Raw genomic sequence first — 56267 nt, forward strand, 5'->3', positions numbered from 1 at the left:
ACAAGCTGTGCCATCTTCGAGTTAGCACGCCAGTGAAGTTGAGCCCTAGCTACCGCCGCAAGGCGGGTGGCGTGGACCGTTCAGCGTCAGTTCAGCAATTGAAGACCGTTTAAGGAGTAAGCCCAATGTCTGTCGTTGGCACGCCCAAGAGCGCCGAGCAGATCCAGCACGACTGGGACACCAACCCGCGGTGGAAGGGTGTCACGCGCACCTACTCCGCCGAGGACGTCGTCGCGCTGCAAGGCACTGTTGTCGAGGAGCACACCCTGGCCCGCCGCGGCGCGGAGGTGTTGTGGGAAGAGCTGCACGACCTGGAGTGGGTCAACGCGCTGGGCGCGCTGACCGGCAACCAGGCCGTGCAGCAGGTTCGCGCCGGCCTGAAGGCCATCTACCTGTCGGGGTGGCAGGTCGCCGGTGACGCCAACCTGTCCGGCCACACCTACCCCGACCAGAGCCTGTACCCGGCCAACTCGGTGCCCCAGGTGGTCCGCCGGATCAACAACGCGCTGCAGCGCGCCGACCAGATCGCCAAGGTCGAGGGCGACAAGTCGGTGGAGAACTGGCTGGCGCCGATCGTCGCGGACGGCGAGGCCGGCTTCGGCGGTGCGCTCAACGTCTACGAGCTGCAGAAGGCCCTGATCGCCGCCGGCGTCGCCGGTTCGCACTGGGAGGACCAGCTGGCGTCGGAGAAGAAGTGCGGCCACCTCGGCGGCAAGGTGCTGATCCCGACCCAGCAGCACATCCGCACCCTGACCTCGGCCCGGCTGGCCGCCGACGTGTGCGGCGTGCCGACCGTCGTGATCGCCCGCACCGACGCCGAGGCGGCGACGCTGATCACGTCCGACGTCGACGAGCGTGACCAGCCGTTCATCACCGGCGAGCGCACCAAGGAAGGCTTCTACCGGACCAAGAACGGCATCGAGCCCTGCATCGCTCGGGCGAAGGCCTACGCCCCGTTCGCCGACCTGATCTGGATGGAGACCGGCACGCCCGACCTCGAGCTGGCGCGCAAGTTCTCCGAGTCGGTGAAGGCGGAGTTCCCCGACCAGATGCTGGCGTACAACTGCTCGCCGTCGTTCAACTGGCGCAAGCACCTGGACGACGGCACCATCGCGAAGTTCCAGAAGGAGCTTGCCGCAATGGGATTCAAGTTCCAGTTCATCACGCTGGCCGGCTTCCACGCGCTGAACTACTCGATGTTCGATCTGGCCTACGGCTACGCCCGCAACCAGATGAGCGCCTACGTGGAGCTGCAGGAGCGCGAGTTCGCCGCCGAGGAGCGTGGCTACACCGCCACCAAGCACCAGCGCGAGGTCGGTGCCGGTTACTTCGACCGGATCGCGACCACGGTGGACCCCACCTCGTCGACCACGGCGCTGACCGGTTCGACCGAAGAGGGCCAGTTCCACTGAGTTAATCCGCCGACCAGACGCAGAATCGCACGTTTGCGATTGAGATCATGCGAGTCTGCGTCTGCTCGCGGCTGAAGTAGCATAGGCCCCGCCCGGCCACGCTGGGCGGGGCCTATTGCGGTGCATGACAACACGACTCGGGAGAGAGACAACAAGTGAGCGACGCAGCGATTCAGCGGGTCGGGGTTGTCGGTGCGGGGCAGATGGGCTCCGGCATCGCCGAGGTCTCCGTCCGCGCGGGAGTCGACGTAACGGTGTACGAGCCGACCGAGGCGCTGATCACGGCGGGGCGCAACCGCATCGTCAAGTCGCTGGAGCGGGGAGTCAGCGCCGGCAAGGTGACCGAGCGGGAGCGGGACAGCGCGCTCGGCAAGCTGACCTTCACGACCAACCTGAAGGACCTGGCCGACCGCCAGTTGGTGATCGAGGCCATCGTCGAGGACGAGGCCGTCAAGGCCGAGCTGTTCGCCGAACTGGACCGGGTCGTCACCGATCCCGACGCCGTGCTGGCGTCGAACACCTCCAGCATCCCGATCATGAAGGTCGCGGCGGCCACCAAGAACCCCCAGCGCGTGCTCGGCCTGCACTTCTTCAACCCGGTGCCGGTGCTGCCGTTGGTCGAGCTGGTGTGCACGCTCGTCACCGACGAAGCCGCCGCCGCGCGCACCGAGCAGTTCGCCGGCGCGGTGCTGGGCAAGCAGGTGGTGCGCTGCTCGGACCGGTCCGGCTTCGTGGTCAACGCGCTGCTGGTGCCCTACTTGCTGTCGGCGATCCGGATGGTGGAGGCCGGCTTCGCCAGCGTCGAGGACGTCGACAAGGCCGTCGTCGCGGGGTTGTCGCACCCGATGGGACCGCTGCGGCTGTCCGACCTCGTCGGCCTCGACACCCTCAAACTCATCGCGGATAAAATGTTCGAGGAATTCAAAGAACCGCAATACGGTCCACCGCCGCTGCTGCTGCGCATGGTCGAGGCGGGCCGGCTGGGCAAAAAATCCGGTCAGGGTTTCTATACTTACTGACGCGGCCGGTGTCTGTGTAGCAACCGATCTGCGCATCCGATATCATCCTCCCGGTCAACAAACGAGAGGTGTATCGGGCAACCATGACTTCGTTGGAGCCGTATTACGAAGAGTCGCAATCTATCTATGACGTATCGGACGAGTTTTTTGCCCTATTCCTAGACTCGACAATGGGCTACACCTGCGCTTACTTCGAGCGAGACGATATGACCCTCGAGGAAGCGCAGAATGCGAAGTTCGATCTGGCGCTGGGAAAACTGAACCTCGAGCCCGGGATGACGCTGCTCGATATCGGCTGCGGCTGGGGCGGGGCGCTGCAACGGGCGGTCGAGAAGTTCGACGTGAACGTGATCGGAATTACCCTCAGCCGCAACCAGTTCGAATACAGCAGAACCAGGCTGGCGGGGATCCCGACCGAGCGCAACGTCGAAGTGCGGTTGCAGGGCTGGGAAGAGTTCGACGACAAGGTCGACCGGATCGTCAGCATCGGAGCATTTGAAGCGTTCAAGGCCGAGCGTTGGCCCGCGTTTTTCGACCGCGCCTATGACATCCTCCCCGACGACGGCACGATGCTCCTGCACACAATTTTGGCGCATTCACAGAAGCAGATGCACGAGCGCGGCATCGCTTTGACGATGAGCGACGTGCGGTTCACGCGATTTATCTACACGGAAATCTTCCCGGGCGGGCAGTTGCCGGCGCAGGAAGATATTTTCGCGCTGGCCGATGCCGCCGGATTCAGTGTCGAAAAAGTGCAATTGCTGCGCGAGCATTATGAACGGACGCTGAATATTTGGGCGGCCAACCTGGCGGCGAACAAAGAAAAGGCGGTCGCCATCCAGTCCGAGGAAGTCTACGAGCGCTATATGCACTATTTGACGGGGTGCGAGGACTTCTTCCGCAAGGGAATCAGCAACGTCGGCCAGTTCACCCTGGCCAAGTAACGTCCCGGCGGCCGGCGCCGCCGGTCACTTCTCGCAGGTGAACTGGTTGACGTCCGTGTAGCCCTGGCGGAACAACTTGGCGCAGCCGGTGAGGTACTTCATGTACCGGTCGTAGACCTTCTCCGACTGGATCGCGATGGCCTTGTCCTTGTTGGACTCGAGGGCCGCGGCCCATATTTCCAGCGTCCTGGCGTAGTGCAGCTGAAGCGACTGGATCCGGGTCACCTTGAAACCGGCGTCGCCGGCGTGCTCTTCGACCGACGGGATCGTCGGCAGCCATCCGCCGGGGAAGATCTCGGCCAGGATGAACTGGGTGAAGTGAACGACCTCGTGGGTCAACGGTGTGCCCTGGGCCCTGGCCTCTTTGAAGGTCGGACGCGAGATGGTGTGCAGCAGCATGACCCCGTCGGCCGGCAGCACCCGGTAGGCCATCTTGAAGAAGTGGCCCCACCGTTGCCGGCCGAAGTGCTCGAAGGCGCCGATGGAGACGATGCGGTCGACGGGCTCGTCGAACTTCTCCCAGCCCTCCAGCAGCACCTGCGCCGAGCGGTTCGTGTTCAGCCCGTCGAACATCTGCTGGACGTGCTCGGCCTGGTTCTCCGACAGCGTCAGGCCCACGACGTTGACGTCGTACTTCTCAATGGCGCGCCGCAGCGTGGCTCCCCAGCCGCAGCCGATGTCGAGCAGGGTCATCCCCGGCTCGAGCCCGAGCTTCCCCAGCGACAGGTCGATCTTGGCGAGCTGCGCCTCCTCGAGCGTCATGTCGTCGCGCTCGAAGTAGGCGCAGCTGTAGGTCTGGGTCGGGTCCAGGAACAGCCGGAAGAAGTCGTCGGACAGATCGTAGTGCGCCTGCACGTTCCCGAAATGCGGCGTGAGCTGCACGGACATGAGTGGTAGGGCCTTTCTGTATCTCGGGGCTCCGGGCGGCCTGGCGGCCATGCGCCGCGGTTCACCCCCGATGCATCCCCTGCATGCTAGCCGTTAAGGCCCTACAAGTCGCATTCCAAAGTCGGCTTTGCGTCACACGTACGTCACACAGCCGTGCGCAACACGGCGCCGACGGCGAGCCCCAGGACCAGCAGCGCCCCCGCCTGGCGCACGTGCACCCAGGCCAACGCCGCGTACCACAGCGGCCACACCGGGAAGTTCGGTGGCGGTTCGTCGGGCCTCGGCCGGCGGAAATACGGCCATACCTTCGCCAGCCGAGGCAGCGCCAACACGACGATCAGTGCGGGCCAGGGCATCGCCCCCACGACGACGGCGATGGCCACCAGCGCATAGAAGCCGACCATCATGCCCAGCGTGACGGCCCGGGCGCGCGCCTCGCCGAGCAGCACGGGCAGGGTCCGGATGCCAAGCGGCTCGTCGTAGGGGATCTTGTCGATGTGCTTGCCCATCAGCACCGTCGTGCACAACAGCCCGTAGGGCAGCGATGCGACGACGACGTCCCACCCGACCGCGCCCACCGCGGAGTAGTAGGTGCCGCACACCATCAGCGGTCCCCACACCACGAAGACGTCCGGCTCGCCGAGGCCGCGCTTCTTCAGCCGCAGCGGTGGCGCCGTGTAGGCGACGCTGAGGGCGAACCCGCCGAGCGCGAACGCCACCACCGGCCACCCCCGCGCCCACGCCAGCGTCACCAGGATGGCCAGATCCGCCACGTTGACCGCCAGGATCGCCAGCCCGAGCGTGCGCCGGCTGATCAGCCCCGACAGCACCGGATGCGGGGCGTACAGGGCGCGCGGGTAGGTGGCGCTGTCGGTGCCGACCTGGGTGTCGTAGAGGTCGTTCATAAGGTTGTTGGCGGTGTGCGCAAGCGTGATGCCCAGCACAGCCAGGACCAGCCAGCGCCAGTCCAGCCCGGGTTTGCCGACCGCCAGCAGGGCCGCCACCAGCCCGGAGACCAGGGTCATCGGCAGCACCGCGGCCCGGGTGACCACGAGCCAGCGCGTGACGGCGTCGACCGGCCCGTCCGGGGGCGGGTTGGTGGTGCGAAGCGCGTAGGCCCACGACCGGAGGCGTGAGCCGGCGCTCACGTCAGCCATCGGGGCCCGACGTCATGGCGCCCGCGGCGGCACGATCGGCGACGGGTGCGGCTGCTCGCGGAACTTCTCCAGCGACCCGCCCGCCTCGACGATGCCGCAGATCGCGCTCCAGCTCAGCATGGTCAGGTAGTCGATCAGCTCGTCGGCGGTCATCCGCGGGTCGGAGATCCACGAGTGGGTCGCGAGCTGCACGCCACCGACGATCATGTAGGCCCACGGTTCCACGCCGCCGGTGTCCATCCCGGCCTCCTGCATGCGGCGGCGCAGCATCATTGCCAGCATGCGGGCGATGATTCGCTCGGAGTCGGCGATCACCTTGCTCTTGGTCGGCGAGCTGTTGGCCATCACGAACCGGTACGGCTCCGGTTCGTCGGCAACCGTCTCGACATACACCCGGATGATCTCGCGGGTCAGGTCGAAGCCGTCCAGGTTGGAGGTCAGCGCGCCCGCCATGTTGGGAATCAGCGTCGACTGCGCGAAGCGCATCAGCACCGCGGTGGTCAGGTCGTTCTTGTCGACGAAGTAGCGGTACAGCACGGTCTTGGAGACCCCGATCTCCGCCGCGATCTCGTCCATGCTCAGGAAGCGGCCGCGCTGCCGGATCGCCACGATCGTGCCGTCCACCAGCTCATTGCGGCGCTCCACCTTGTGTTGGTGCCAGCGCCGCTTGCGACCATCCGTCTTTACGGTCACAGCCCGGATCCGCTCTGCCACTGTCGCCGCTTCTCACTCATCAGACGCCCCTGATACTACGGCTTGCCGGGTGCCTTTTGGCGGATGGGCCGCGCGAGCGGGGGCTGTCCAAGCAGGGCAGTAACACTAACCGGCCGCGGCGAGACATGATGGTGTGGTGACACACCGAGCCTCCCCTGGGGGCGGAGCACCGGGCCCGCCCGCAGCGAGGCCGACGTCCCTGGCGGAATCGTTCGCCGGGGCGGATCCGGCGGCCGACGCCGAGCGGCGGGTGGCGCTGCGCCGGATGAAGCTGGTGGCGCTGAGCTTCCTGGTCGGCGCCACCGGCCTGTTCCTGGCCTGCCGGTGGGCGCAGGCCCATGCCGTCACGGCAACCTGGGTGGGCTACGTCGGTGCGGCCGCGGAGGCCGGGATGGTGGGCGCGCTGGCCGACTGGTTCGCGGTCACCGCCCTGTTCAAGCACCCGCTGGGCATACCGATTCCGCACACCGCGATCATCAAGCGCAAGAAGGACCAGCTCGGCGAGGGCCTGGGGACCTTCGTGCGGGAGAACTTCCTGTCGCCGTCCGTCGTCGAGACCAAGTTGCGCGACGCCCAGGTGCCCAGCCGGCTCGGTAAGTGGCTGTCGGAGACCGCCCACGCCGAGCGGGTGGCCGGCGAGACGGCGACGGTGCTGCGGGTGCTGGTGGAGCTGTTGCGCGACGAGGACGTCCAGCAGGTGATCGACCGGATGATCGTGCGCCGCATCGCCGAACCGCAGTGGGGCCCGCCGGTGGGCCGGGTGCTGGCGACCCTGCTGGCCGAGAACCGCCAGGAGGCCCTGATCCAACTGCTGGCCGACCGGGCGTTCCAGTGGTCGCTGAACGCCGGGGAGGTGATCCAGCGCGTCGTCGAGCGTGACTCGCCGAGCTGGTCGCCCCGGTTCATCGACCACCTCGTCGGCGACCGGATCCACCGCGAGTTGATGGACTTCACCGACAAGGTGCGCCGCAACCCCGACCACGAGTTGCGCCGTTCGGCGACGCGTTTCCTGTTCGAGTTCGCCGACGACCTGCAGCACGATCCGGAGACCATCGCGCGCGCGGATGCGGTCAAGGAACAGCTGATGGCGCGCGACGAGATCGCCACCGCGGCCGCGACGGCGTGGAAGACGCTGAAGCGGCTGGTGCTCGAGGGCGTCGATGACCCGTCCAGCACGTTGCGAACCCGCATCGCCGACACCGTGGTCCGGATCGGGGAGTCGCTGCGTGACGACGCCGACCTGCGCGACAAGGTCGACAGCTGGATCGTGCGGGCCGCCCAGCATCTGGTTTCCGAGTACGGGGTGGAAATCACCGCGATCATCACCGACACGATCGAGCGCTGGGACGCGGAGGAGGCCAGCCGGCGCATCGAACTGCACGTGGGCCGCGACCTGCAATTCATCCGGATCAACGGGACGGTCGTCGGGTCCCTGGCGGGGCTGATCATCTACGCAGTCGCCCAGTTGCTTTTCTAGGGGTGCTAACAAGTGCTTGCAAAAGCAAGCACTGGGTCGTAGTCTGTTGCCGTAAGCCAGGCCACCAGACCCGAGGAGTGCTCGATGCCGCAGGAGGAGAAGCTCTCCGCCAAGGTTTCGACGGCGGCCTCCGATATGGCCTCCGACCTCGGCAGCTTCATCCGCGACCTGCGTGAGAACGCGCAGGTCTCGGTGCGGCAGCTCGCCGAGCGGTCCGGCGTCAGCAACCCGTACCTGAGCCAGGTGGAGCGTGGACTGCGCAAGCCGTCCGCCGACGTCCTGAGCCAGATCGCGAAGGCGCTGCGGATCTCCGCCGAGGTGCTCTATGTGCGGGCCGGGATCCTCGAGCCCAGCGACAAGAACCAGGTGCGCGACGCCATCATCACCGACACGGCGATCACCGAGCGCCAGAAGCAGATCCTGCTCGACATCTACGCGTCATTTGCCGAGCAGAACGAATCCAATTTCGAGGAGAGTCCGAGCGAACCTGACAGCGACGAGTGACGCGTTCGCAGTCGCGCTAGTGACACCAACGAGTTGGTGACGCATAGATGCCAGGGCGCTTGGTTACCCGAAGGGAAGGGGTTTGACGCCAGGCCCATCGAAGTCGCAGTAACCCCAATAAGAAACAAATTATGAAAGGAAACACCATGGCTGAAAACCCGAACGTCGACGACTTGCGGGCTCCGTTGCTGGCGGCGCTCGGCGCGGCCGACCTGGCGCTCGCCACCGTCAACGACCTGATCACCAACCTGCGTGAGCGCGCCGAAGAGACCCGCACCGAGACCCGCAGCCGGGTCGAGGAGCGCCGCGCTCGCCTGTCCAAGCTGCAGGAGGACCTGCCCGAGCAGTTCACCGAGCTGCGCGAGCGCTTCACCTCCGAGGAGCTGCGCAAGGCCGCCGAGGGTTACCTGGAGGCCGCGACCAGCCGTTACAACGAGCTGGTCGACCGCGGCGAGGCCGCCCTGGAGCGCCTGCGCAGCCAGCGGCCCTTCGAGGACGCGTCGGCGCGTGCCGAGGGCTACGTCGACCAGGCCGTCGAGCTGACCCAGGAGGCGCTCGGCACCGTCGCGTCGCAGACCCGCGCGGTCGGCGAGCGGGCCGCCAAGCTGGTCGGCATCGACCTGCCCAAGAAGGCCGAGTCGGCCAAGAAGGCCACGGCCAAGAAGGCCCCCGCCAAGAAGGCTCCGGCCAAGAAGGCCCCGGCCAAGAAGGCGTCGGCCAAGAAGGTCACCCAGAAGTAACCAGACGCGCGACTCCGAGTTGTCCCCGGGCAACTCGGAGTCGACGTTTTGGACGGTGCCCGCATACCCTTGATGCGTGACCCACGCCGTGAGCATCGTCATGTTCGTCCTGCAGATCGCCGTCGCGCTGACGGCCGTGTACGCGTTCGTGCACGCAGCGCTGCAACGAACCGACGCCTATACCGCCGCAGACAAGCTGACCAAGCCCGTGTGGTTGGTGATCCTCGGCGTGGCGGTGGCGCTGTCCTCCGTGCTGAGTTTCGTGTTCGGCGTGCTGGGCATGGCGATCGCCGCCTGCGCCGCCGGGGTGTATCTGGTCGACGTGCGGCCGAAACTGCTTGAGATTCAGGGCAAGTCGCGCTAGCCGGATGAAGGCCCTGCTGGCCGCGCCGGCGGTGGTGCTGGTCGCGCTGCTGGGCCCGCCGGCCCCGGCGTCCGTCGCACGTGCCGACGACACCCCCGCGCCCCCGTTCGTCGACCACACCCAGTGGTCCCGTTGGCAGGGCCTGTCCAGCCTGCGGGTCTTTCCCACACCATCCGGGCGGTTAGCCGCCAGACAACCGGGCACCGCGTCGCAGGCCGACGAGGCGTGGGCCGAGGTGCTCGCGCTGGCGCCGGACGCCGACACCCCCGGCATGCGCGCGCAGTTCGTCTGCCACTGGCAGCTCGCCGAGTTCGTGCAGCCGGGCAAGACCAGCTGGAACCTCGAGCCCTGGCGCCCAGTGGTCGACGACGCCGAAATGTTCGCCACCGGCTGCAACCCCGGCGGTCCGGAAGAAGGGTTCTAGTTGGCGAGGCAACCCACGCGGGCCCAGCTGGCGGCCCTGATCGACCACACCCTGCTCAAGCCCGAGGCCACCCGCGCCGACGTGGCCGCGCTCGTCGCCGAGGCGGCCGACCTCGGTGTGTACGCCGTGTGCGTCTCGCCGTCGATGGTCCCGGCCGCGTCGCACGCCGCCGGCTCCGGCGTTCGGGTGGCGGCGGTGGCGGGCTTTCCGTCGGGCAAGCACGTGCCGGAGGTCAAGGCGCGCGAGGCCGCGCTGGCCGTGCAGGCCGGCGCCGGCGAGATCGACATGGTCATCGACATCGGCGCCGCGCTGGACGGCAACATCGATGCCGTGCGACGCGACATCGAGGCGGTGCGGGCCGCTGTGCCCCAGGCCGTGCTCAAGGTCATCGTGGAATCGGCGGTGCTGCTGGCGCGCGCGGGCGGGGAAACCCTGGCGGACGTGTGCCGCGCAGCCGAGGACGCCGGAGCCGACTTCGTCAAGACCTCGACCGGCTTTCACCCGGCGGGCGGGGCGTCGGTGGACGCCGTCGCCCTGATGGCCGAGACGGTCGGCGGGCGGCTGGGCGTCAAGGCCAGCGGCGGCATCCGCACGGCCGCCGACGCGCTAGCGATGCTGGATGCCGGTGCCACCCGGCTCGGCCTGTCGGCCAGCCGGGCGGTGCTCGACGGGCTCGGCGGCGACCCTTAGAGGTTGGCGAAGCAGGGGTCGGTGGTGTTGTCGTTCGGGATGGTGGCGTTCTGCGTCGAAAAGTGGCTTGTCACACCGGTATCGGTGACCTGCACGCTGTCGGCGTGGATGCCCAGCGGGTAATTCTTGGTGAAGTTGGCGGTGAAGTCGTCCAGCGTCGACTGCACCGATTCCTTGGGCATGGTGAAGCCCAGCGCGTTGAAGCTGACGATCTGCAGCTGCAGCCCGGTGCCGGACACCACCGGCTTGGCGGTGATGTTGTCCAACATGCCCTTCAACTCGACGGTGCCGTCGGCAGGGTGAGTCGTCACGCTGTTGGTGACGAACGGACCCAGGACCGGGATCGCGTTCTGCACCGACTGCTTGATCCCGTCACTGGTCCACGTGATGGTGGCGTCCAGCGAGCCGATGGTGCCTTTTGAGTTGGCGTTCGACTGGAGCCGCACGTCGCGGATGTTGAGGTTGAGCTTCATGCCCTTGGCATCGCGGATGTTGTTGCCGGCCGTCTGGACCGAGATGTTGGTGTAGTGCTTGGTGGCCTGTTGCCACAGCATCAGCGGCGTCACGCCGAAGGATGCGGTGGCCTGGTCCTTGACCTCACACGCCACCGCCTGGGCGACCTTGGAGTTCGCCTCGTGGCGGACGTACAGCTCGCCCCCGATCAAAGCGGCGAGCAGGAGCGCGAAAACGATGATCAGGATCAGCGCGATGGACAGCGGGTCGCGAAGGAGGCGTCGTTTCTTCTTCACCGGTGCCGGCTCTTGGTCGGGGGTGGCCAGCTTCTCCGTCGGGCCCACGGGCGGGGCTGGGGGCGGCGGGTAGGGGGGCCGCGGCGGGTTCTGATGCGGGACGCTCAGCTGCTCGGTCTGCTGACCGGAAGCGGCCGGCGGCGGGGACTGCTGAGTCGGGCCGCCGGTATTGATGCGTTCGGTCGGACGCTCAGTCGGGGGCTGGCCGAAGGGGCCTTGGTTGCCGGGACGGGCCCATGTCGACGGGCCCTCGTTCGGTGGTCCTGGTGGGCCCTGTGGGTTCGTCACCCAACCGATTCTGCCCTATCCACCTGAGCAAAGTCGGAGCGGTTGCGCAGCACCGCGATGCTGTCCCGGGCCGCGGCGACCCGGTCCACGTCGATGTCGGCGACCACGAGCTGCGGCCCGTCGCCGGCCGAGGCGACCACCTCGCCCAGCGGCGAGGCGACCAGGCTGCCGCCCACCCCCAGCGGCGCACCCGACCCGGAATCGGTCAGGGCCGCGCCGGGATCGGCCTGACCGACCGCGGCCACATAGCTCATCGAGTCCAGCGCGCGGGCCCGGGCCAGCAGCGTCCACTGCTCGAGCTTGCCCGGCCCCGATCCCCAGGACGCGCAGGCGACGATCAGCTGGGCGCCGCGGCGGGCCAGCTCGGTGTAGAGCGCCGGGAACCGGATGTCGTAGCAAACGCTCAATCCCACCCGGACGTCGTCGACGTCGACCACCACCGGTTCGTGGCCGGGCGCGACGGTGCGCGACTCGGTGAACCCGAATGCGTCGTACAGGTGGATCTTGTCGTAGTGGGCGTCGGGCCGGTTGGGGGTGCCCGGCCCGGCCACGATCAGCGTGTTCTTCACCCTGCCGTCGCCGGACGGGGTGAACATGCCCGCGATGACCGTGATCCCCGACTCGGTCGCGATCGCGCGCACCTCGTTGGCCCAGGGCCCGTCGACGGGCTCGGCGATCGGGGCCAGGGGGACGCCGAACCGGCACATGGTCGCCTCCGGGAAGGCCACCAGCGCGGCGCCCGCGTCGGCAGACCGGCGGGTGTTCTCGCGGACCAGCTCGAGGTTCGCCGCGGGATCGCTGCCACTTTGGATCTGCGCCAGCGCGATTCGCATGGGCGCCAGCTTAGGCCTCGGCTTAGGCGCGGTGACGATGCGCGCCGCGTGCGGCGCGAGGAGGAAGCGGGCGATTCGGCTTAGGCGCGGCTTAGGCGCTCTGGGCGATCCACTCCGCGGTCAGCCGTTGTTCGCGGCTCACCAGCTCGTCCAGCTGGGCGCCGATGAGCCGCTCCACCTTGCCGCCGATGATCGGGATCCGCACCTGGACGGTGATCCGGGAGGTGAGCCGGGCGCCGCCGGTGCCGGCGATCGGTGCCAGTTCCCCAGTCCCGGACACGTTCGCCGGGGTGTCCAGAATGGTGACCGCGATCGAGCCCGTGGCGGTGCCGTCGACGAGCGGACCCCAGGTTTCCTTGCGCCTGATGCAGATGTCGCCCCGGTGCAGCTGCTTGACGACAGCGTGCAGGTTGTGGCTGCGCACCACCTGCAATGTGACCACCTCGACGGTGCCGTCCCGTCCGGACTCGCCGCCGACCCGCATCGACTCCAGCCTCGCCTCGTCGACGGGAATGTCGGCCAGCCTGGCCCGCCAGTACCCCTCCTCCTGGAAAGCGCGGTGGACGTCTTCGACGCTTTCCTCGTACTCGGCCGACAACTCGAATGAATGCGGCATAGCTGGCCAGGCTACCGTTACGGGCCATGAATTCGAGCGGTGCCGGTTCGCTCTTCGCCGGCGCGCGTGTCGATGAGGCGGTGCCGCTGGCGCCGTTGACCACCTTGCGGGTCGGGCCGGTCGCGCGACGGCTGATCACCTGCACCAGCACCGATCAGGTGGTCGCCGTGCTGCGTCAGTTGGACTCCGAAGCCCGGGCGACGCCGGTGCTGGTGTTTGCTGGCGGGTCCAACCTGGTGATCGCCGACACGTTGACCGACCTGACCGCGGTGCGCTTGGCGAACGACGGCATCACGGTGGACGGCAACGTGGTCCGCGCCGAGGCGGGCGCGGTCTGGGACGACGTGGTGGTCGAGTCCATCGAGCACGGCCTGGGCGGGCTGGAGTGCCTGTCGGGCATCCCCGGGTCGGCCGGCGCCACGCCCGTGCAGAACGTCGGAGCGTACGGGGCGGAGGTGTCCGACACCATCACCCGGGTGCGGGTGCTGGATCGCGAAAGCGGCGAGGTGCGCTGGGTGCCGGGCGACGAGCTCGGCTTCGGTTACCGCACCAGCGTCTTCAAGCAGGCGTCCCATTCGGGCCGCGAAATCCCTTGGGCGGTACTGGAAGTGGAGTTCGTGTTGGACCCGTCGGGCCGCAGCGCGCCGCTGCGTTACGGCGAGCTGACGGCCGCGCTGAACGCCACCGCCGGCGAGCGCGCCGATCCCCAAGCCGTGCGCGAGGCGGTGCTGATGCTGCGGGCGCGCAAGGGCATGGTGCTCGACGCGAGCGACCACGACACCTGGAGCGTGGGTTCGTTCTTCACCAACCCCGTGGCGGCTCCGGAGGCCTACGAACGGCTGGCCCGCGACGTCGAGGGGCCGGTTCCGCACTACCCGGCGCCGGACGGGGTCAAGCTGGCGGCGGGCTGGCTGGTGGAGCGTGCCGGCTTCGGCAAGGGCTATCCGCACGATGAAGCGGCACGTTGCCGACTTTCGACCAAGCACGCGCTTGCTCTGACCAACCGCGGCGGGGCCACCGCAAACGACGTCATCGCGCTGGCCCGCACGGTGCGTGACGGAGTCCATGCTGTGTTTGGCATCACACTGGAACCGGAGCCTGTCCTGCTCGGCTGCAGGCTGTAGCGGCAAATCCCCCGTGATTGCGCGTCGGCGCCGAATTGTCGTGGCGCCGTTGGGGTCTATTCTCCCGGTATCTTTAGATGTCGTGAGCACATCCAGTACCCCGCCGCCGGTTAACCGGCGCTTGGCCCTGGCGGCCCTCGGGCTCGGCGTGTTCGCCCCCAGCGTGTTGGCCGCCTGCGCGGGCACCGCGGCCAAGCAAGCCGAGACCAAGAAGGAGCCGCCGGCGCCTCAGCTGAAGTTCCAGCCGGCGGACGCCGCCTCCGACGTGGTTCCGATCTCGCCGATCAGCGTCCAGGTCAGCGACGGCTGGTTCCAGAAGGTGGCGTTGACGAACTCGTCGGGCAAGGTGGTCGCAGGATCTTTCAACGCCGACCGCACCGTCTTCACGACCACCGAGCCGCTGGGCTACGACGCGACCTACACCTGGAGCGGTTCGGCCGTCGGCCACAACGGCAAGGCGATCCCGGTGACCGGCAAGTTCACCACCGTGACGCCGAGCAAGAAGATCGGCGGCGCCTTCCAGTTGGCCGACGGCCAGACCGTCGGGGTCGCCGCGCCGATCATCATCCAGTTCGACGCGCCGATCAGCGACAAGGCCTCCGTCGAGAAGGCACTCACCGTCACCACCACGCCCCCCGTCGAGGGCAGCTGGGCGTGGCTGCCCGACGAGGCGCAGGGGGCGCGCGTGCACTGGCGCCCGCGCGAGTACTACCCGGCGGGCACCACGGTCAACGTCGACGCCAAGCTGTACGGGCGGCCGTTCGGTGACGGTGCGTTCGGCGCCGACGACATCTCGCTGCACTTCCAGATCGGCCGCAAGCAGGTCGTCAAGGCCGAGGTCTCCTCGCACCGCATCCAGGTCGTCACCGACGCCGGCGTCATCATGGACTTCCCATGCAGCTACGGCGAGGCCGACAAGGCGCGCAACGTCACCCGCAACGGCATTCACGTGGTCACCGAGAAGTACGCCGACTTCTACATGTCCAACCCGGCGGCGGGCTACTCCAATGCTCACGAGCGCTGGGCGGTGCGGATCTCCAACAACGGCGAGTTCATCCACGCCAACCCGATGAGCGCGGGCGCGCAGGGCAACAGCAACGTCACCAACGGCTGCATCAACCTGTCGACCTCCGACGCCGAGGAGTACTACCGCACCGCGATCTACGGCGACCCCGTCGAGGTGACCGGCAGCTCGATCCAGCTGTCCTACTCCGACGGCGACATCTGGGACTGGGCCGTGGACTGGGACACCTGGGTGGCGATGTCGGCGCTGCCGCCCCCGACGGCGCACCCGCCGGCCACGCAGATCCCGGTGACCGCGCCGGTCACCCCGTCGAACGCCCCGACGCTGTCGGGCACGCCCACTTCTTCTCCGACGACCACCACGCCTTCGCCTAGCCCTGGCGGTTAAACCGCGTCGCGCTGGCCTGGTCGCGCGGCTTCATGACGATCAGGTCGAGGTCGACGTGGGACGGCCGCGAGGCGACGAACCCGATCACCTCGGCGACGTCGGCGGCCGTCAACGGCGTCAGCCCGGCGTACACCGCGTCCGCGCGCTGTTGGTCGCCGTCGAAACGGACAAGCGAGAACTCGGTTTCGACCGCGCCCGGCGCAATCTCGGTGAGCCGCACCGGTTTTCCGAGTAGTTCACCGCGCAGCGTTCGGTGCAGCGCGCCCTGGGCGTGTTTGGCCGCGGTGTAGCCGGCGCCGCCGTCGTAGGTCTCCAGCGCCGCGACCGAGGTGACGGTGACGATCAGGCCGTCGCCGGAGTCGATCAGCTTGGGCAGCAGCGCGCGGGTGACGCGCAGCGTGCCCATCACGTTGGTCTCCCACATCCACCGCCAGTGCTCCAGGTCGGCCTCGGCGACGGGTTCGAGTCCCCAAGCGCCACCGGCGTTGTTGACCAACACGTCGACGCGTCCGAGCTTGTCCGCCAGCGCTTGCACCGCGGCATCGTCTGTGACGTCGGCCACAACGCCGGTCCCGCCGATTTCGTCGGCCAGCGCGTTGATCCGATCCGCGCGGCGCGCCACAGCGACCACGTGAAAGCCAAGGGCCGCAAGGACTTTGGCGGTCGCCTCGCCGATCCCGGAGCTGGCGCCGGTGACCACCGCGACCCGCTGTTGCCCCCCTACTGCGTTCATCGGAATAACTCTAATAAACGTGCTAAATTCTCGGAGTGCACCTCAGCGCCCTGTTCGACAACACCGCCGCGTGTCTTTGCGCGGCGAGTGCGTGTTGTTGCCGCGCACTTTGCCGCTCCTGACCTTTCAGGCGTGGCCGAAGCCGGCCATTCGAACTCGGACAAAGGAATCTCGTGCGCACGACGACTCTCACCCACACCCATTCCCCCAGCCGCAAGGCCCCCCTCCGGTTGCACCGCCAGATCCTGCCCCCGGCGCTGCACATCTCCGACTCGGCCGCGGCTTCGGTATTCCGCGCCGTCCGGTTGCGTGGCCCGGTCGGCCGTGACGTCATCGCCGGCGTCACGTCGCTGAGCATCGCCACCGTTAACCGCCAGGTCATCGCGCTGCTCGACGCCGGGCTGTTGCGCGAGCGCGCCGACCTGGCCGTATCCGGCGCCATCGGACGCCCGCGCGTGCCCGTGGAGCTGAACCACGAACCGTTCGTGACGCTCGGCATCCACATCGGCGCGCGCACCACCAGCATCGTGGCGACCGACCTGTTCGGCCGCACGCTGGACACCGTCGAGACCCCCACGCCGCTCAGCGCCGCCGGGCCCGCGCTGGCATCGCTGGCCGAGAGCGCCAGCCGGTACCTGAGGCGCTGGCACCGGCGCCGCCCGCTCTGGGTCGGGGTGGCGATCGGTGGCACCGTCGACAGCGCCACCGGACACGTCGACCACCCGAGGCTGGGCTGGCGGCAGGCGCCGGTGGGCCCCGTGCTGGCCGACGCGCTCGGACTGCCGGTCTCGGTGGCCTCGCACGTCGACGCCATGGCCGGCGCCGAGCTGCTGCTCGGCCTGCGGCGATTCGCGCCGAGCTCGCCGACCAGCCTGTACGTCTACGCCCGCGAGACCGTCGGCTATGCGCTGGTGATCGGCGGGCGGGTGCACTGCCCAACCAGCGGCCCCGGCACCATCGCCACGCTGCCCGCCCACTCCGAGTTGCTCGGCGGAGCAGGACAGCTGGAGTCCACCGTCAGCGACGAAGCGGTGCTGGCCGCCGCGCGCCGGCTCAAGATCCTTCCCAGTGTCGCTCCGGCGACCCGCATAAACGGGTCCGCGACCGCGATGACCGACCTACTGCGGGTGGCTCGGGCCGGCAATCAGCAGGCCAGGGAGCTGCTGGCGGAGCGGGCCCGGGTCCTCGGCGAGGCGGTCGCCCTGCTGCGCGACATGCTCAACCCCGACGAGTTGGTGGTCGGTGGGCAGGCCTTCACCGAGTACCCCGAGGCGATGGAGCACGTGGAGGCGGCGTTCGCCGAAAACTCGGTCCTGGCGCCGCGCGATATCCGCGTCACCGCCTTCGGCAACCGGGTGCAGGAGGCCGGGGCCGGGACGGTGTCGCTGGGCGGGCTGTACGCCGACCCGCTCGGCGCGATGCGCCGCGCCGGGGCGCTGGACGCCCGGCTGCGGGACGTCGCCGCCGACGAGACGTCCGCTTAGCGCGAACGGCGCGCTTGGGTCGGTTCGCGGCCCGTCCTGTAAAGATGAAGGGGTGCGGCACGACGACGTCCCCCGGCTGAACGGCCCGCGCCGGGTCGCAGTGTTGGCGGTGCACACCTCACCGCTGGCCCAGCCGGGGACCGGCGACGCCGGCGGCATGAACGTCTACGTGCTCCAAACCGCGCTGCACCTGGCCCGCCGCGGCATCGAGGTGGAGATCTTCACTCGGGCCACCGCGTCGGCCGATCCGCCCGTCGCCCACGTGGCGCCCGGCGTGCTGGTCCGCAACGTGGTGGCGGGGCCGTTCGAGGGCCTGGACAAGTACGACCTGCCGACCCAGCTGTGCGCGTTCGCGGCCGGGGTGCTGCGCGCCGAGGCGTCGCACGAGCCGGGCTACTACGACATCGTGCACTCCCACTACTGGCTGTCCGGGCAGGTCGGCTGGCTGGCCCGGGACCGCTGGGCGGTGCCGCTGGTGCACACCGCGCACACGCTCGCCGCGGTGAAAAACGCCGCCCTGGCCGACGGGGATGCGCCCGAGCCGCCGCTGCGCACGGTGGGCGAGCAGCAGGTCGTCGACGAGGCCGACCGGCTGATCGTCAACACCGAAGACGAAGCGCGGCAGTTGATTTCGATTCATCGCGCCGACCCGGCCCGCATCGACGTGGTCCACCCCGGCGTGGATTTGGACGTGTTCCGCCCGGGTGATCGCCGCGCGGCACGGGCCGCGCTCGACCTCCCGCCCGACGAGGACGTGGTGGCCTTCGTCGGCCGGATCCAGCCGCTGAAGGCGCCGGACATCGTGCTGCGCGCCGCCGCGAAATTGCCCGGGGTGCGCATCGTGGTGGCCGGCGGCCCGTCGGGCAGCGGTCTGGCTTCACCGGACGGGCTGGTTCGGCTGGCCGGCGAACTCGGCATCACCGACCGTGTCACGTTCCTGCCGCCGCAGTCCCGCGTGGACCTCGCGACGTTGTTCCAGGCCGCCAATCTTGTTGCGGTGCCGAGCTATTCGGAGTCGTTCGGGCTCGTCGCCGTCGAGGCGCAGGCGTGCGGCACCCCGGTTGCCGCCGCCGCGGTCGGCGGCCTGCCGGTGGCCGTGCGCGACGGGATCTCCGGCGCGCTGGTGTCCGGCCACGACGTCGGCGACTGGGCGGACGCCCTGGATCGGCTGCTGCGCCTGCCCACGCCGCAGGCCGACGCGATGGGCCGCGCGGCCGCCGCGCACGCGGCCACCTTCTCCTGGGACAACACCACCGACGCGTTGCTGGCCAGCTATCGGCGCGCGATCGGCGACTTCACCGCCCTGCGCCAGCGCCGGTTTCGCGACCGGGCCTCGATGCGCAAGCCCCGGCGGTGGACGACGCGTCGCGGGGTGGACGCGTGAACACGACTGTGCAGGCCGTGATCGAGCACACGCTGCGGGCGAGCGGGCTGACCTACTCGGAATTCCCCGGCGCGCACGGCGGTCTGCCGGGCCTGGTGGTGGAGTTGCCCGGCGAGCGCAAGCTCAAGACCAACACCATCCTGAGCGTCGGCGAGCATTCGGTGCGCGTGGAGGCGTTCGTGTGCCGCAAGCCCGACGAGAACCACGAGGGCGTTTACCGGTTCCTGCTCAGGCGCAATCGCCGGCTGTACGGGGTCGCTTACACGCTGGACAACGTCGGCGACATCTACCTGGTGGGCCGCATGTCGCTGGCGTCGGTCGACGCCGACGAGATCGACCGGGTGCTCGGCCAGGTGCTCGAGGCGGTGGACTCGGACTTTAACACGTTGTTGGAGTTGGGTTTTCGCTCGTCGATCCAGAAAGAGTGGGAGTGGCGGGTGTCGCGCGGGGAGTCGCTGAAGAACCTGCAGGCGTTCGCACACTTGATTGACGACGACGACTCCGACGACCAATAGCGCCGCGTGAGAGACTTTCCGGCATGGGAGACACTGCCACGCTGGTGCTGCTCCGCCACGGCGAGAGCGACTGGAATGCCCTCAACCTGTTCACGGGCTGGGTCGACGTCGGGCTGACCGAGAAGGGCCGGGCCGAGGCGGTCCGAAGCGGCGAGCTGATGACCGAACACGGTCTGATGCCCGACGTGCTCTACACCTCGCTGCTGCGCCGCGCGATCACCACCGCGCACCTGGCGCTGGACACCGCCGACCGGCTGTGGATCCCGGTGCGGCGCAGCTGGCGGCTCAACGAACGCCACTACGGCGCGCTGCAGGGCCTGAACAAGGCCGAGACCAAGGAGCGCTACGGCGAGGAGCAGTTCATGACCTGGCGGCGCAGCTACGACACGCCGCCGCCGCCGATCGAGCGGGGCAGCAAGTTCAGCCAGGACACCGACCCCCGCTACGCCAACATCGGCGGCGGCCCGCTGACCGAATGCCTCGCTGACGTGGTGGCCCGTTTCCTGCCGTACTTCACCGACGTCATCGTCCCCGACCTGCGGACCGGCAAGACGGTGCTGATCGTCGCGCACGGCAACTCGCTGCGCGCCCTGGTCAAATACCTCGACGACATGTCCGACGAGGAGATCGTGGGGCTGAACATCCCGACCGGGATTCCGCTTCGCTACGACCTGGACGCCGACATGCGCCCCGTGCTGCCGGGCGGGACCTACCTGGACCCGGAGGCGGCCGCGGCCGGCGCCGCCGCCGTTGCCAGCCAGGGGCGCGGCTGAGCTCCTCCGCGCCCACCAGCAGCTTTTAAAGGCCCTTTTGCCAAACATCGCGTAAACGGCAGCGGAACACCTGTTGCGTAGGGTGTGACTTGTCCGATTTTGGCCGCGCTCCGCTAGGGCGGCGTTCACCAAATTTGTAGGATTTTGTTGTGACTGTGTTCTCGGCGCTGTTGCTGGCCGGGGTCTTGTCAGTGCTGGCACTGGCCGTAGGTGTTGCGGCCGGCGTCCGGCTGGCGCCGCGGGCGGTCGAGCGCCGTCAGCAATCCACCACCGAATGGACGGGCATCACCGTCGCGCAGATGCTGCAACGCATCGTCGCGCTGATGCCGCTGGGAGCCGCGGTGGTGGATTCGCATCGCGACGTCGTCTATCTCAACGACCGGGCTAGGGAATTGGGGCTGGTTCGTGATCGGCAGCTCGACGACCAGGCCTGGCAGGCCGCCCAGCAGGCGCTCACCGGCGTCGACGTCGAGTTCGACCTGCGGCCGCCCAAACGCGCCGCGGGCCGCTCGGGGCTTTCGGTGCACGGGCAGGCGCGGTTGCTCAGCGAAGAGGACCGCCGGTTCGCGGTGGTGTTCGTGCACGACCAGTCCGACTACGCCCGGATGGAAGCCACCAGGCGCGATTTCGTGGCCAACGTCAGCCACGAGCTCAAGACCCCGGTGGGCGCCATGGCGCTGCTCGCCGAGGCCCTGCTGGCCTCCGCGGACGACTCCGAAACCGTTCGCCGCTTCGCCGAAAAGGTGCTCGTGGAAGCCAACCGGCTGGGGGACATGGTCGCCGAGCTGATCGAGCTGTCCCGGCTGCAGGGCGCCGACCCGTTGCCCAACGTCACCGACGTCGAGGTGGATACCGTTGTCTCCGAGGCGATTTCACGCCACAAGGTGGCCGCCGAGAACGCCGACATCGAGATTCGCACCGACGCGCCCAGCGGCCTGCGGGTGCTGGGCGACGAAACCCTGCTGGTGACCGCGCTGGCCAACCTGGTGTCCAACGCGATTGCGTATTCGCCCCCAGGCTCGCCGGTTTCGATCAGCCGGCGGCGCCGCGGCGACAACATCGAGATCGCCGTGACCGACCGCGGAATCGGGATCGCGCTGGAAGACCAGGAGCGCGTCTTCGAGCGGTTCTTCCGCGGAGACAAGGCGCGTTCGCGGGCCACCGGCGGCAGCGGCCTGGGACTCGCGATCGTCAAACACGTTGCGGCCAACCACAACGGCAGCATCGGCGTGTGGAGCAAGCCGGGAACCGGATCGACGTTCACCCTGTCGATTCCGGCCTACCAGGACGGCGACGAGGAACCCGAGCAACCGCGGGGTCGTGAGGTGCGACCCAACCGGTCACAACGAGAGGAAGAATTGAGTAGATGACGAGCGTGCTGATCGTGGAGGACGAGGAGTCGCTGGCCGATCCTCTGGCATTCCTCCTGCGCAAGGAGGGCTTTGAGGCCACGGTCGTGACCGATGGACCCGCAGCACTCGCCGAGTTCGATCGCGGCGGCGCCGACATTGTGCTGCTCGACCTGATGCTGCCGGGCATGTCCGGCACCGACGTGTGCAAGCAGCTGCGCGCTCGTTCCAGCGTGCCGGTGATCATGGTGACCGCCCGCGACAGCGAGATCGACAAGGTCGTCGGCCTCGAGCTGGGCGCGGATGACTATGTCACGAAACCCTATTCGGCGCGCGAACTGATCGCCCGGATCCGCGCGGTACTGCGCCGCGGCGGCGACGACGACTCCGAGATCAGCGACGGCGTGCTGGAGTCCGGGCCGGTGCGGATGGACGTCGAACGCCACGTCGTCTCCGTCAACGGTGACACGATCACGTTGCCGCTGAAGGAATTCGACCTGCTCGAATACCTGATGCGCAACAGCGGACGGGTGCTGACCCGCGGCCAGCTGATCGACCGGGTGTGGGGTGCGGATTACGTCGGTGACACCAAGACACTCGACGTGCACGTCAAGCGCCTGCGCTCGAAGATCGAGGCCGACCCGGCCAACCCGGTGCACCTGGTCACGGTGCGCGGGTTGGGATACAAGCTCGAGGGCTAACGGTCCGCGTCGCCGCTCACCGCCACGACTGTGTATTCAGGGCGGTCGAGTGTGTACTGCGGGCGGGGATTGTGCGTTCAGGGCGCCCAGGCCGCACGCGCAACTAGCGCGCGCCGACGATTTCGTCGGCCACCCCTAGCGCCAGCGCCATGATCGACAGCTGCGGGTTCACCTCCGGGCAGCTGGGCAGGATCGACGCGTCGGCCACCCAGACGCCGTCCACGCCGCGCAGCCGCCCGGTTTCGTCGACCGGGCACAGCTGCTCGTCGGCGCCCGCGGCCGCGGTCCCCGTGGGATGGAAGGCCGCCAGGTGCAGGCTTCGCGCGTCACTTCGGCCCAGCGCGTCGCGCAGCGCGGCCAAGGAGGTCACCGTCGGCGCGCCCGGCAGGCCGGTCAGGACCTCGACGGCGCCCGCGGTGAACAGCAGCCGGCCCATGGCCTCGATCGCAACCATCAGCTTGGCGGCGTCGGTCCGGGCGAGGTTGTAGCGCACCAGCGTCTCGCCGCGCATCGAGGCCACCGAGCCGACGCCCCGATCGGCCACCATCGCCCCGAACGTCGCGACCTGGGGCGCGCGGTCCAGCCAGCCGAGCAGCTCGGCGCCGTAGCCGGGATAGACCATCGAGCCCATCCCCGGCGGCGTGGAGGTCGCTTCGATCAGCACGCCGTGGGACTCGTGGAACTCGTGGACGGCCGCGCTCTGCAGCACCCCGTGCCAGGCGACGACGTCGTCGTCGAACCGCCCGGCCAGCATCATCGCCGGGTGCAGCGCGAGGTTTCGGCCGAGGCGGGGATGCGCGCCAAAACCGCTGCGCCGCAACAGCCCCGGCGTCTCGGTGGCCCCGGCGGCGACGACGACGGTGTCCGCAAGGACGTCCAGCGCGGTGCCGTCGGGTCGGCGGGCCCGCACGCCGCGGGCGCGTCCGTGCCGGTGCAGCACCCGCTCGACGCGGGCGTGCGAGATGATCCGCGCCCCCGCGGCACACGCCTGCGGCAACGCGTTGAGGTGCACGCCGAACTTGGCGTTTCGCGGGCAGCCGATCGCACACTGGCAACAGCCTTCGCAGCCCGGTGCGTTGCGCGGGATCGGCGCCGCGCGCCAGCCCAGCGTCGTCGCGGCGTCCAGCAGCAGCCGCCCGTTGCGGCCCATGATCTCCAGCGGCACCGGCGCCACCCGCAGCGTGCGCTCGACGTCGTCGAGGCGCTCGGCCAGCCGGTCCGGATCGGCCAGGTGCAGGCCGAAGTCCGCGCTCCAGCGCCGCACCACGCCGGGCGGCGGCCGGTAACAGGTGCCCGAGTTCACCACGGTGGTGCCGCCGACCGCCCGACCGATGGGCAGCACCACCGACGGACGTCCGAGCGCGACGGTGGCCCCCGCGCCGCGGTACAGGCCGGCGTAGCGGTCGATCGGGTGGGTGCTGCGGAACTCCTCGACCGTCCAGCGGCGTCCCTCCTCGAGCACGACGGTGTCGAGGCCGGCCCGCGCCAGGGTGCGGGCCACCATCGCGCCGCCGGCGCCGGACCCCACGATGACGGCGTCGGCGGCGACGATGGAGGGGCTCTCGGTCGACGGGGTGATGGTCAACGGCGCATCGGGACGCGCGATGTCATGTCGCTGGGCGCGCGAAAGCAGTTCCGGCGCATAGGTTTCCGCGCCATTGGCGAGCAACACGACCGCCTTCATGGCCTCGATGGCGGCGCCGGCGTCGGGGCCGAGCGCCGCGACCCGCCGCAGCACCCGGTCCCGTTGGCCGGCGTCGAGCCGCGACAGTGATCGGCCGCTGGTGAGGTAGCTGGCCGCGGCGACCGAGAGCAGTCCGGCCCGCACGGCCCACCGAGAGGTCGCGGGCAGCCGGTTCAAGTAGCGGTCGACGCGCTCGGCGAGCTGGGCCGGTGCCGGGCCGCCGGACTCCTCGGGGAGCAGCGCGGCGCCGAACGACGCGGCGAGACGGCTCATATGATTCGCCCGAGCCGGCGCCCCAACTTGATGAAGAACGGATAGGTGGCGAAGATGGCGCCCGCAGCCGCGTGCAGCGGCCAGCCCGCCCGCGCCGTGTCGACGCCGAAAACGCCGCTGTTCCACATGAAGTCGCGCCCGTTGCGGGCGCGGAAGGGCCGCCACAGCACTCCGAGGCCGGGCACGTTGTTGTAGAGCCCGAACGAGCCGCCGAAGAAGACCCCGAGCGTGGCTGCCTCGGCCAGATCGCGGCGGTCGGAGGGAAGTTGCCGCTCGATGAGCACTCCGGCGGCAACAAGCAGGGGCGGGTCGAGAGCAAAACTCACGTGGGGATCCTTTCGTTGATCTCCGGTGCGTCGGCGCCGCGCAGCCCGACCTCGGCATGCCCGGTTCCCAGCACCGACCAGTGCCGGTCGTCGACCTCGATGTGGATGTCGGCCTGCTCGGTGTTCGTGCACACCGCGCGGCCGCCGTCGGGGTCCGTGTAGCCCAGGCTCACGCACCGCTCGGGGGGTTGGTCGACCCGGATGAGCACCCGGCGACCGCCGATGCGCCCCTCCAGTTGCCAGTGCCGCACGCCCAGCGTCGTGCGCATCCTCAGTGACGGCAAAGGGCTTGTGGGCCAATCTTTTCCGTCGATGCGGAAGCGGACGAACGCCATCGGCGCGAGCCTGCGCAACCCCGGTTTGTGGGGGACGGCCGTAACCGCTTCCACGACGTCGCCGTTGCCGAGGTCGGCGTGAATCCATCCCCAGCGCCGGGCGTTGCCGTGCCCGTAGATGTGGGCGACGCCGCCGCGCCAGCCGTCGACCTGCACCGCGGCGTCGGCGACCGTCAATGACCCGGCGAACTCGGCGGTCGGCGCCAGGACCACCTGTGCGCCCGGCAACAGCTCGCGCTCCCAGGCCGCGCGCGGGAACGTCCACAGCGGCGTGCCGGCGTCCTTCCACGACAGGTCCCACGCGAGCGATCCGGCGCTGCCGGCCAGCCTTTCGTGGGACGCGCGCACCCCGGCGGCGTCGAACCAGGCAGCTCCCGCCGCGGGTGACGTGGGTTCGGGGCCGAACCGCTCGGTGCGCGGCGTGCCGTCGGGCGGGAACCAGGTCGCCCAGCCGTGGGCGTAGGGGGCGTCCGCCGCGTGCAGGGGGGCCACCGTCTCGCAGTGGATCCACAGCCCGGCGCGGGTCGCCGGGTCCGACAGGGTGGCGTACCAGACTTCCAGGCGGCCGGCCTTGCCCCGCCAGCGCGGGGCCGTGGCCGATCGCATCTCGTCGTCCATGTGCTCACCTCCGATTGGGACGCGCCGGTGGGCGTGCTGCCCCGCGCCCGGTTCGTCCACTATATTGGTTGAGCCAATGAACCAGTCAAGTGCGCTGCAGCCGCCGGATCGACAGCGGGTCGACGAACAGATCGCCGCGTCGATCGCCGACGCCATCCTTGACGGCGCCTTTCCGCCCGGATCCTTGCTGCCTCCCGAGCGGGAGCTGGCCGAGCAGCTCAACGTGAACCGCACGTCACTGCGGTTGGGCCTGGCCCGTTTGCAGCAGATGGGGCTCATCGAGGCGCGGCACGGCAGCGGCAACGTGGTGCGCGACCCCGAGGCGCTCACCCACCCCGCGGTGGTGGAAGCGCTGGTTCGCAGGCTCGGCCCGGAGTTCCTGGCCGAACTGCTGGAGATCCGGGCGGCGCTGGGCCCGCTGATCGGCCGGCTGGCCGCGCAGCGGGGAGCGCCGGAGGATGCCGAGGCGCTGCGCGCCGCGCTGGCGGCGGTGGCCGAGGCCGACGGTCCCGCGGCGCTGCAGGCCGCCGACGTCGCCTATTTCCGGGTGCTCATCCACGGCAGCCGCAACCGCGCGCTGGGTTTGATGTATCGCTGGGTCGAGCATGCGTTCGGCGGCCGCGAGCACGAGCTCACCGCCGCCTACGAGGACGCGGCCCCGGTGGTGGCCGACCTGACGGCGATCACCGACGCGGTGCTGGCTCGCAACGCCGAGGCGGCCGCCGCGGCGGTCGAGGGCTACTTAAACGCGAGCGCGCTACGAATGGTGTTGGCGTACAGGAAAACTCACGAGGCCTGAGCCGGGGCTCGGGCTATTCGGCGACCCGGGTGGCCGGGTGCACCGCGATGAGCCCTAACTTGCTGCGGCGCTTGCACATTGCCGCCAGCTCGGCGTAGGCCTTGTCCCCGAGAAGCTCCCTGAGCTCGTCGGCCATGCTTTCCCAGACCTGCTTGGCGCCGACGTGGGCGCCCGGATCGCCGGTGCAATACCAGTGCAGGTCTGCGCCGCCGGAGCCCCAGCCGCGGCGATCGTATTCGGTGACCCAGGTTTTGAGGATTTCGGTGCCGTCGGGCAGGGTCACCCACTCCTGGCTGCGCCGGATGGGCAGCTGCCAGCAGACGTCGGGCTTCATGGTCAGCGGCGCCACGCCCAGCTTGAGGGCCTTGGTGTGCAGTGCGCATCCCACGCCGCCGGCGAAGCCCGGCCGATTCAGGAAGATGCAGGCGTCCTTGTGCTTGCGGGTGCGGTACTGGGGCTGGCCGTCGTGCTCGTCGAGCTCCAGATAACCCTTGCGCCCCAAGCCCTTTTCGCGGAACTGCCAATCGTCGTCGGTCAGCGTCTTGACCGCATCGTCGAGCCGCGCGCGGTCGTCGTCGTCGGACAAGAACGCGCCGTGCGAGCAGCACCCGTCGTCCGGGCGGCCCTCGACCGTGCCGCGGCAGGCCGGGGTGCCGAACACACACGTCCAGCGCGACAGCAGCCAGGTCAGGTCGGCCGCGATCAGGTGCTCGGGGTTGTCCGGGTCATAGAACTCCACCCATTCACGGGCGAAGTCCAATTCGACCTCTTGACCCGGTTGCGGGTGCGAATTCGTCATTTGGTCAACGTTAGTCCACGATTCCGCCTGGTGACGCCGCTGACACACGGCTGCCCTCCGCGGCGCACCCCCTGCAGCCCGACTAGGTTGTTTCTGTGCGGTTAGGTGTGCTCGACGTGGGCAGCAACACAGTCCATCTGTTGGTGGTTGACGCCCACCGCGGTGGGCATCCGACACCCATGAGTTCGACGAAGGCCACCCTGCGGCTCTCCGAGTCCATCGACAGCTCGGGAAAGATCACCAAGCGCGGCGCCGACAAGTTGGTCTCGACGATCGAGGAGTTCGCCAAGATCGCGGACAGCTCCGGCTGCGAGGAGTTGATGGCCTTCGCCACATCGGCGGTCCGCGACGCCGAGAATTCCGACGACGTGCTGTCCCGGGTGCGCAAGGAGGCCGGCGTCGAGCTGGAGGTGCTGCGCGGCGTCGACGAGTCGCGGCTGACGTTCCTGGCGGTGCGCCGCTGGTACGGCTGGAGCGCAGGGCGAATCATCAACCTCGACATCGGTGGGGGCTCGCTGGAGTTGTCCAGCGGCGTCGACGAGGAGCCCGAGGTCGCGCTGTCGTTGCCGCTGGGCGCGGGGCGGTTGACCCGCGAATGGCTGCCCGATGACCCGCCCGGGCGTCGCCGCGTGGCGATGCTGCGCGACTGGCTGGACGCCGAGCTCGCGGAAGCCTGCGAGACGGTGCTGGACGCGGGCGCCCCCGATCTCGCGGTCGCCACGTCGAAGACGTTTCGTTCGCTGGCACGGCTCACCGGGGCGGCGCCGTCGGCGGCCGGGCCGCGGGTGAAGCGGACGCTGACAGCAAACGGCCTCAGACAACTCATATCTTTCATCTCTAGGATGACGACCGCTGACCGGGCTGAACTGGAAGGAGTGAGCGCCGAGCGGGCACCCCAGATCGTGGCGGGCGCCCTGGTGGCCGAGGCGAGTATGCGAGTGCTGTCGATCGACGAGGTGGACATTTGCCCGTGGGCGTTGCGGGAGGGTCTCATCTTGCGAAAACTCGACAGCGAGGCCGACGGAACTGCACTCGTCGAGACTTCGGTGCGCGATGCTGGAGGTCAGAAAGCTGATCGGAACGCCAACCGATCGAAGGGCGACAAATCATGAGCGGACCGCACTCCGAGACCGAGAGCCCTGGCACTCGGCCCATCTCGGTGGCCGAACTCCTGGCCAGGAATGGAACGATCGGCGAACCGTCGGTCACCCGGCGGCGCCGCCGTCGGCGCGGCGACAGCGACGCGGTCACCGTCGCCGAACTGACCGGCGAGATCCCCGTCATCCGTGACGACGAACTCGAACCTCCAGCCAACGCAACGGTCCAGACCGCCGAGCAGGTCACCGAGGAACAGCCCAAAGCCCCGTACTGGTCCGAACCCGAGCCGCGCTGGCCCAAGTCGCCGCCCCAGCCGCAACGGCTGACGGGGCCCGAGCGCAGCGAATACCCCCGACCCCTGCGGCACGCCGACGTGCCCGCCGACCGGACCGGCCAGTCCGGCGCCGAGGGCATGAGCCCCGACCCGGTCGACCATTACTCCGACATCCCGGTGGACGTGATGGACTCCGAGGTGCGCGAGGCCGAGCCGGCGTCCGAGGATTCCGCCTACGTGCGCTCCTACCTGCAGTCGGATTCCACGCTGTTCGGCGGGCAGACGCTGGCCGACGAGGTCGCCCGGCGCCGCGGCGCCGAGCGGGGCGCGGACGCGCTCGCCGAAGAAGAACGCCACGACGACCACCTGGGCACCGAGGCCGAGCGCGCGCACGAGGCGCCCGGCAGGCTGCAGACGTTGTGGCGCGGAACGCTGGTCGTGTTGCAGTCGATGCTGGCCGTCGCGTTCGGCGCCGGGCTGTTCGTCGCGTTCGACGAGCTGTGGCGCTGGAACAGCATCGTGGCTTTGGTGCTTTCGGTGCTGGTCATTCTCGGCCTGGTGGTCGGGGTCCGGGTGGTCCGCAAGACCGAGGACATCGCCAGCACGCTGATCGCCGTTGCGGTCGGCGCGCTGATCACCCTGGGACCGTTGGCGCTGTCGTTGCAGTCGGGCTAGGCGGCACCCACCGACAGTGCGCCCAGCCATCAAAGTCGGCCTATCGACGGCCTCGGTCTATCCGTTGCGGGCCGAGGCCGCCTTCGAATACGCGGACAGGCTGGGGTACGACGGCGTTGAGCTGATGGTCTGGAGCGAATCGGTCAGCCAGGACATCGCCGCGGTCAAGAAGCTGTCCCAGCGCTATCGCGTGCCGGTGCTGTCCGTGCACGCGCCCTGCCTGCTGATCTCGCAGCGGGTGTGGGGCGCCAACCCGATCCCCAAGCTGGACCGCAGCGTGCGGGCCGCCGAACAGCTCGGCGCCCAGACCGTCGTCGTGCATCCGCCGTTCCGCTGGCAGCGGCGTTACGCCGAGGGGTTCAGCGACCAGGTCGCGTCGCTGGAGGCGTCCAGCGACGTCAAGATCGCCGTGGAGAACATGTTCCCGTTCCGGGCCGACCGGTTCTTCGGCGCCGGCCAGTCGCTGGAACGGATGCGCCGGCGGGGCGGCGGACCGGGCCCGGCGATCTCGGCGTTCGCGCCGTCCTACGACCCGCTGGACGGCAACCACGCGAACTACACGCTCGACCTGTCCCACACGGCGACCGCGGGCACCGATTCGCTGGATATGGCCCAGCGGATGGGCGAGGGCCTCACCCACCTGCACCTGTGCGACGGCAGCGGCCTGCCCGCCGACGAGCACCTGGTGCCCGGGCGCGGCACGCAACCCACCGCCGAGGTGTGCCAGATGCTGGCCGGCGGCCGCTTCGCCGGCCACGTGATCCTGGAGGTGTCGACGTCCAGCGCGCGTTCGGCGCACGAGCGGGAAGCCATGCTTCTCGAGTCGCTGCAGTTCGCGCGCACCCACCTGATGCGGTGATCCGCGACAGACCACCCAGGAGAACATGAACGCCTTATTCACCACCGCGATGACATTGCGGGAGGCCGGCCCCGGCGTGTACGAGGGCGAGCTGGACAAGCACTGGACCATCGGCCCCAAGGTGCACGGCGGCGCGATGCTGGCGCTGTGCGCCAACGCCGCGCGGACCGCGTGCGGCCGGGGCCCCGACGGCCCCGAACGGGCCGTGCAACCGGTGGCCGTGTCCGCGAGCTTCCTGTGGGCGCCGGACCCGGGGCCGATGCGGCTGCTGACCTCCTTCCGCAAGCGCGGCCGGCGGATCAGCGTCGTCGACGTCGAGCTCATGCAGGGCGAGCGCACCGCGGTGCACGCCGTGGTCAACCTCGGCCAGCCCGAGCACTATCCCCCCGACGGCTCGCACGCGCCGCTGCTGTCGGCCAACCCGGTGCTGGACCTGATGGCACCCGAGCCGCCCGACGACGCCGAGCCGATCGGCCCGGGCCACCCGCTGGCCGGCCTGGTGCACCTGGGCGAGGGCTGCGACGTGCGACCGCTGCTCTCGACGATGCGGCCCCGCAACGGCCACCCGCCGGTGATCCAGATGTGGGCGCGCCCCCGCGACGTCGCCCCGGACGCGCTGTTCGCGCTGATGTGCGGGGATCTGTCGGCGCCGGTGACGTTCGCCGTGGACCGCACCGGCTGGGCGCCCACCATCCAGCTGACGGCCTTCCTGCGCGCCCTGCCCGCCGACGGCTGGCTGCGAATCATCGCCACCTGCGTGGAGATCGGGCACGACTGGTTCGACGAGGACCACATCGTCGTCGACCAGCTCGGCCGCCTGGTGGTGCAGGCGCGCCAGCTGGCGTTGGTCCCTGCCGCTCGCTAGCGCTCGCTGTCTGGAATGCTTTCTCCCATGGCGAGAATCGCGATCATCGGCGGCGGCAGCATCGGCGAGGCGCTGCTGTCGGGCCTGCTGCGGGCCGGCCGGCAGGTCAAGGACCTGGTGGTGGCCGAGCGAGTGCCCGAGCGCGCCAAGTACCTGGCGGACACCTATTCGGTGCGGCTGGCGTCGGTCGCGGAGGCGGTGGACTACGCGACCTTCGTCGTCGTCGCGGTCAAGCCGGCCGACGTCGAGACGGTGCTCGGGGAGTTGGTCCAGGCGGCCGGCGCGGCCGAGACGGACAGCGCCGAGCAGGTGTTCGTCACCGTCGCCGCCGGCATCACCATCACCTACTTCGAATCCAAGCTGCCGGCCGGGACGCCGGTGGTCCGCGCGATGCCGAACGCCGCGGCGTTGGTGGGCGCGGGGGTGACCGCGCTGGCCAGGGGCCGCTTCGTCACCGAACCCCAGCTCGAGGAGGTGTCGGCGCTGTTCGACTCCGTCGGCGGGGTGCTGACCGTTCCGGAATCCCAGATGGATGCCGTGACGGCGCTGTCCGGCTCCGGTCCGGCGTATTTCTTCCTGATGGTCGAGGCTCTGGTGGACGCGGGCGTCGCGGCGGGTCTGAGCCGCCAGGTCGCCACCGACCTGACCGCGCAGACGATGGCCGGCTCGGCGGCGATGCTGCTCGAGCGGATGGATGCCGAGCGCGCCATCGAGGGCGAGCCGCCGGGCATGCGGGCGGACGCGTCGGCGGCGCAGCTGCGCGCGACGGTCACCTCGCCCGGCGGCACGACCGCCGCTGCGCTGCGCGAACTGGAGCGAGGGGGATTGCGGGTGGCCGTCGACGCCGCCGTCCAGGCCGCGAAAAGGCGCTCTGAGCAGCTAAGAATTACATCGGAATAATTTGAGATTTCCGGATTGATTGTCCCTCACCAGTACCATTAACCCCACTAGTCCCGCTATTCTCCTCTTTGTATGCACGTGTGGGTGCCAGCGGAGGGGAAGCCGCTGGCATTGCGCGAGCCTGACACGATTGGGTTGCGATGACGTCTACGAACGGGCCATCGGCGCGAGATTCCGCTGCTAAGGGGCGGGACTCCGGTTCCGCTGATGGCCAGCAGGCCAGGACACAGTTTCTTACCGTCGCCGAGGTGGCAGCGCTGATGCGCGTCTCCAAGATGACCGTCTACCGCCTGGTGCACAACGGCGAGTTGCCGGCGGTCCGGGTGGGCCGGTCCTTCCGCGTGCACGCCAAGGCCGTCCACGACATGCTGGAGACTTCGTACTTCGACGCCGGCTGACCTGGGGGCCGTCGAGACGTCACGCGGTCGCCGGTTTGGTGTTCGGTGCTGCGGGCCGGGTAAAGTGGCGGGGTCTTTTGGTCATGTGAGCAGTCCCCGGTCAGATAGCGGAGTTCATGGGTTCAGTAATCAAGAAGCGGCGCAAGCGAATGTCGAAGAAGAAGCACCGCAAGCTGCTGCGTCGCACCCGGGTGCAGCGCAGAAAACTCGGCAAGTAAGCGCCAGCCGGCCCACGTCGACCGTCACGCCGCCTTAACGCCGTCGTCGCGCCAGCCCGTTAGGCTGTTTGAGTGGATCAGTCGAGCGGGGAAGGTGCCGGCACCAGCGGCACCGTGCACTACCCCAAAGTTGTGCTGGTTACCGGTGCGTGCCGGTTTCTGGGCGGCTACCTGACCGCGCGGCTTGCCCAGAACCCGTTGATCAAAGGGGTCATCGCGGTGGACGCGATCGCCCCCAGCAAGGACATGCTGCGCCGCATGGGGCGCGCCGAGTTCGTCCGTGCCGACATTCGCAATCCCTTCATTGCCAAGGTGATTCGCAACGGCGACGTCGACACGGTGGTGCACGCCGCGGCGGCGTCCTACGCGCCCCGAGCCGGCGGCAGCGCGGCGCTGAAGGAAATCAACGTGATGGGCGCGATGCAACTTTTCGCGGCCTGCCAGAAGGCGCCCTCGGTGCGCCGCGTGGTGCTGAAGTCGACCTCCGAGGTGTACGGGTCCACGGCGCACGACCCGGTGATGTTCACCGAGGACAGCAGCAGCCGCCGGCCCTTCCGCGACGGATTCGCCAAGGACAGCCTCGACATCGAGGGCTACGTGCGCGGGCTGGGCCGGCGCCGGCCCGACATCGCGGTGACGATTCTGCGGCTGGCCAACATGATCGGCCCCGCGATGGACACGACGCTGTCGCGGTATCTGGCCGGCCCGTTGGTCCCGACGATGTTCGGCCGGGACGCGCGATTGCAGCTGCTGCACGAGCAGGACGCGCTGGGCGCGCTGGAGCGCGCCGCGATGGCGGGCAAGGCCGGCACGTTCAACATCGGCGCGGACGGCATCATCATGCTGTCGCAGGCCATCCGCCGGGCCGGCCGAATCCCGGTGCCAGTGCCCGGATTTGGGGTATGGGCGCTGGATTCGCTGAGACGGGCTAATCGCTATACCGAAATCACTCGGGATCAATTCAATTATCTGAGTTACGGCCGCGTCATGGACACCACGCGAATGCGCACGGAGCTCGGCTTCCAGCCGAAATGGACGACCGCCGAGGCGTTTGACGACTACGTCCGCGGCCGTGGCTTGACTCCCATAATCGACCCTGATCGGGTACGCTCCCTGGAGGGTCGCGCCATAGCGTTAGCGCAGCGCTGGGGAAGCCGAAATGCAATTCCATGGGGTGGGGGCAGGTAGGTATCGTGGCGGGCGAAACCAGAGCGAACGTCATTCCACTGCATACGAATAGGGGTCGGGTAGCGGCTCGCCGGAGAGCCGACCAGAGGGCGGACTCGTCCCGTCAACACCCGTCAATGCTCGCCGATCCGCGAGGCCGCGCATCTGCCGAACAAATCGCCGCGGTCGTCCGCGAAATCGACGAACACCGCCGCGCGGCGAGCGCGACGTCAACCGCCGAGGCGCCGCTCAACGATCTTGCGCAACGGGTCGCCGCGGTCGCCGGCTTCCTGCGGCAGCGGCTCACCGGCGACTACACCGTCGACGAGTTCGGCTTCGATCCGCACTTCAACAGCGCCATCGTTCGGCCTTTGCTGAGGTTCTTCTTCCGGTCCTGGTTCCGGGTCGAGGTCAGCGGCATCGAGAACCTGCCGAGCGAGGGCGCCGCGCTGGTGGTGGCCAACCACGCCGGGGTGTTGCCGTTCGACGGGCTGATGCTTTCGGTGGCGGTGCACGACGAACATCCGGCGCAGCGGGACCTGCGGCTGCTGGCCGCCGACATGGTGTTCGACCTGCCCGTGGTCGGCGAAGCCGCCCGCAAGGCGGGCCACACCATGGCCTGCACGACGGACGCGCACCGCCTGCTGGCCGCGGGAGAGCTGACTGCCGTCTTCCCGGAGGGTTACAAGGGGCTGGGCAAGCGCTTCGAGGACCGCTACCGCCTGCAGCGGTTCGGCCGCGGCGGCTTCGTGACCGCGGCACTCCGTACCAAGGCCCCGATCATCCCGTGCTCGATCGTCGGGTCCGAAGAGATCTACCCGATGCTCACCGACGTCAAGCTGCTGGCGCGGCTGTTCGGGCTGCCCTATTTCCCGATCACCCCGCTGTTCCCGTTGGCCGGGCCCGCGGGCCTGGTGCCGCTGCCGTCGAAGTGGCGCATCGCGTTCGGTGAACCGATCCACACGAACGACTACGCCGCCTCCGACGCCGAGGACCCGATGGTCACCTTCGAGCTGACCGACCAGGTGCGCGAGACGATCCAGCAGACGCTGTACCGGCTGCTCGCCGGCCGCCGCAACATCTTCTTCGGCTAGCGCCCGTCGCCGCCTACTTGACGAGGGTGAACTGGCAGACGTCCGTGTAGTGGTCGCGGAACAGGTCCGAGCAGCCCCTCAGGTAGTGCATGTAGATGTCGTAGGTCTCCTGCCCCTTCAGGGCGATGGCCTCTTCTTTGTGTGCCTCGAGCGCATCGGCCCAGGTGTTCAGGGTGGGCACGTAGTTCTTGCCGATCCGGTGGTAGCGCTCGACCTTCCAGCCCGCGTTGGACGAGTAGTGGTCGATCTGCGGGATCTGCGGCAGCCGGCCACCCGGGAAGATCTCCGTCAGGATGAACCTGATGAAGCGCAGCAGGCTCATCGGCGCTGTCAGGCCGAGCTCCTTGGCCTCCTCGGGGCTGGGCACGATGATCGTGTGCAGCAGCATCCGGCCGTCGTCGGGCGTCAGGCTGTAGAACTTCTTGAAAAACGTGTCGTAGCGCTCGAATCCGGCGTCACCGGCGCCGTCGGCGAAGTGCTCGAAGGCGCCCAGTGACACGATGCGGTCCACCGGCTCGTCGAATTCCTCCCAGCCCTGGATGCGCACCTCCTTGCGGCGCGGGCTGTCCATCTCCTCGAACTTGGCCTTGTCGTGGGCGTACTGGTTTTCGCTCAGCGTCAACCCGATCACGTTGACGTCGTACTCGGCGACCGCGTGGCGCATCGTGGATCCCCAGCCGCAGCCGATGTCGAGCAGCGTCATGCCGGGCTCGAGGTTGAGCTTGTCCAGCGCGAGCTTGCGCTTGGCGTACTGCGCTTCTTCGAGCGTCTTGGTCAGGTTCTTGGGGTCAGGGTTCTCGTCGAAATAGGCGCAGCTGTAGGTCATCGACGGGTCAAGCCAAAGCTTGAAGAACTCGTTGGATTTGTCGTAGTGGGATCGGACTGCTTCGACCGGCGGCTTCAGCTGTGTGCCACGCGATTCATCCTGTGACATGGAAATCGACCCTACTTTCCGGCTGATATGGATGCGACTGCGGCGACGGTTTCTTCAGCGCGCGCGTCTTCGTGTGAGGCTTCCCCCAGCATCGTAACGATGCTAGTGACGACGGGATCACCGTTGGCGTCTGTGACTTCGCTGCGGATCTCGACGACGACGGCGCCGTGGGATTCGATCACCGAGTCCAAATAGGTGTCGAAATACAGCCTGTCGTTCGCAAGGATCGGGCGGTGAAACTGAAACTTCTGGTCGCGGTGCATGACCCGGGCGATGTTGATCGGGATGTCGAACTTGGTGAAGATCTCCAGCTGCACACGGCGTCCCGCAACGGCCAGGAAGGTCAGGGGAGCCACCAGCGCGTCGTAACCGGCATTCGCCGCGTCCGTCTCGCTGAAGTGCGTCGGGTGGTCGTCCTGCACCGCGGCCGCGAACTCGCGGACCTTCTCGCGTCCGACCTCGAAGTAGTCCGGTGCCCGGTAATGGCTACCGATCAGGTCTTGGGTGCCTTGGGGGAGTACTGACATGCCGCTTGCTCTCCGCTCGATTACATCTAGCGGCGCAGCCTATCAGCGCGATTGGCGCCGGGATGCCACTGCCGCCAGCGCGCCGCCGGCCGCGCCCAGGGCCAGCGCCGACGGCACCCCGATCCGTGCCGCCTTGCGAGCGGTCCGGAAGTCGCGGATCTCCCAGCCCCGTTCGCGGGCCAGGGCCCGCAGCCGCGCATCGGGATTGATCGCCACCGCGGTGCCCACCAACGACAACATCGGCACGTCGTTGTAGCTGTCCGAATACGCGGTGCAGCGCTTGAGGTTGAGGCCCTCGCGGATCGCCAGCGAGCGCACGGCGTGGGCCTTGCCGGGGCCGTGCAAGATTTCACCGACCAGCCGGCCGGTGAAGACCCCGTCGACCGATTCGGCGACGGTCCCCAGCGCGCCGGTCAGGCCGAGCCGCCGGGCGATGGTCGCCGCGAGCTCGTACGGCGTCGCCGTGATCAGCCACACCTGCTGGCCGGCGTCGAGGTGCATCTGGGTGAGCTCGCGGGTGCCCGGCCAGATCTTGTCGGCGATGATCTCGTCGTAGATCTCCTCGCCCAGCGCGACCAGCTGCTCGACGGAGCGGCCCTCGATGAAGGTAAGCGCCTTGCGCCGGCCGGCGGCGACGTCGTTGCTGTTCTCCTTGCCCAGCCACTGAAACTTGGCCTGCGCGTAGATGAATCCGAGCACATCGCGGTAGGTGAAGTAGTTGCGGGCGGCCAACCCGCGGCCGAAATGTACGGCCGACGAGCCCTGGACCAGTGTGTTGTCCACGTCGAAGAACGCGGCCGCGGTCAGGTCGATCGGCGGCTGCGGGCGGCCCTCGTCGGCGGCGCTCGCGGCCTGCAGGTCCTCGAGCGCGCGTTCGGCGCTCGCGTTGTCGACCAGCGCATCCAGGTCGGCGCGGCCGGTGTGCTCGCCGCCGCCCGACTCAGAGGAAGTCATCGCCAAACCTCCCAGATCGCTGTGCCGCCCGCTATCCGGGGGGCGGCCGCTATCAACCCTATCCGGCGGATGTTAGAGGCGGTTTTCTGCGCCTGAGCTGGATGGGGGCGCGGTCAGGTCAGGGCCACATGCCCAAATTCGTTGACATGGCGCCGGTGTAATTGCGGTGGGCGGTCGCCCCGGCCGCGCGCAGCTGACCCAACGCCTCACGCATCATCGCCTCGCCGCGGGCCCAATGCTGATGTGCCTCGGCGTGAGCCGCCGCGCCTTCCCCGGTCCAGGCTGCATGCAAACGCTTTGCCCGCGAATCGATTTCGGCGAGCATCTCTTCGGCCTGGCGCTGAAACTCGGTCATTCGCTGGACCGCATCGGCCAACGCTTCGGGGTCCACGCGAAACGCCTCAGCCACGGTAAACCCCGCGCATCTCCTGGGCGGCCCTCGCCTCGTTCTGCTCGTAAGCGCCGCCGGCCTGGCCCACCAGATGCGCCAATATCGCCAGGCCCGCGTGCACCTCGGTGGCGCCCTTATGCCACAGCTCCCATGCCGACCCGTATGCGGTCCCCGACGCCCCACGCCAGCCGCCCAACATCTGACCCACCTGATCGTCGAGCTGCTCGAGCTGCGCCATCAGATGCTCGGCCGCGCCGCCAACGGAGGCGGCAAACTCCCGCATCACCATGGCATCGACGTGGAGCGTCCCCTCAGCGCCCATACCGGCACGCTAGTGAATTTGGGGCGGACCGACAATTCACCCGTAGCGCTCGGCCCCACAATTCACTAGGCACACTGGAGCGCATGACCCGGCGACGTGTCGAGCTGCTGACCCGAGACGGCTGCACCCTCTGCGAGCGGGTGCACGCCCGGCTGGCCGAACTGGCCGGTGAGCTGGATTTCGAACTGACCACCACCGACGTCGACGTCGCGGCGGCGTCGGGCGACCCCGGATTGCGGGCCGAGTTCGGCGACCGCCTGCCGGTGGTGCTGCTGGACGGGCTCGAGCACAGCTACTGGGAGATCGACGAGCCGCGCCTGAGGGCCGATCTGGCTCGGTAGCCCGGGCGACCATTCATTTGGTAGCCCAGCTGATTAACGTTTACCGTGGACACCAGTTCAGTTACTGGAGGAAGCAAGGGAGCTGGCCAGGTGATGCTGCCGTGAGCGTCTTGCTCTTCGGGGTTTCGCACCGCAGTGCGCCGGTCTCCGTCCTGGAACAGCTCAGCATCGACGAGGCCGATCAGGTCAAGATCGTCGATCGGGTGTTGCAGTCGCCGCTGGTGACCGAGGCGATGGTGCTCTCGACATGCAACCGCGTCGAGGTATACGCCGTCGTCGACGCGTTCCACGGCGGGTTGGCGGTGGTCGGGCAGGTGCTGTCGGAACACTCCGGCATGTCGATGGGTGACCTGACCAAGTACGCCTACGTGCGCTACAGCGAGGCCGCCGTCGAACACCTCTTTGCCGTCGCGAGCGGCCTGGATTCGGCGGTGATCGGCGAGCAGCAGGTGCTGGGCCAGGTGCGTCGCGCCTACGCGGCCGCCGAGGCCAACCGCGCCGTCGGCCGGGTGTTGCACGAGCTGGCCCAGCGGGCGCTGTCGGTGGGTAAGCGGGTGCATTCCGAAACCGCCATCGACGCCGCCGGCGCCTCGGTGGTGTCGGTCGCGCTCGCCATGGCCGAACGCAGGCTGGGCGGGCTGGCGGGCAAGACCGCCGCGGTCATCGGCGCCGGGGCGATGGGCGCGCTGTCGTCCGCACATCTCACCCGGGCCGGCATCGACCGTGTTCTGGTGCTCAACCGGTCGGCCTCCCGCGGCCAGCGGCTGGCCCGCAAGATCCGCGAGTCCGGCGTGCAGGCCGAGGCGCTGACCCTCGACCGGCTGGCCGACGCGCTGGCGGACGCCGACGTCGTGGTCAGCTGCACGGGCGCGGTCAGCCCCGTGGTGTCGCTGGCCGACGTGCACCACGCCCTGGCCACCGCGCGCCGGGACGAGACCAACCATCCCCTGGTGATCTGCGATCTGGGCATGCCGCGCGACGTCGACCCGGCGGTGGCCGGGCTGCCCGGCGTCTGGGTGGTCGACGTCGAGCGCGTCCAACACGAGCCGTCGGCGCACGCCGCGGCCTCCGACGTCGACGCCGCCCGCCACATCGTGGCCGCCGAGGTCGCCAGCTACCTGGCCGGACAGCGGATGGCGGAGGTCACCCCGACGGTGACGGCGCTGCGCCAGCGCGCCGCCGACGTCGTCGAAGCCGAGCTGCTGCGCCTCGACAACCGGCTGCCGGGCCTGGAGAGCGCCCATCGCGAGGAGGTGGCCCGCACCGTGCGGCGGGTGGTGGACAAGCTGCTGCACGCGCCGACGGTGCGGATCAAGCAGCTGGCCAGCTCCCCCGGCGGCGACAGCTACGCCGAGGCCCTGCGTGAACTTTTCGAACTCGACCAGACCGCTGTGGACGCCGTCGCCGCCGGCGAATTGCCCGTGATGCCAGGCGGATTCGACGCCGGCATGCCAAAACAGTCCGGCGAGTAGCCGATTGGCGCACGTGATCCGGATAGGCACCCGGGGCAGCCTGTTGGCCACCACCCAGGCCGGCGTCGTCAGGGACGCGTTGATCGCCAACGGCCACCCCGCCGAGCTGGTGACCATCGCGACGGCGGGCGACCGGTCTTCGGCGCCGATCGAGAGCCTGGGCGTGGGCGTCTTCACCACTGCGCTGCGCGAAGCCATCGTCGACGGCCGCGTCGACGCCGCGGTGCACTCGCACAAGGATTTGCCCACCGCCGACGACCCGAGGTTCACCATCGCGGCGATACCGCCGCGCAACGACCCTCGCGACGCGCTCGTCGCCCGCGACGGGCTGGTGCTGGGAGAGTTGCCGGCGGGTTCGCTGGTGGGCACGTCGTCGCCGCGCAGGGCCGCACAGCTTAGAGCATTGGGTCTCGGTTTGGAAATCCGCCCCCTACGAGGCAACCTTGATACCAGGTTGAACAGGGTAAGCAGTGGTGATCTTGACGCGATCGTGGTCGCCCGGGCCGGTCTGGCCCGGCTGGGCCGCCTCGGCGATGTCACCGAGACGCTAGAGCCGGTGCAGATGTTGCCAGCACCGGCTCAAGGCGCGCTCGCCGTCGAATGCCGCGCCGGCGACCAGTTGGCGGCGGTGCTGGCGGAGTTGGACGACGCCGACACGCGTGCGGCGGTCACCGCGGAGCGAGCCTTGCTGGCCGAACTGGAGGCCGGTTGCACAGCACCGGTGGGCGCGATCGCCGAGGTGGTCGAGTCCATCGATGAGGACGGCCGGGTCTTCGAAGAGCTGTCGTTGCGCGGCTGTGTGGCGGCGCTCGACGGGTCCGATGTGATCCGGGCGTCCGGAGTCGGCACTCCCGGTCGGGCCCGAGAGCTGGGGCTCTCGGTCGCCGCGGAGCTGTTCGAGCTGGGCGCGCGGGAGCTGATTGGGGGGGCGCGGCAAGACCCCGCGCGAGGAAACTGAAGAGAGTCACTTGGGAGCGACAATGACGACGCGAGGGCGTAAGCCGAGACCGGGCCACATCACGTTCGTGGGCTCCGGCCCCGGCGACCCCGGACTGTTGACGACGCGGGCCGCCGCGGTGCTGGCGAACGCCGCCCTGGTCTTCACCGACCCCGACGTGCCCGAACCCGTGCTCGCCCTGATCGGCAAGGACCTGCCGCCGGTCTCCGGGCCGGCGCCGGCGAGCCCGGCCGCCGAAGGCGACAGCCAAGGGGCCGCGGATGATCAGGCCCAGGCGGCGGCGCCCGCGGTGATTTCCGCCGGACCCGATGTGCGACCGGCACTGGGCGAACCGGCGGAGGTGGCCAAGACGCTGGTCGCCGAGGCTCGTGCCGGCGTCGACGTGGTGCGGCTGGTGGCCGGCGACCCGCTGACGCTCGACGCCGTCATCACCGAGGTGAACGCCGTCGCGCGCAGCCACCTGCACATCGAGATCGTGCCCGGCCTGGCCGCCACCAGCGCCGTCCCGACCTACGCCGGCCTGCCGCTGGGTTCGTCGCACACCGTCGCCGACGTGCGCGGTGACGTGGACTGGGATGCGCTGGCCGCGGCTCCCGGCCCGCTGATCCTGCAGGCCACCGCGTCGCACCTGGCCGACGCGGCCCGCGCCCTGATCGAGCACGAGCTGGCCGAGGCCACCCCCTGCGTGGTGACCGCGCAGGGCACCACCTGCCAGCAGCGTTCGGTCGAGACCACGCTGAGCGGTCTGACCGATCCGGCCGTCCTGGGCGGCAGCGACCCGGCCGGCCCGCTGACCGGGCCGCTCGTGGTGACCATCGGCAAGACCGTGGCCAGCCGGGCGAAGCTGAACTGGTGGGAAAGCCGCGCGCTGTACGGCTGGACCGTGCTGGTGCCCCGCACCAAGGACCAGGCCGGCGAGATGAGCGAGCGGCTGACCTCCTACGGCGCGCTGCCGGTCGAGGTGCCGACCATCGCCGTCGAGCCGCCGCGCAGCCCCGCCCAGATGGAGCGGGCCGTCAAGGGCCTGGTCGACGGGCGCTTCCAGTGGGTGGTGTTCACCTCCACCAACGCGGTGCGCGCGGTGTGGGAGAAGTTCGGTGAGTTCGGCCTGGACGCCCGCGCGTTCTCCGGCGTGAAGATCGCCTGCGTCGGCGAGTCGACGGCCGACCGGGTGCGCGCCTTCGGGATCAGCCCCGAGTTGGTGCCGGCCGGCGAGCAGTCCTCGCTCGGTTTGCTCGACGACTTCCCGCCCTACGACAGCATTTTCGACCCGGTGAACCGTGTCCTGCTGCCGCGGGCCGACATCGCCACCGAGACGCTGGCCGAGGGCCTGCGCGAGCGCGGCTGGGAGATCGAGGACGTGACGGCGTACCGGACGGTGCGCGCCGCGCCCCCGCCGGCGGCCACCCGCGAGATGATCAAGACGGGCGGGTTCGACGCGGTGTGCTTCACGTCCAGCTCGACGGTGCGCAACCTGGTCGGCATCGCCGGCAAGCCGCACGCCCGGACGATCATCGCCTGCATCGGGCCCAAGACGGCCGAGACCGCGGCCGAGTTCGGCCTGCGGGTCGACGTCCAGCCCGACACCGCCGCCGTCGGCCCCCTGGTCGACGCCCTGGCCGAACACGCCGCGCGGTTGCGCGCCGAGGGCGCGCTGCCACCGCCGCGCAAGAAGAGCCGCAGGCGGTAGTGGCGATCGCCGCCGGACGCGCGAGAGTCCGTGTTTGTACGCCGACACGCCGTCGGGGCCGGCATTTTGCGGACGCTCGCGGCTGCCTAACCGCACCGCGAGGATGAGCGCCTACCCGCGGCAGCGTCCGCGCCGGCTCCGCTCGACCCCCGCGTTGCGTCGCCTGGTGGCGCAAACGTCCCTGGAGCCAAGGCATTTGGTGCTGCCGATGTTCGTCGCCGACGGGATCGACGAACCGCGGCCCATCGCCTCGATGCCGAACGTGGTTCAGCACGACCGGGATTCGCTGCGCGCCGCCGCGGAAGCCGCCGTCGCCGCGGGGGTGGGCGGGCTGATGCTGTTCGGCGTGCCCCGCGAGCAGGACAAGGACCCGACCGGCTCGGCCGGCACCGACCCCGACGGCATCCTCAACGTCGCGCTGCGCGACCTGGCCAAGGACCTCGGCGACGCCACCGTGCTGATGGCCGACACCTGCCTGGACGAGTTCACCGATCACGGGCACTGCGGGGTGCTGGACGCCAGGGGCCGGGTGGACAACGACGCCACCCTGGCCCGCTACGTCAAACTGGCTGTGGCACAAGCGGAATCGGGCGCCCACGTGGTCGGGCCGAGCGGGATGATGGACGGCCAGGTGGCCGCGATCCGCGACGGCCTGGACGCCGCGGGCTACGCCGACGTGGTGATCCTGGCCTACGCGGCAAAGTTCGCCTCGGCGTTCTACGGCCCCTTCCGCGAGGCGGTGAGCTCCAGCCTGTCCGGGGACCGGCGCACCTACCAGCAGGAGTCGGGCAACTTCCGCGAGGCGCTGCGCGAGATCCGGCTGGACCTCGACGAGGGCGCCGACATCCTGATGGTCAAGCCCGCGATGGGCTACCTGGATGTGGTGTCCGCGGCGGCCTCGATCTCACCGGTACCGGTGGCCGCCTACCAGGTGTCGGGGGAATACGCGATGATCTGCGCGGCGGCCGCCAACGGCTGGATCGACGAACGCGCCGCCGCGCTGGAGTCGCTGACGAGCATCCGGCGCGCCGGTGCCGATATCGTGCTCACCTACTGGGCCGCGGACGCGGCGGGGTGGCTTTCGTGAGACGGGGCGCGCTTTGACATCGGAGACCAGGGCGGGCGGCGGCGAGCCACAACCGCTGTTCTACGAGCCCGGCGCCAGCTGGTGGTGGGTGGCGCTGGGCCCGGCGTCGGCCGGCGCGATGGTCCTGATCGAAATCTGGAGCGGCGCGAAAGTGTCGCTGGTCGTCCCGGCGATCTTTTTGGTGCTGGTGTCGGCGTTCGTGGGGCTGCAGGTGAAAGCGGCGCGCATCCACGTCTCCGTCGAGCTCACCGAGGACGCACTGCGCCAGGGCACCGAGACCATCCTGGTGCGGGAGATCCTCAAGGTTTACCCGGCGCCCGAGCATCACCAGGCCTCCGGCAAGGAGCTGGCGAGGTGGCAGTCCGCGCGGGCGCTCGGCGAATTGGTGGGGGTGCCGCGCGGCCGGATCGGGATCGGTCTCAAGCTCACCAACGATCGCACCGCCCAGGCGTGGGCGCGCCGCCATCGCCACCTCCGGGCGGCGCTGACCCCGCTGGTCCAGGAGCGGGTGGAGCCCGCCGGATCCGATGTCGCCGACGACGATTTCGAGGGCGGGCCGACGTCGTGACCGCCCGCTTCGGCAGCTTCCGGGCGCTGCTCTTGCTGACCCTGGCCTGCGCGGCGCTGGCGGGCGCGGGGGTGACCTGGGTGCACGCGCGCCATACGGTCCGCGTCGCGCCCATCGCGGACGGCCAGCCGTTCACCACGTCGCTGGTGTACAACCCCCAGCTGCTGTTGCTGGCCCTGGTGCTGGTGACGACCGCGGGTGTGCTGGCGGTGCTGGGCATCGCGCGGCTGCGACGGCGCTAACGGTCAAGGGGAGCGTCTGCTGCGCGTGCCCGTCACGGCCGACCGCGGCAGCCGACCGGCCCGCGAATGGCCGGCGAGCGAGTCGCCGTCGACGACGACGTCGAAAGTCAGATTCAGCCGCATCGGCTTGGTCACCGACTGCCGCCAGGTCACTCGGTCCCCGTCGATCGAAATGTCCTGCAGCGCAACGATATCGCCCTTGTAGGTCGCCGTACCGACGGGACCATCGACGGCCTGCCCGAAGGTGTAGGACACCGCCAGAGAGCCGATCGGCGTCTTGATCGTGACGTCCCAATCACCGAACACGCTCATTCACACCTCCACCGGCTCGCGCCCGGCCGGCGTCCACACCGTGCCGCGGCGCTCGTACTCGAACATCTCCTCGACCACCCGCGCGATGCGCGGACCGTAGGAGCGCTCCAGGAGATACAGCGCCAGATCCAAGCCGGAGGTGACTCCCCCGGCGCTGATCAGGTCGCCGTCATCGACGACCCGCGCCCGCACCGGATGCACCCCCGCCGCTTCGAGAAGGTCCATGCCAAGGTGATGGGTGACCGCGCGGCGGCCCTCGATCAGCCCGCTCATCGCCAACACGATCGACCCGCCGCAGACGGTCGCCACGGTGACCGCGGGATTGTCGAACGCCTCGCGCATCAGGGGTGTCAGTGCGGTCTCGGTCGCCCGGGCCAGCAGCACCGGGATCGTCGCGACCCCGTCGTCCGGGTCGCCGGCTATCGGCCCGTTCGCGCCCGGAACCACGACGTATCCCGGCTTGCCCGGATCCAGCGGCCCGCCCGCCGTCAGCGCCAGGCGTCGGGTGCCGCTGACGACCTGCCGCGCGCCCTCGGCCGAAACGAGCTCCACGACGAGGTCCCCGCCAACCGCGTCGCCGCCGGCGGCAAGCACCTCGAACGGGGCGATGACGTCGAGCGGGTCGAACCCGTCGAACAACACGATCTGCGCATACACCCGTACGAGGTTTGCCGACGCGGGCCTCGCCGACCAGTGGCCAAACAGCCATATTCCGCCGTTATATTGCCAACATGCACCGCGTTGTGGTTGTGGCGCTACCGGACACCGTGGCCTTCGACCTGGCGACCCCCGTCGAGGTCTTCGGCCGGATTCGCCTATCCGACGGCTCGCCCGGATACGACGTCCGCGTGTGCGGCGCCGAGCCCGTGGTGACTGCGGGCCCGATGCGTATCGCGACCGAGCTGGGCATCGACGCGATCGCCGAGGCGGATACCGTCGTCGTGCCCGGCCGCAACGACGTCACGACGCCGCTCCCGGACGACGTCACGGCCGCGCTGAAAGCCGCGTACGCCAAGGGGATTCGGATCGCCTCTATCTGCAGCGGGGCCTTCACGCTCGCGGCGGCGGGGCTGCTCGACGGCAAGCGGGCGACCACGCATTGGGTGGCCGCGGAGCAGTTTCGGGCCGCCTTTCCCGCCGTCACCCTCGATGCCGACGTGCTCTACGTCGACGAGGGGCGGGTGCTGACGTCCGCCGGCGCGTCGGCGGGCCTGGACCTCTGCCTGCACATGGTCGCCCGCGACTACGGGTCCGCGGTTGCCGCCGAGGCGGCGAGGCTGGCGGTTGCGCCGCTGCATCGCAGCGGCGGGCAAGCGCAGTTCATCGTCCGCAATCGCCGCCCTGGCAATACCGAACTCGGCCCGCTGCTGGCATGGATCGAGGAACACGCTCGCGAGGAGCTCACTCTCGTCGACGTCGCGGCCCAAGCGTCCAGCAGCGTCCGCACCCTCAACCGTCGATTCCAGGCCGAGACGGGTCAGACTCCCATGCAGTGGGTCACCGGCGTGCGGATCCGCCACGCGCAGGAACTGTTGGAGCGAACGCCCGACAGCATCGAACTCATCGCCCGCCAGGTCGGCTTTCGGTCAGCGTCCAGCTTTCGCGAACAATTCAGGCGGGTCGCCGGGGTGTCGCCACAGGGTTACCGGAACACGTTCCGGGAGCGGGCCCTCGAGAAGAACTAGGCCGTCTTCTTGATGAGCGGCAGCACGAGCTGACGGCGGCTGACGATGGCCTCGGCGAGGCTGCGCAGCGCCTCGTGCACCGACCGCGCGATCAGAAAGTCGCCCCGGTCGCCCAGCAGTCCGGTGATCGCGGGGCTCGCGACCAAGGTCCACTCGACGCCGGCGGCGCGGCAGTCCTCGTCGAACCGGTGCACCAAGGCGACGCCGGCCGCGGCAAAATGGCTCACGTCGCTCAGGTCGAGCACCACGGGGTTGCTCCCGAGCGTGAATCGCCAAAGGTATTCGCTGACCCGGTCGACGTTGGCGGGGTCGATGCCGCCGCGGACGGTCACCACAGTCGCCAGGTGACGGCAGTGGGCGCGGATCTGGGCGGCGCCGCAATCGAACGTGCCGTAACCATGCCGAGTCGCGACATCGGTGATCGTCATGAGCGCCCCATTCCTTCGAACCTGTCCTCCTAACGGTGCCCGCTAAATCTAAGGAGACCGAAAGCCGGTCCTAACTCTTTGCTAAGAAGCCACTTTCGGGGGTCCTGGCCTGGGCCGAAGCAACACCGACGGCTTGCGCGGGCCGGCGTCGGCCGCCCGCCGAAACCCGTGCCACGCCACGGCCCATCACGCGATCGGCGCGCTCGCGCTGTTACGCTTCGAGGGCTGCCGGTTGCCGGTCGGGGGGCTTGACATCGCCCGGTCAGCCGGCACCCAACTGATACGAAACAGCGAGAGTCCAGGCGGAAAGAACAACGTGCGCGGCGCAGAGATCCGGGGAGAGATCAAGGCCCTGACGGGACTCCGCATCGTCGCCGCGGTGTGGGTGGTGCTGTTTCACTTCCGCCCGATGCTGGGCGATGCGTCGCCCGACCTGCGCGACGCCCTCGCGCCCGTGCTCAACTGCGGGGCCCAGGGCGTCGACCTCTTCTTCATCCTCAGCGGCTTCGTGCTGACCTGGAACTACCTCGACCGCATGGGCCGCTCGTGGTCGACGCGGGCCACCCTGCACTTCCTGTGGCTGCGGCTGGCCCGGGTGTGGCCGGTGTACCTGGTCACCATGCACCTGGCCGCGCTGTGGGTGATTTTCACCCTGCACGTCGGGCACGTGCCGTCGCCCGACGCCGCCCAGCTCACCGCGATCAGCTACGTGCGCCAGATCCTGCTCGTGCAGCTGTGGTTCCAGCCGTTCTTCGACGACTCCAGCTGGGACGGTCCGGCCTGGTCGATCAGCGCGGAGTGGCTGGCCTACTTGCTCTTCGGCGTGCTGGTGCTGGTGATCCTGCGGATGAAGCAGGCGACCAGGGCGCGCAGCCTGATGGTGCTGGCGTTCGCGGCGTCGTTGCCACCGGTGGTGATGCTGCTGGCCAGTGGCCACTTCTACACGCCGTGGAGCTGGCTGCCTCGAATCGTGACCCAGTTCGTCGCGGGCGCCCTGGCCTGTGCCGCCGTGCGCAGGTTGCGGTTGACCAGTCGCGGCCGCCGCGTCGCCGGGTACGTGTCCCTGCTTCTGCTGGCGGCCATGGTGGGCGTCCTGTACTGGTTCAGCGCGCACCCGATCCCCGGCGTGGTGGAGAACGACAGCGGCGGGGTGGTCGACATGCTGTTCGTTCCGCTGGTGATCGCGCTGGCGATCGGCGTGGGGGGCCTGTCGAGGATCCTGTCCACCCGGGTCATGGTGTACGGCGGACAGATCTCGTTCTGCCTGTACATGGTCCACGAGCTGGTGCACACCGCCTGGGGATGGGCGGTCGAGGAGTTCGAGCTCACGCCGCAGGACAACCCGTGGAAATGGAACGTCGTCGGCCTGCTCGCGATCGCCGTGGGCATGTCAATCCTGCTGTATCACTTCGTCGAAGAGCCCGCGCGCCGCTGGATGCGCAGGATGGTCGACGTCCGGCCCGCGACCGCGAAGACCGAGCCTAGCGAACCGGACACCGCGCCGGTCAGTGCCAAGGTTCGTCCGATCGAGGATGCGCGGGAAGCGATTTCGGCGCGCGCGGTGTGAGATTTACCTCGGCGCGCGGATCCGGTCTCGCCCGGAACCCGTCGATACCATGGCAACAGCGCCCAGCCGCCATTTGCGCGGATTGACGCCCGGTACGCGCCGATTCCTCGTACGATTCCGTTGATTCGGATGCGGCGCACGACGATACAGCTTTCGGGGGGAGGTAGCCATGAGTCGCCTGGCCACGCTCATGCTCGGCCTCGCCCTGGTGGCGGGCATCGTCCTGGCGGGCCCGGCACCGGTTCGGGCCTACCGAACTCTGACCCTGGATTCCCGGCTGAACCACGTGGCCGTCGTCGGCGACTCCTACACCACCGGAACCGACGAGGGCGGCCTCGGGCCGAATTCGTGGACCGCGCTGGCCTGGCACACGTTGGCCCAGCGCGGCGTGCGGATCGTGCCCGACGTGTCGGCCGAGGGCAGGGCCGGCTACGGCGTGCCCGGTGACCACGGCAGCATCTTCGAGGACCTGACCGGGAGGGCGGTCAAGCCCGAGGATGCCCTCGTGGTGTTCTTCGGCTCCCGCAACGACCAGGGCTTCCATCCCGAGGACCCCGAGCTGCTGGCCGGAAAGGTGCGCGACACCTTCGCTCTCGCGCGGCGCCTGTCGCCGTCCGCCAGGCTGCTGGTGATCGGGCCGCCGTGGCCGACCGCCGACGTGCCCGATTCCGTCCTCGAGATTCGCGACGTGCTCAACGGCGCGGCGCGGGCCGCCGGCGCGACGTTCGTCGATCCGATCGGTGATCGCTGGTTCGTCGACAGGCCCGACCTGATCGGCCCGGACGGGGTGCACCCCAACGACGCGGGGCATCAGTATCTGGCGGACAAGATCGCGCCGCTGATCGGCATGCAGCTGTCTCGATGACGTCGCGGTGAGCAGCCAAAGCCTTAGGCGCGCAAGGCTTTAGGCTAATCTTCCGCGTGGCGCTCGTAGTCCCATTGCTCCAGACGCGTTTGCAACTGCATCAGCCCGACGCCCGCGACGGGCGCGATGGCCGCAATGCAGATCAGCAGCAGCGGAGTCATCTTGAAAACCTCCAAACACCTTTCACTGATATGACGTTCGTGCATGGCGAGAAGTTCATTACGCGTCAGCCGTCCGCCAGGGCGCGGTCCGCGAGCGCACCGATCACCGGTGTCAGCAGTTGCGCGTATTCGGTCGTGATGTGGTTGTCGTCCCGGAAAACCAGGGTGTTGCCGACGATCGCGGGGCAGCGGTCGACGGTGCAGAACAGGTCGGTCAGGTCGGCGTACTGCCCGCCGGCCACCGTGGTCGCCGCCCGCTCGGCGCCCATGCCGTCCTCGTCGAGCGCGTCCGATCGGGCCGGCGCGCACGCGGCGGCGTTGTCGAGGTGACCCGACAGGCAGGCCGGCACCTGCCCGTGCGGATCCGGGGCGGGCCCAAGAACCAGGACGGCCGCGCCCGTGCTCCGCAACTGTTCGACCGTGCGCCCCAGGGTGTCGATCCAGGCGGGGTCGTATGAGGTGAAACCGAAATCCGCCCCGTAGCGCCGGCTCATGTCCAGCACGATCAGCCGCGGGCGCTCGGCCTTCAGCCGGTCCATGATCTGGCCGCGCCACTGGACGCATTCGGTGTACTCGCGGCCCAGGTACGGGCTGGTGATGCGAAGTTCCTGCAGCGGGCACGTCACCTTGGCCAGCGCCTCCAGCCGCCAGTGCCGCTGCTCGGCCACCCGCTGGAAGGCCGGCTCCCACATCGCGGCGTGCGAGTCGCCGACCAGGGCCACCCTCGTCGGCGACGCCAAATCGCCCGTCGCGCAGTCGCTTTGGCCCACGTCGCGCCACGACCGCACGCACCCGTTCACGAAGACGGCGGCCTTGTCGGCGGGCGCCTTGGCGAGCGGCGGGTCGAGGTTGGACGGGACGGCGCGCAGCGCCGCGGACGCCGCGACGGCATCGCGAACCTGCGCGAAGGCCTGGCGCAGCGCCGCTTCGGTCGCGCTGACGGCGGCGGCGCCGGGTTGGGGCACCGCGACGATGTTGGCCTTCGGCGCCGCCACCCCGTGACCCGCCGGCACCGGCGTCAACGTCAGCAACAGCACGCACGCGCAGGCCGCCGCCGCGCTGGCGGCGCCCGCCACCGCGAGGCTGGCCTTCGCCGATTGGCGCAGGGCGGCGGCGAACCGGCCGGGGTCCTCGACCAGATGCAGCGTGATTACGGCCAGGCCCGCCGACACGGCGGTCGCGGTCAGCCGGGCCGGCAGCCCGGCGGGCTCGCCCAGCAGCGGAGGCATGAGCAACAGCACCGGCCAGTGCCACAGGTACCAGGAGTAGGAGACCCGGCCGATCGCCCGCATCGCCGGCTTGCACAGCAGCCGCCCGGCGCCCAGCCCGCCCGTCACACAACCGGCGCCGATCACCAGTGCGGTGCCCAGCACGGGCAGCAGCGCGGCGGTGCCGGGGTAGGGGGTGCCCGGACCCAGCTGGGTGCAGGTGAGCGCGATCAGCCCCAGGCCGCCCCACCCCGCGATGGACGCGGGCAGCAGTGGCAGCCTGCGCCACACCGGGATCGACAGGGCGACCAGGCCGCCCGCCGCCAGTTCCCAGGCGCGGGTCGGCAACGAGAAGAACGCGAAGGCGGGCGACATGCGGGTCCACACCACGCCCGCCGCGAGCGACGCGGCCCCGACCACCGCGAGCACCACCGCATAGGGCGTCGCCCCCTTGCCGGCACCGCCTTTCACGCGGCGGACCAGCCACGCGGTGCCAATGATGAGCACCGGCCACACCAGATAGAACTGCTCCTCGACGCCCAGCGACCAGTAGTGCTGGAACGGCGAGGGGGCGTCGGAGGACAGGTAGTCGGTGCCCTGGCGGGCGAACCGGTAGTTGCCGACGTACAGGGCGCTGGCAATGCCGTCGAGCAAGACGCTGCGCGCCTGCAGGGGTGGGAGCACCGCGGCCGCCGCCGCAGCGGTGACGACGCCGACGGTGGCGGCGGCGGGCAGCAGGCGCCGGGCGCGCGCGCCGTAGAAGCTTCCCAGCCGGATGGTGTCAGTGCTGGTGACCTCGCGCCACAGCAGGCCGGTGATGAGGAAGCCGGAGATGACGAAGAAGACGTCGACACCGATGTAGCCGCCGGTGACGCCCGGGATGCCCGCGTGGTAGAGCACGACGGCGATGACCGCGACCGCGCGCAATCCCTCGATGTCGGGCCGGAATCCCTTCCGTGAAGTCCGCCGCTCCACTCGACGTGGGCCGCTGGCGAGTACTTCCTGCCGGACTGTCATGTGCGTGGGCTAGGTCGCCATCCAGGTCAGTTCACCGGGCAACTGCGTGCGCCAGTAACCGATGTCGTGTCCGCCCAGCGAGAAGCTGCCCGCCGGCTTGGTCTTCAGCTGGGCGACGAATTGTCTTGTGGCGAAATAGAAGCGGTCGAAGGTGCCGCAGTCCACGCGCAGCGGAATGGAGTTCAGCGCCGGCACACCCAGGACGCTGTTCTGCACCCAGTCGTCGTAGCTGTCGAAGGCTCCCTCCTCGCTGCCGGTGAAGGAGGTGTACAGCGCCGGGCTGACCGCGCAGATCCCGGCCGTGCGCGCCGGCCCCAGCTTGGCGCCCAGGTGCAGCGCCCCGTAGCCGCCCATCGACCACCCCATGAAGGCCACCCGGGAGGTGTCGAAACCCATCGACGACAGCATGGGCAGCAGTTCCTCGAGCACCATCGCGCCGGGATCCTCGCCCGAGGCCCTGCGGTGCCAGTAACTGTTGGCGCCGCCGTCGACACCCACCACCGCGAACGCCGGCTTGCCTTCCTTGACCAACTGCGCCAGCGCTTTCTCGACACCGCAGTCGAGCATCATGTTGGCGTCGCCGTCCTTGCCGTGCAGCGCGATGACCGGACGCAGGGCGCCGGCTTCGGCCTTTTGCCCGGGAGGCAGGGCGATCACCCAGTTGGTCTTTACGCCGCCGCGGGCCGCCGAGACGAAGGAACCGGTCAGTCTGTTCGGCAGGTTACTGCTGGCGGCCGACGGCTCGTACGGCGCGGGCGCCGCTTGCGGCTTGATCGGATCCAGCAGGGCGCTCAAGGCGAACACGCCGGCGGCCCCGAGGCTTGCGCCGGCACCCATCCGGAGCACCGCCCGGCGTGTCAGGTCAGGCATGATCGCAATGATGCCGCGCCGAGCCGACATTCCCGGCCGAGCCACGCCGTATTGGAAGCATTGCGTGATCTGGCGTGATCTGTTGGTCACGAAGAGGAGATCTTTGATGGTCCGTACGCCTGGTGTTGAGGCGCCGTTCACCGGATGGGCCCCGGCTGAAGACCTGGACCCGGTACGCCTCGGCGGCATGGGATTGCAGCGTTTCGCCGCGGTGCTGGCGGCACTCGTCCTGGTCGCCGCGTGCGGGCATCGACCCACGAGCCCGAGCGCGGAGCCGGCGACCGCCACGCCGATCCACCACCTGGTGGTGATCTTCGAAGAGAACGTCTCGTTCGACCACTACTTCGGCACGTATCCCCACGCGGCGGGCGTCGACGGCCAACCATTCACCGCCAAACCCGCCACCCCCGCGGTGGACGGCCTGACCCCAGAGTTGTTGACGCACAATCCCAATTCGGTGCAGCCGATGCGGTTGGGCGGGCCCGGTCAGATCGTGACCTGCGATCAGGACCACGAATACCAGGCCGAACAACTGGCCTTCAACGGCGGCGCGATGGATCGGTTCGTCGAGCACACCGAGGGCGACCCGTGCCCGGCGCCGTCCTTCAGCACACCCGGCCTGGTGATGGGCTACTACGACGGCAACACGGTAACCGCGCTGTGGAACTACGCGCAGCACTACTCGATGAGCGACAACTTCTACAACACCACTTTCGGCCCGTCGTCGCCCGGCCACATCAACCTGGTCTCGGGCCAAACGCACGGTGTGACAAAGAAATTCATGCCGGGTGGCCAGCCGTTCCCGCCGCACATGGTCATCGACGACACCGGCAACGGCCAAGGCACCCTGATCAACGACTCGCAACCCTTCGGCGACGACTGCTCGTCACGCGACCAGGTGCAGTTCAGCGCCGACAACAAGAACATCGGCGACCTGCTGACCGCGAAGGGCGTCACCTGGGGCTGGTTCCAGGGCGGCTTCCGGCCCACCAACCGCAGGCCCGACGGCACCGCCGAGTGCGGCGCCACCCACAACATCGGCGAAACCCTCGGCGGGACCGGCAAAACCGGGGCGCTGCCGTTCGGCACCAAGCCCGACTACGTCCCGCACCACGAGCCGTTCCAGTACTACCCGTCCACCGCCAACCCGCACCACCTGCCGCCGAGCGCGACCGACCAGATCGGGCGCGGCGACCAGGCCAACCATCAATACGACCTGTCCGATTTCTGGGCCGCCGCGGACGGCGGTCACCTGCCGGCGGTGAGCTTCCTCAAACCGCCCGCCTACCAAAACGGGCACGCCGGCTACTCGGATCCGCTCGACGAGCAGCGGTTCCTCGTCGAGACGATCAACCACCTGCAGCGGCTCCCGCAATGGCGCGATACGGCGATCGTCGTCGCCTATGACGACTCCGACGGCTGGTACGATCACAAACCCTCGCCGATCGTGACCTCCTCGGCCACGCCCGAGGACGCGCTGAACGGTCCGGGCCGATGCGGTGATCCCGCCGCCGCGCCCGCCGTGTATCAGGGCCGCTGCGGGTACGGCCCGCGGCTGCCGCTGCTGGTGATATCTCCTTACGCCAGAACGAATTTCGTGGACCACACGTTGACCGACCAGACGTCGATCCTGCAGTTCATCGAGGACAACTGGAGCACCGGGCGCATCGGCGACCACTCGTTCGACGAGCGCGCGGGCGCGCTCACCGGGATGCTGGATTTCACCGGTCCCACCCAACCGGCGCTGGCCCTCGACCCCCGTACCGGCAACCCGCAATAGCGTCGACCCGGGATCCAATCTCGCAGTTTTCAACCCTCGCGCGTCCCGCCGATGTCCCGCACCATCGGGGGTTGGACACGAGGGAGGGTGAATGAGCCTGGCGTTTCACTGGTTCCTGCCGACGTACGGGGATTCGCGAAACTTGGTCGCGGGCGGGCACGGCACCGCGATGCACGGTGACCGGCCCGCGACGTTGCGGTATCTGCACCAGATCTGCGCGGCGGCCGAGGACAACGGCTTCGAGGCCGTGCTCACGCCGACCGGATTGTGGTGCGAGGACGCGTGGTTGACGACGGCGATGCTGATCGAGGGCACCGAGACGCTGAAGTTCCTAGTCGCGTTCCGGCCGGGGCTGCTCAGCCCCACCCTGGCGGCGCAGATGGCCGGGACGTTCCAGCGGCACTCGGGCGGCCGGCTGCTGCTCAACGTCGTCACCGGCGGCGAACCGCACGAACAGCGCGCCTACGGGGATTTCCTGGACAAGGAATCGCGCTACGCCCGCACCGCCGAGTTCCTGCACGTGGTGCGGCAACTGTGGACCTCGCGGGAGCCGGTCACCTTCGCCGGGGACCACATCCGCATCGACGGCGCGCAGCTGAACAACCCGCCCGACCCGATCCCCGCGGTGTTCTTCGGCGGATCGTCGGCCGCCGCAGGGCCGGTCGCGGCCAAGTACTCCGACGTCTACCTCACCTGGGGCGAGCCGCGGGCGGCCGTCGCCAAGAAGCTCGATTGGATCAGGGGGCGGGCGGCCGATGCGGGGCGAATTCTGCAATACGGCTTGCGGATCCACGTGATCAGCCGCGACACCTCCGAGCAGGCGTGGGCCGAGGCGGACCGGCTGCTCGCCGCGGTTGACCCCGCCGACGTCGAGCGGGTGCAGGCCAGCCTGGCGCGCAGCGAGTCGGAGGGCCAGCGCCGCATGCTGGACCTGCACGGCGGCGACAGCGGCCGCCTCGTGGTCGGCCCCAACCTGTGGGCCGGGGTGGGCCTGGTGCGCGGCGGCGCGGGCACCGCGCTGGTCGGGTCGCACGCCGAGGTGGCCGAACGGCTGGCCGAATACTCGCGGCTGGGCATCAGCCACTTCATCCTGTCGGGCTATCCCCACCTGGAGGAGGCGTACTGGTTCGGTGAGGGTGTCCTGCCGCTGCTCGAACGAAAGGGCTTGTGGCAGCACCCCAACCGCCAATCACACCCGGCGCCGTCGACGCCGTTCGCGATCGCGTCCGCGCAGTAGGCCATGGCAACCACGCTGCCCGACGCGGGCGTCGCCGCGCCGCAAGGTCACCAGGAATCCGACGTCGAACGCCGCCGCCGGCTGCGCATCGTGGTCGCCGCCAGCCTGCTGGGCACCACCGTGGAGTGGTACGACTTCTTCCTGTACGCCACCGCCGCGGGCCTGGTGTTCAGCAAGGTGTTCTTCCCCAACGAAACCTCGTTGGTGGGAACGCTTCTGGCGTTCGCGACGTTCGCGGTCGGGTTCGTCATGCGGCCCATCGGTGGCCTGGTGTTCGGGCACATCGGGGACCGGATCGGTCGCAAGCGCAGCCTGGCGCTGACGATGCTGATCATGGGCGTCGCCACGGCGCTGATCGGCGTCCTGCCGACCGCCGCCCAGATCGGGGCCTGGGCGCCGCTGCTGCTGCTGACATTGCGCATCCTGCAGGGGTTCGCGCTCGGCGGCGAGTGGGCCGGCGCGGTGCTGCTCGCCGTCGAGCACAGCCCCGCGGACCGCCGCGGCCGCTTCGGCGCCATTCCGCAGGTCGGCCTGGCGCTCGGATTGGCCTTGGGGACCGGCATTTTCGCGTTTCTGCAGATCGCGTTGGGCCCCAGCCGCTTCCTGGCCTACGGCTGGCGGATCGGGTTCCTGCTGAGCCTGGTGCTGGTGGCGATCGGCATCGTGGTCCGGTTGCGGGTGGAGGAGACGCCGGCGTTTCGCGAGCTGGCCGACCTCGAGGCCACGTCCACCGTGCCGATCCGTGAGATCGTCCGCGAACCCCGATCCCGGCGCAACACCGTGCTTGGGCTGCTGTCGCGGTGGGCCGAGGGCTCGGCGTTCAACACGTGGGGTGTCTTCGCGATCAGCTACGCCACCGGCGCGTTGGGGTTCAACAAGGTGTCGGTCCTGGTCGTCGTGACCGTCGCCGCCCTGCTGATGGCGGTGCTGCTGCCGGTGTCGGGAATCCTGACCGACCGGTTCGGGCCGCGGCGGG

The 56267-nt window shown here is 69.3% G+C and carries 61 protein-coding genes (1 of these 61 only partly in view); 40 read left to right on the forward strand and 21 right to left on the reverse strand.

The features are described 5' to 3' along the window. Positions 1-125 precede the first annotated feature (125 nt). From aceA to N415_RS12065, 3 genes are all read left to right on the forward strand, one after another. Positions 126-1412 carry an isocitrate lyase gene (aceA, locus tag N415_RS12055; RefSeq protein ID WP_068181493.1) on the forward strand — a complete coding sequence of 429 codons (1287 nt, stop codon included), beginning with the start codon at positions 126-128 and terminating at the stop codon, positions 1410-1412. Positions 1413-1567: 155 nt separating this feature from the next. Then, positions 1568-2431 carry a 3-hydroxybutyryl-CoA dehydrogenase gene (locus N415_RS12060; RefSeq protein ID WP_068181496.1) on the forward strand — a complete coding sequence of 288 codons (864 nt, stop codon included), beginning with the start codon at positions 1568-1570 and terminating at the stop codon, positions 2429-2431. 83 nt (positions 2432-2514) lie between these two features. Further along, the gene (locus tag N415_RS12065; protein ID WP_068181500.1) at positions 2515-3375 is read left to right on the forward strand and encodes a cyclopropane mycolic acid synthase family methyltransferase; all 861 of its coding nucleotides are present in this window, start codon (positions 2515-2517) and stop codon (positions 3373-3375) included. A 24-nt stretch (positions 3376-3399) separates the two neighbouring features. Here N415_RS12065 and pcaA read toward each other — a convergent pair whose 3' ends face one another. From pcaA to N415_RS12080, 3 genes are all read right to left on the reverse strand, one after another. Continuing rightward, positions 3400-4263 (reverse strand): cyclopropane mycolic acid synthase PcaA, encoded by an 864-nt coding sequence (pcaA, locus tag N415_RS12070; RefSeq protein WP_068181503.1) that lies wholly within the window; start codon positions 4261-4263, stop codon positions 3400-3402. Between the two features lie 143 nt (positions 4264-4406). Beyond that, entirely contained in the window at positions 4407-5420 is a 1014-nt protein-coding gene (locus N415_RS12075; RefSeq protein ID WP_068181507.1) for a prenyltransferase, read from the reverse strand. A 12-nt stretch (positions 5421-5432) separates the two neighbouring features. Then, entirely contained in the window at positions 5433-6134 is a 702-nt protein-coding gene (locus N415_RS12080; protein WP_067151728.1) for a TetR/AcrR family transcriptional regulator, read from the reverse strand. A 136-nt stretch (positions 6135-6270) separates the two neighbouring features. On the opposite strand from N415_RS12080, the gene N415_RS12085 reads away from it, so the two are divergent. The 6 genes from N415_RS12085 to deoC all read left to right on the forward strand — a co-directional run bounded on the left by N415_RS12085 (position 6271) and on the right by deoC (position 10333). Next, positions 6271-7611: a DUF445 domain-containing protein gene (locus N415_RS12085; RefSeq protein ID WP_068181694.1), complete on the forward strand. Its 1341-nt coding sequence runs from the start codon at positions 6271-6273 to the stop codon at positions 7609-7611. Between the two features lie 84 nt (positions 7612-7695). Then, positions 7696-8115, forward strand: a complete 420-nt coding sequence (locus N415_RS12090) for a helix-turn-helix transcriptional regulator (protein WP_068127036.1) — start codon at positions 7696-7698, stop codon at positions 8113-8115. Positions 8116-8261: 146 nt separating this feature from the next. Beyond that, complete coding sequence (gene hbhA / locus N415_RS12095) at positions 8262-8855, forward strand: heparin-binding hemagglutinin HbhA (protein WP_068112711.1); 594 nt, start codon at positions 8262-8264, stop codon at positions 8853-8855. A gap of 100 nt (positions 8856-8955) precedes the next feature. Next, positions 8956-9219, forward strand: coding sequence for a DUF2516 family protein (locus tag N415_RS12100; RefSeq protein WP_081665208.1), 264 nt, complete (start codon positions 8956-8958; stop codon positions 9217-9219). A 4-nt stretch (positions 9220-9223) separates the two neighbouring features. After that, positions 9224-9643 (forward strand): DUF2599 domain-containing protein, encoded by a 420-nt coding sequence (locus tag N415_RS12105; protein ID WP_068181511.1) that lies wholly within the window; start codon positions 9224-9226, stop codon positions 9641-9643. Further along, complete coding sequence (gene deoC / locus N415_RS12110) at positions 9644-10333, forward strand: deoxyribose-phosphate aldolase (RefSeq protein WP_068181513.1); 690 nt, start codon at positions 9644-9646, stop codon at positions 10331-10333. On the opposite strand, the gene N415_RS12115 is transcribed toward deoC, so the two are convergent. The 3 genes from N415_RS12115 to N415_RS12125 all read right to left on the reverse strand — a co-directional run bounded on the left by N415_RS12115 (position 10330) and on the right by N415_RS12125 (position 12819). After that, positions 10330-11370 (reverse strand): DUF2993 domain-containing protein, encoded by a 1041-nt coding sequence (locus tag N415_RS12115; protein ID WP_068181517.1) that lies wholly within the window; start codon positions 11368-11370, stop codon positions 10330-10332. The two genes, deoC and N415_RS12115, sit on opposite strands and share 4 nt — an antisense overlap. After that, positions 11367-12203 (reverse strand): carbon-nitrogen hydrolase family protein, encoded by an 837-nt coding sequence (locus N415_RS12120; RefSeq protein WP_068181521.1) that lies wholly within the window; start codon positions 12201-12203, stop codon positions 11367-11369. Before N415_RS12120 ends, N415_RS12115 begins: the two co-directional genes overlap by 4 nt. Positions 12204-12294: 91 nt before the next feature. Beyond that, positions 12295-12819 (reverse strand): DUF2505 domain-containing protein, encoded by a 525-nt coding sequence (locus tag N415_RS12125; RefSeq protein WP_068181523.1) that lies wholly within the window; start codon positions 12817-12819, stop codon positions 12295-12297. 26 nt (positions 12820-12845) lie between these two features. On the opposite strand from N415_RS12125, the gene N415_RS12130 reads away from it, so the two are divergent. Both N415_RS12130 and N415_RS12135 read left to right on the forward strand, forming a co-directional pair. Beyond that, complete coding sequence (locus N415_RS12130; protein WP_068181526.1) at positions 12846-13943, forward strand: UDP-N-acetylmuramate dehydrogenase; 1098 nt, start codon at positions 12846-12848, stop codon at positions 13941-13943. A 40-nt stretch (positions 13944-13983) separates the two neighbouring features. Continuing rightward, the gene (locus tag N415_RS12135; RefSeq protein ID WP_239645513.1) at positions 13984-15354 is read left to right on the forward strand and encodes an Ig-like domain-containing protein; all 1371 of its coding nucleotides are present in this window, start codon (positions 13984-13986) and stop codon (positions 15352-15354) included. Here the strand turns inward: N415_RS12135 and N415_RS12140 are convergent. Beyond that, positions 15338-16087, reverse strand: coding sequence for an SDR family oxidoreductase (locus N415_RS12140; RefSeq protein WP_068181532.1), 750 nt, complete (start codon positions 16085-16087; stop codon positions 15338-15340). The two genes, N415_RS12135 and N415_RS12140, sit on opposite strands and share 17 nt — an antisense overlap. A gap of 173 nt (positions 16088-16260) precedes the next feature. On the opposite strand from N415_RS12140, the gene N415_RS12145 reads away from it, so the two are divergent. The 6 genes from N415_RS12145 to regX all read left to right on the forward strand — a co-directional run bounded on the left by N415_RS12145 (position 16261) and on the right by regX (position 22293). Further along, positions 16261-17571, forward strand: coding sequence for an ROK family protein (locus tag N415_RS12145; protein WP_068181535.1), 1311 nt, complete (start codon positions 16261-16263; stop codon positions 17569-17571). A gap of 52 nt (positions 17572-17623) precedes the next feature. Beyond that, positions 17624-18955: a D-inositol-3-phosphate glycosyltransferase gene (gene mshA, locus N415_RS12150; RefSeq protein WP_068181538.1), complete on the forward strand. Its 1332-nt coding sequence runs from the start codon at positions 17624-17626 to the stop codon at positions 18953-18955. Then, positions 18952-19470, forward strand: a complete 519-nt coding sequence (locus tag N415_RS12155; protein WP_068181697.1) for a YbjN domain-containing protein — start codon at positions 18952-18954, stop codon at positions 19468-19470. Before mshA ends, N415_RS12155 begins: the two co-directional genes overlap by 4 nt. Positions 19471-19493: 23 nt before the next feature. Further along, positions 19494-20243, forward strand: coding sequence for a phosphoglyceromutase (locus N415_RS12160; protein ID WP_068181540.1), 750 nt, complete (start codon positions 19494-19496; stop codon positions 20241-20243). Positions 20244-20392: 149 nt separating this feature from the next. Beyond that, on the forward strand, positions 20393-21613 hold the full coding sequence (locus tag N415_RS12165; RefSeq protein WP_142282078.1) for an ATP-binding protein: 1221 nt from the start codon (positions 20393-20395) through the stop codon (positions 21611-21613). Beyond that, positions 21610-22293, forward strand: coding sequence for a two-component sensory transduction protein RegX (regX, locus tag N415_RS12170; protein ID WP_046187060.1), 684 nt, complete (start codon positions 21610-21612; stop codon positions 22291-22293). The genes N415_RS12165 and regX overlap by 4 nt, the downstream gene beginning before the upstream one ends. 103 nt (positions 22294-22396) lie before the next feature. On the opposite strand, the gene N415_RS12175 is transcribed toward regX, so the two are convergent. Genes N415_RS12175 through N415_RS12185 form a run of 3 tightly spaced genes read right to left on the reverse strand, consistent with a single transcriptional unit; the run spans position 22397 to position 25529 of the window. Further along, complete coding sequence (locus tag N415_RS12175; protein WP_068181543.1) at positions 22397-24250, reverse strand: GMC family oxidoreductase; 1854 nt, start codon at positions 24248-24250, stop codon at positions 22397-22399. After that, a complete protein-coding gene (locus N415_RS12180; protein WP_068181546.1) occupies positions 24247-24576 on the reverse strand; it encodes a hypothetical protein in 330 nt (109 codons plus the stop codon). The genes N415_RS12175 and N415_RS12180 overlap by 4 nt, the downstream gene beginning before the upstream one ends. After that, a complete protein-coding gene (locus tag N415_RS12185; RefSeq protein WP_068181548.1) occupies positions 24573-25529 on the reverse strand; it encodes a hypothetical protein in 957 nt (318 codons plus the stop codon). The genes N415_RS12180 and N415_RS12185 overlap by 4 nt, the downstream gene beginning before the upstream one ends. A 76-nt stretch (positions 25530-25605) precedes the next feature. Between N415_RS12185 and N415_RS12190 the strand changes: the two genes are divergently transcribed. Beyond that, complete coding sequence (locus N415_RS12190) at positions 25606-26328, forward strand: GntR family transcriptional regulator (protein ID WP_068181551.1); 723 nt, start codon at positions 25606-25608, stop codon at positions 26326-26328. Between the two features lie 13 nt (positions 26329-26341). Here the strand turns inward: N415_RS12190 and N415_RS12195 are convergent, their stop codons facing one another. After that, a complete protein-coding gene (locus N415_RS12195) occupies positions 26342-27127 on the reverse strand; it encodes a hypothetical protein (protein WP_068181553.1) in 786 nt (261 codons plus the stop codon). Positions 27128-27222: 95 nt separating this feature from the next. Here N415_RS12195 and N415_RS12200 point away from each other — a divergent pair, with 95 nt between their 5' ends. The 9 genes from N415_RS12200 to N415_RS12235 all read left to right on the forward strand — a co-directional run bounded on the left by N415_RS12200 (position 27223) and on the right by N415_RS12235 (position 34675). Continuing rightward, on the forward strand, positions 27223-28239 hold the full coding sequence (locus N415_RS12200; protein WP_068126571.1) for a Ppx/GppA phosphatase family protein: 1017 nt from the start codon (positions 27223-27225) through the stop codon (positions 28237-28239). Next, a complete protein-coding gene (locus N415_RS12205) occupies positions 28236-29174 on the forward strand; it encodes a hypothetical protein (RefSeq protein WP_068181556.1) in 939 nt (312 codons plus the stop codon). Before N415_RS12200 ends, N415_RS12205 begins: the two co-directional genes overlap by 4 nt. 16 nt (positions 29175-29190) lie before the next feature. Next, positions 29191-30033: a sugar phosphate isomerase/epimerase gene (locus tag N415_RS12210; RefSeq protein ID WP_068181560.1), complete on the forward strand. Its 843-nt coding sequence runs from the start codon at positions 29191-29193 to the stop codon at positions 30031-30033. Between the two features lie 25 nt (positions 30034-30058). Then, on the forward strand, positions 30059-30898 hold the full coding sequence (locus tag N415_RS12215; RefSeq protein ID WP_068181562.1) for a thioesterase family protein: 840 nt from the start codon (positions 30059-30061) through the stop codon (positions 30896-30898). A gap of 27 nt (positions 30899-30925) precedes the next feature. After that, complete coding sequence (gene proC / locus N415_RS12220; protein ID WP_193376439.1) at positions 30926-31798, forward strand: pyrroline-5-carboxylate reductase; 873 nt, start codon at positions 30926-30928, stop codon at positions 31796-31798. A 140-nt stretch (positions 31799-31938) separates the two neighbouring features. Then, the gene (locus N415_RS12225) at positions 31939-32196 is read left to right on the forward strand and encodes a cell division/environmental response transcriptional regulator (protein ID WP_067152205.1); all 258 of its coding nucleotides are present in this window, start codon (positions 31939-31941) and stop codon (positions 32194-32196) included. 116 nt (positions 32197-32312) lie between these two features. Next, entirely contained in the window at positions 32313-32414 is a 102-nt protein-coding gene (locus N415_RS30620; RefSeq protein ID WP_003402602.1) for an AURKAIP1/COX24 domain-containing protein, read from the forward strand. A gap of 72 nt (positions 32415-32486) precedes the next feature. Continuing rightward, complete coding sequence (locus N415_RS12230; RefSeq protein ID WP_068114096.1) at positions 32487-33602, forward strand: SDR family oxidoreductase; 1116 nt, start codon at positions 32487-32489, stop codon at positions 33600-33602. Further along, positions 33584-34675 (forward strand): lysophospholipid acyltransferase family protein, encoded by a 1092-nt coding sequence (locus N415_RS12235; RefSeq protein ID WP_068181568.1) that lies wholly within the window; start codon positions 33584-33586, stop codon positions 34673-34675. Before N415_RS12230 ends, N415_RS12235 begins: the two co-directional genes overlap by 19 nt. A 13-nt stretch (positions 34676-34688) precedes the next feature. Here the strand turns inward: N415_RS12235 and cmaA2 are convergent, their stop codons facing one another. The 5 genes from cmaA2 to N415_RS12260 all read right to left on the reverse strand — a co-directional run bounded on the left by cmaA2 (position 34689) and on the right by N415_RS12260 (position 37803). Continuing rightward, positions 34689-35615 (reverse strand): cyclopropane mycolic acid synthase CmaA2, encoded by a 927-nt coding sequence (cmaA2, locus tag N415_RS12240; protein ID WP_152531341.1) that lies wholly within the window; start codon positions 35613-35615, stop codon positions 34689-34691. Between the two features lie 5 nt (positions 35616-35620). After that, a complete protein-coding gene (locus N415_RS12245; protein WP_068181571.1) occupies positions 35621-36136 on the reverse strand; it encodes a MaoC family dehydratase N-terminal domain-containing protein in 516 nt (171 codons plus the stop codon). A gap of 42 nt (positions 36137-36178) precedes the next feature. Beyond that, positions 36179-37090, reverse strand: coding sequence for an HAD-IB family hydrolase (locus N415_RS12250; protein ID WP_068181574.1), 912 nt, complete (start codon positions 37088-37090; stop codon positions 36179-36181). 118 nt (positions 37091-37208) lie between these two features. Further along, complete coding sequence (locus tag N415_RS12255; RefSeq protein WP_068181577.1) at positions 37209-37499, reverse strand: WXG100 family type VII secretion target; 291 nt, start codon at positions 37497-37499, stop codon at positions 37209-37211. Beyond that, positions 37492-37803: a WXG100 family type VII secretion target gene (locus N415_RS12260; RefSeq protein WP_068181578.1), complete on the reverse strand. Its 312-nt coding sequence runs from the start codon at positions 37801-37803 to the stop codon at positions 37492-37494. Before N415_RS12260 ends, N415_RS12255 begins: the two co-directional genes overlap by 8 nt. 83 nt (positions 37804-37886) lie before the next feature. Between N415_RS12260 and N415_RS12265 the strand changes: the two genes are divergently transcribed. The 7 genes from N415_RS12265 (at position 37887) to N415_RS12295 (ending at position 44161) form a co-directional block, all read left to right on the forward strand. Continuing rightward, positions 37887-38144 (forward strand): glutaredoxin family protein, encoded by a 258-nt coding sequence (locus tag N415_RS12265; RefSeq protein WP_068181582.1) that lies wholly within the window; start codon positions 37887-37889, stop codon positions 38142-38144. Between the two features lie 101 nt (positions 38145-38245). After that, complete coding sequence (locus N415_RS12270; RefSeq protein WP_068181584.1) at positions 38246-39616, forward strand: glutamyl-tRNA reductase; 1371 nt, start codon at positions 38246-38248, stop codon at positions 39614-39616. A gap of 13 nt (positions 39617-39629) precedes the next feature. Further along, positions 39630-40574, forward strand: a complete 945-nt coding sequence (gene hemC / locus N415_RS12275; RefSeq protein ID WP_068181587.1) for a hydroxymethylbilane synthase — start codon at positions 39630-39632, stop codon at positions 40572-40574. A gap of 22 nt (positions 40575-40596) precedes the next feature. Beyond that, positions 40597-42264: a uroporphyrinogen-III synthase gene (locus N415_RS12280; protein ID WP_068181592.1), complete on the forward strand. Its 1668-nt coding sequence runs from the start codon at positions 40597-40599 to the stop codon at positions 42262-42264. Between the two features lie 103 nt (positions 42265-42367). Further along, the gene (gene hemB, locus N415_RS12285) at positions 42368-43351 is read left to right on the forward strand and encodes a porphobilinogen synthase (RefSeq protein WP_068181597.1); all 984 of its coding nucleotides are present in this window, start codon (positions 42368-42370) and stop codon (positions 43349-43351) included. 55 nt (positions 43352-43406) lie between these two features. After that, positions 43407-43919: a DUF3093 family protein gene (locus N415_RS12290; RefSeq protein ID WP_068114179.1), complete on the forward strand. Its 513-nt coding sequence runs from the start codon at positions 43407-43409 to the stop codon at positions 43917-43919. After that, entirely contained in the window at positions 43916-44161 is a 246-nt protein-coding gene (locus N415_RS12295; protein WP_068181600.1) for a hypothetical protein, read from the forward strand. The genes N415_RS12290 and N415_RS12295 overlap by 4 nt, the downstream gene beginning before the upstream one ends. Before the next feature lie 3 nt (positions 44162-44164). On the opposite strand, the gene N415_RS12300 is transcribed toward N415_RS12295, so the two are convergent. Then, positions 44165-44473, reverse strand: coding sequence for a hypothetical protein (locus tag N415_RS12300; protein WP_068181602.1), 309 nt, complete (start codon positions 44471-44473; stop codon positions 44165-44167). Then, a complete protein-coding gene (locus N415_RS12305) occupies positions 44474-45130 on the reverse strand; it encodes a DJ-1/PfpI family protein (RefSeq protein ID WP_068181606.1) in 657 nt (218 codons plus the stop codon). A 74-nt stretch (positions 45131-45204) separates the two neighbouring features. Here N415_RS12305 and N415_RS12310 point away from each other — a divergent pair, with 74 nt between their 5' ends. Further along, a complete protein-coding gene (locus N415_RS12310; protein WP_068181608.1) occupies positions 45205-46158 on the forward strand; it encodes a helix-turn-helix domain-containing protein in 954 nt (317 codons plus the stop codon). On the opposite strand, the gene N415_RS12315 is transcribed toward N415_RS12310, so the two are convergent. Then, positions 46155-46586, reverse strand: a complete 432-nt coding sequence (locus tag N415_RS12315; protein WP_068181609.1) for an STAS domain-containing protein — start codon at positions 46584-46586, stop codon at positions 46155-46157. The two genes, N415_RS12310 and N415_RS12315, sit on opposite strands and share 4 nt — an antisense overlap. Positions 46587-46902: 316 nt before the next feature. Between N415_RS12315 and N415_RS12320 the strand changes: the two genes are divergently transcribed. Then, entirely contained in the window at positions 46903-48153 is a 1251-nt protein-coding gene (locus tag N415_RS12320; protein WP_068181700.1) for an acyltransferase, read from the forward strand. A gap of 169 nt (positions 48154-48322) precedes the next feature. Next, positions 48323-49018, forward strand: a complete 696-nt coding sequence (locus N415_RS12325; RefSeq protein ID WP_068181612.1) for a GDSL lipase — start codon at positions 48323-48325, stop codon at positions 49016-49018. Positions 49019-49244: 226 nt separating this feature from the next. On the opposite strand, the gene N415_RS12330 is transcribed toward N415_RS12325, so the two are convergent. Both N415_RS12330 and N415_RS31435 read right to left on the reverse strand, forming a co-directional pair. Continuing rightward, positions 49245-51362, reverse strand: coding sequence for an acyltransferase family protein (locus tag N415_RS12330; RefSeq protein ID WP_239645522.1), 2118 nt, complete (start codon positions 51360-51362; stop codon positions 49245-49247). A gap of 51 nt (positions 51363-51413) precedes the next feature. Then, complete coding sequence (locus tag N415_RS31435; protein WP_193376443.1) at positions 51414-52283, reverse strand: alpha/beta hydrolase-fold protein; 870 nt, start codon at positions 52281-52283, stop codon at positions 51414-51416. A gap of 97 nt (positions 52284-52380) precedes the next feature. Between N415_RS31435 and N415_RS12340 the strand changes: the two genes are divergently transcribed. The 3 genes from N415_RS12340 to N415_RS12350 form a co-directional block, all read left to right on the forward strand. Next, positions 52381-54054, forward strand: a complete 1674-nt coding sequence (locus N415_RS12340) for an alkaline phosphatase family protein (protein WP_239645514.1) — start codon at positions 52381-52383, stop codon at positions 54052-54054. 91 nt (positions 54055-54145) lie between these two features. After that, positions 54146-55291 (forward strand): LLM class flavin-dependent oxidoreductase, encoded by a 1146-nt coding sequence (locus tag N415_RS12345; protein ID WP_068181626.1) that lies wholly within the window; start codon positions 54146-54148, stop codon positions 55289-55291. Positions 55292-55294: 3 nt separating this feature from the next. Continuing rightward, a protein-coding gene (locus N415_RS12350; protein ID WP_068181630.1) for an MFS transporter crosses the window boundary here: on the forward strand, positions 55295-56267 show its 5' portion. It continues 368 nt past the right edge of the window; only the first 973 of its 1341 coding nucleotides appear in the window; it begins with the start codon at positions 55295-55297; its stop codon lies off the right edge, out of view.

The organism is Mycobacterium sp. UM_CSW, from assembly GCF_000455205.1.
In the GTDB taxonomy this organism is placed as follows: domain Bacteria; phylum Actinomycetota; class Actinomycetes; order Mycobacteriales; family Mycobacteriaceae; genus Mycobacterium.

Coding starts and splice junctions, on each gene's coding strand:
- N415_RS12185 (WP_068181548.1), bottom strand. CDS start 25,529: ATGGACGACGAGATGCGATCGGCCACGGCCCCGCGCTGGCGGGGCAAG.
- regX (WP_046187060.1), top strand. CDS start 21,610: ATGACGAGCGTGCTGATCGTGGAGGACGAGGAGTCGCTGGCCGATCCT.
- N415_RS12340 (WP_239645514.1), top strand. CDS start 52,381: ATGGTCCGTACGCCTGGTGTTGAGGCGCCGTTCACCGGATGGGCCCCG.
- N415_RS12280 (WP_068181592.1), top strand. CDS start 40,597: ATGACGACGCGAGGGCGTAAGCCGAGACCGGGCCACATCACGTTCGTG.
- N415_RS12175 (WP_068181543.1), bottom strand. CDS start 24,250: ATGAGCCGTCTCGCCGCGTCGTTCGGCGCCGCGCTGCTCCCCGAGGAG.
- aceA (WP_068181493.1), top strand. CDS start 126: ATGTCTGTCGTTGGCACGCCCAAGAGCGCCGAGCAGATCCAGCACGAC.
- hbhA (WP_068112711.1), top strand. CDS start 8,262: ATGGCTGAAAACCCGAACGTCGACGACTTGCGGGCTCCGTTGCTGGCG.
- N415_RS12125 (WP_068181523.1), bottom strand. CDS start 12,819: ATGCCGCATTCATTCGAGTTGTCGGCCGAGTACGAGGAAAGCGTCGAA.
- N415_RS12235 (WP_068181568.1), top strand. CDS start 33,584: ATGGGGTGGGGGCAGGTAGGTATCGTGGCGGGCGAAACCAGAGCGAAC.
- N415_RS12345 (WP_068181626.1), top strand. CDS start 54,146: ATGAGCCTGGCGTTTCACTGGTTCCTGCCGACGTACGGGGATTCGCGA.
- N415_RS12205 (WP_068181556.1), top strand. CDS start 28,236: ATGAGCGGACCGCACTCCGAGACCGAGAGCCCTGGCACTCGGCCCATC.
- proC (WP_193376439.1), top strand. CDS start 30,926: ATGGCGAGAATCGCGATCATCGGCGGCGGCAGCATCGGCGAGGCGCTG.
- N415_RS12300 (WP_068181602.1), bottom strand. CDS start 44,473: ATGAGCGTGTTCGGTGATTGGGACGTCACGATCAAGACGCCGATCGGC.
- N415_RS12075 (WP_068181507.1), bottom strand. CDS start 5,420: ATGGCTGACGTGAGCGCCGGCTCACGCCTCCGGTCGTGGGCCTACGCG.
- N415_RS12090 (WP_068127036.1), top strand. CDS start 7,696: ATGCCGCAGGAGGAGAAGCTCTCCGCCAAGGTTTCGACGGCGGCCTCC.
- N415_RS12265 (WP_068181582.1), top strand. CDS start 37,887: ATGACCCGGCGACGTGTCGAGCTGCTGACCCGAGACGGCTGCACCCTC.
- hemB (WP_068181597.1), top strand. CDS start 42,368: ATGAGCGCCTACCCGCGGCAGCGTCCGCGCCGGCTCCGCTCGACCCCC.
- N415_RS12195 (WP_068181553.1), bottom strand. CDS start 27,127: ATGACGAATTCGCACCCGCAACCGGGTCAAGAGGTCGAATTGGACTTC.
- N415_RS12105 (WP_068181511.1), top strand. CDS start 9,224: ATGAAGGCCCTGCTGGCCGCGCCGGCGGTGGTGCTGGTCGCGCTGCTG.
- N415_RS12190 (WP_068181551.1), top strand. CDS start 25,606: ATGAACCAGTCAAGTGCGCTGCAGCCGCCGGATCGACAGCGGGTCGAC.
- N415_RS12225 (WP_067152205.1), top strand. CDS start 31,939: ATGACGTCTACGAACGGGCCATCGGCGCGAGATTCCGCTGCTAAGGGG.
- N415_RS12130 (WP_068181526.1), top strand. CDS start 12,846: ATGAATTCGAGCGGTGCCGGTTCGCTCTTCGCCGGCGCGCGTGTCGAT.
- N415_RS12250 (WP_068181574.1), bottom strand. CDS start 37,090: ATGACTTCCTCTGAGTCGGGCGGCGGCGAGCACACCGGCCGCGCCGAC.
- N415_RS30620 (WP_003402602.1), top strand. CDS start 32,313: ATGGGTTCAGTAATCAAGAAGCGGCGCAAGCGAATGTCGAAGAAGAAG.
- N415_RS12100 (WP_081665208.1), top strand. CDS start 8,956: ATGTTCGTCCTGCAGATCGCCGTCGCGCTGACGGCCGTGTACGCGTTC.
- N415_RS12325 (WP_068181612.1), top strand. CDS start 48,323: ATGAGTCGCCTGGCCACGCTCATGCTCGGCCTCGCCCTGGTGGCGGGC.
- N415_RS12065 (WP_068181500.1), top strand. CDS start 2,515: ATGACTTCGTTGGAGCCGTATTACGAAGAGTCGCAATCTATCTATGAC.
- pcaA (WP_068181503.1), bottom strand. CDS start 4,263: ATGTCCGTGCAGCTCACGCCGCATTTCGGGAACGTGCAGGCGCACTAC.
- N415_RS12245 (WP_068181571.1), bottom strand. CDS start 36,136: ATGTCAGTACTCCCCCAAGGCACCCAAGACCTGATCGGTAGCCATTAC.
- N415_RS12215 (WP_068181562.1), top strand. CDS start 30,059: ATGAACGCCTTATTCACCACCGCGATGACATTGCGGGAGGCCGGCCCC.
- N415_RS12140 (WP_068181532.1), bottom strand. CDS start 16,087: ATGAACGCAGTAGGGGGGCAACAGCGGGTCGCGGTGGTCACCGGCGCC.
- N415_RS12315 (WP_068181609.1), bottom strand. CDS start 46,586: ATGACGATCACCGATGTCGCGACTCGGCATGGTTACGGCACGTTCGAT.
- N415_RS12310 (WP_068181608.1), top strand. CDS start 45,205: ATGCACCGCGTTGTGGTTGTGGCGCTACCGGACACCGTGGCCTTCGAC.
- N415_RS12260 (WP_068181578.1), bottom strand. CDS start 37,803: ATGGGCGCTGAGGGGACGCTCCACGTCGATGCCATGGTGATGCGGGAG.
- N415_RS12120 (WP_068181521.1), bottom strand. CDS start 12,203: ATGCGAATCGCGCTGGCGCAGATCCAAAGTGGCAGCGATCCCGCGGCG.
- N415_RS12160 (WP_068181540.1), top strand. CDS start 19,494: ATGGGAGACACTGCCACGCTGGTGCTGCTCCGCCACGGCGAGAGCGAC.